This window comes from Arthrobacter sp. UKPF54-2, from assembly GCF_007858535.1.
Lineage (GTDB): Bacteria > Actinomycetota > Actinomycetes > Actinomycetales > Micrococcaceae > Arthrobacter.
Window position 1 is genome coordinate 2,379,115 of sequence record NZ_CP040174.1, and the last position, 57,284, is coordinate 2,436,398.

Below are 57,284 nucleotides of genomic sequence, written 5' to 3' on the forward strand. Positions count from 1 at the left end.
GCCGGGTGCCCTTTTTGTTGGGGCGGATCCGGACGTCGGACTCGTCCCAGGAGTCAGTGCTGCGTGCCACCGTCGGCGTCCTTTTCTGCAGTGGTTCCCTGCGCCAGCATGGCTTCCCAGAGCTGCGGGAAGTCGGGCATGGTTTTGGCCGTGGTGCCGATGTCCTCGACCTCGACGCCGGGCACGGCCAGGCCAAGGATGGCGCCCGCGGTGGCCATGCGGTGGTCGGCGTAGCTGTGCACGACGCCGCCGTGCAGGGCGGCGGGGCGGATGATGAGGCCGTCGGCGGTCTCTTCGGCGTCGCCGCCGAGCCGGGTGATTTCCGCGACGAGGGCGGCGAGCCGGTCCGTTTCGTGGCCGCGGAGGTGGGCGATGCCGCTCAGCCGCGACGGGCCGGCGGCCAGGGCGCAGAGGGCCGCGACGGTGGGGGCAAGCTCGCTGGTCTGGTCGAAGTCACCGCCCTTGATCTCGGGCCCTCCGGCGACGGTCAGGGTGCCGCCCTCCAGCGTCACCGTCGCGCCCATCGCCGCCAGGATCCCGCGCCAGAGGTCACCGACCTGCGTGGTTTCTGCCGGCCAGTTGGGGATCCGCACGGTGCCGCCGGTGGCGAGGGCGGCCGCGAGGAACGGCCCGGCGTTGGAGAGGTCCTGTTCGATCCGCTGGTCAAAGGCCCGGATCGGGCCGGGGGAGACCATCCAGTGGTTCGGGACGGAGTCATCCACCGCGACGCCGACGCCGCGGAGCGCTGCCACCGTCATGTCGATGTGGTCAAGGCTCGGCACGGGCTCGCCCGGGTTCTCGGTGCTGCGGTGCTCCAGGTGCAGGCCCTCGGTGAAGCGGGCGCCCGCCAGCAGCAGGGCGGAAACAAACTGGGACGAGGCGCTGGCGTCGATGACGAGGTGGCCGCCGCGGACCTCCCCGGTGCCGCGGACGGTGAACGGCAGGGACGACGCCGGGCCGCCGTCGGGGGCGGTGACCGCGACGCCAAGTCCGGCCAGGGCCTCGATGATGGTGCCCATCGGACGTTTGCGGGCGTGCGGGTCGCCGTCGAAACGCGATTCGCCGCGCCGCAGGGCGGCCAGCGGCGGCACAAAGCGCATGACCGTTCCGGCGAGGCCGCAGTCAATCACGGCGTCCGTGGCCACCGCGCCGCCGGCGATCGGGCTGATCTCAAGGTCCGGGCCGAAGGCACCGTCCCCGGGCACCTCCGTGATGGTGGCCCCCAGGTGCCGCAGGGCCTGGACCATCAGGGCGGAGTCCCGCGAGTGCAACGGGGCGCGCAGCCGGGAAGGTCCGTCCGCGAGGGCGGCGAGCACCAGGTACCGGTTGGTCAGGGACTTGGAGCCCGGAACGGTGACGGTGGCGTCAACGGGGCGCTCCGCGAAGGGCGCACGCCAGTGCGGACCGCCGCCGGCCGGAAGGGATGAGGCTGCCGCGGTGGGGGTGGTGCCAGTCATTGACGCTCTAGGCTCCGACCGCGTGGTCGACGGCCTTGCGGACCGCCTTGTCGGCCTTCTTCAGCTTCTTGCCGGTGGTCTTGCGCGCGTCGGCGGCGAGATGGGCGGTGGTCTTCCGTGCATCGGCGGCGAGGTGCTCGGCGCGCCAGGCCAGGCTCGGCTTGCCATCGGTGTCCACGGAAGCCAGCAGCACGCCGCCGGTCAGGGTGACGTTCTTCAGCAGCTGCTTGCGGCGGGCGTCGCGGGCCTCCTTGGAGGAGATGTCCGCGCTGCGCCATTCCACGTACGCGTTGAGCGCCGAGATGGCGGCCAGCACGGTGGCGGCGAGGCGGGCGGACTTGCCGAGGGCGAAGAGGACGCCGGCGCCCACCTGGGTGCCGCCGATCACGCGGGCCAGGACCTTCTCATTGGTCTGGAACGGGAGCGACTCGGCGGCGCGGCGCAGCAGGGGAGAGAGCTGCGTCGCAGTGTCATCCGCATTCCGTAGCTTGTCCATGCCTGCGAGCACGAAACTGGAGGCGAGCATGGGGCGGGCAAGAAAGCGGACAAAGGACATGAATTTCCTCCTGGATGGACGAACCGCGGACGCTGTGCGGGAGAACCGGTTCTAGTCTTGCACTTTTGCGGAATATTTGCCCGTTGCGCAGGGTTGTGCAAAGAGTCGAGATACGAGTCGAGGAAGGCGGAAATTTGGTCCTGGTGAAGGAATCCGGGCTGCTGGAAGCAGCCGACGCGGACCCGTGGGCGCTGGCCCTGGCGGGGAACCTCAGCACGCCCCGGAAGGTGACAGTAGACTTGAACGCAATGAGCACCATGGATCCGGCCGTTGCGGCCATGCACGAGGTTGCCGGAAACGACGACGCCCAACCCGCCAAAAACTCTGCCGCCAAAAATTCTCCCGCCGGGACAACCCCCGCCCGTGCGGCAGCGGAGTCCGCGGCTGCGGAAGCCGCCGCCGTCGAAACCGTCGCGGCGGACGGCAGCGGCGAGCCGCTGGACACCGCTGCAGAGACCGACGACGAGCGGCGCCTCCGCTTCGAGCGCGATGCGATGCAGTACGTGGACCAGCTGTATTCCGCGGCCATGCGGATGGCGCGGAATCCGGCGGACGCCGAAGACCTCGTCCAGGAGGCGTACACGAAGGCGTTCTCGGCCTTCCACCAGTACAAGCCGGGGACAAACCTCAAGGCCTGGCTGTACCGGATCCTCACCAACACCTACATCAACCTGTACCGCAAGCGCCAGCGCGAACCACTGCAATCCAACTCGGACACCATCGAGGACTGGCAGCTGGCACGGGCCGAATCGCACACCTCCACCGGGCTGCGTTCGGCCGAGGCGGAGGCACTGGACCATCTGCCGGATTCCGACGTCAAGCGGGCCCTGCAGGCGATCCCGGAAGAGTTCCGGCTGGCCGTATACTTCGCCGACGTCGAGGGCTTCGCGTACAAGGAAATTTCAGACATTATGAACACCCCGATCGGGACCGTGATGTCCCGGCTGCACCGCGGCCGGCGCATGCTGCGGGACATGCTGGCCGACTACGCGGCCGAGCGGGGATTCAGGGCCGCGGGCGATCCCGCCGCGGCGGCCGGGAGCAACAAACAGGAGAACAGGAAATGAGCGACTGCCAGGGACTGGGCGACTGCGACGACACCAGGATGCAGCGCATCTACGAGTACCTCGACGGCGCCCTGACGCACGAGGACATCGCCGAGATCAAGGAGCACCTCGACGAGTGCCCGGAATGCCACGAGCAGTATGACCTTGAATGTGTCATCCGGGTCATGGTGAAGCGTTCCTGCACCGAGGCCGCGCCGGAGAACCTCAAGAACTCCATCCTGGACCGGATCCACTCGATCCGCCCGGTTGAGGCCGACGCCGGGGCCTGAGCGCCGCCGCCGCGCCGAAACGGCGACCACCCAGCACAGCGAAAGACCCCGGGAACCGTGAGGTTTCCGGGGTCTTTCGCTTAAAGCTTCAAATCCAAGCCGTGGCTTAGGTGTTGGGGCGCTTACCGTGGTTCGCGCCGCCACGCTTACGGTCACGACGTTTACGTGCACGCTTGCTCATAGCTGGCCTCCTTAATCTTGGTACTCAAAAGAGCTGCCCTCAAGTCTCCCACATCAGCGGACCCGCCGCGAACCGGAGCCGAGCCGGCAGGGCCTCAGTCGTCCAAGGAGTTCCGAATCGAGATCCGGGCCTGGTCCAGGACCGTCTTGACCGTTTCGAGCGTGACAGGAGTGACGGGCCTGGCGCCGGCATGCCGGCGCAGCTCCACCCGGATGTCGTCCCGGAAGGACTGCACCAGCATCTCGGCTTCGCGGAGCCTGCGGTCGCCTTCCTTGGAGTAGCGGGCCCCTGCCGGGGAGGCGGCGCTGCGGGCCGTGGAGCGGGCCGCCTCGGCCGTGGCGGCCAGGTCGGCGCGGAGCCCCTGCATGTTCACGCGGATGTCCTGGCGCAGCTGGTCCGCCAGCCGCCGGACCGAGGCGGAAATGTCGTTTTCGACAGTGGCCAGTTCCTCGCGGCGCCGGTTGAGCTCGACCAGTCCTGCCGGGGTGATGCTGTAGTTGGTCCGCCGGCCCTCCGTGTGGGTGGCCACCAGCCCTTCCTCCTCCAGCTTCGCCAGCCGCGGGTAGATGGTCCCGGCGCTGGGGGAGTAGGTCCCGCCGAAGCGCTCGCTCAGGGCCTTGATCAGCTCGTAACCGTGCTTGGGGCCCGGCTCCAGCAGGGCCAGCAGGTACAGCCGGAGGGCGCCATGGGCAAAGACAGGCGGCATTACAGCCCCGCTTCGGTGTCCGTGCCGGGGCCGCGGTGGAAGATCGAGGTCTTCCCCGATACCGAGTTGGTCCGCACCAGCATGAGCTTGGCGTCCGGGCCGGCGATGGTCTGGACGGACCCGCCGGGCTGGGCGTACTTCAGCTCGTCGATCACCACGGCGCCGCTGGCGGACTTGGCGATGATGTCCACGCCGACGTCGTGCGGCAGCCGGATAGTGACGTCGCCGGAGACCGAGTTGGCGCCGAAGTCCTGGGTGAAGCCGTGCAGGTCGAAGCTCAGGTCGCCGCTGACGGTGTTGGCGCGGATGTTGCTGAATTCGCCCGAGGCGGTGACCTCCCCGGAGACGCTCTTGGCGGTCAGGACGCCGTGGTGGTTGCGGGCAATCACCTCGCCGCTGACGGTGCTGACCGCCAGCTCCCCGGCGGTGCCGTCGGCCAGGACCGAGCCGGAGACCGTGTTCAGCCGGGTGTGGCCGGTAAGGCCGGAGACCATGCCGTCGCCGCTGACCGTGCCGGCCTCCACGTCCACGCCGGCGGGCAACGCGATGCTGATGACCACACTGTTGCTGGAATTGTTGTTGACCGTGCCCATCAGGTTCTTAAACCAGCCCTGCGGGCCGTGCAGCTGGTGCCGCACCTCGAGCCGGCCCTCGGTCAGGCTGACCGCCAGCGGATCGCCGTCGACCTCGGAGACCTCGATCCGGGCCACGGACTCATCGTGCGTGACGATGTCGAAGCGGCCGCGGACAATGCCGAGCTTGAGCGAGCGGACGCCGTCGACGTCGATCGTCTGGGGACCGGTAACGGTCCACGAGTTCTGTTCCATGCTTCCTCCGGATGCGGACGGGTGCGATCAGGCGAGCCTCTTTGCTTGCGATATATCGCGACTATGGAAACACGATATATCGCACCTCAGGAGCGGTCAAGATATATCGCGACAGAAATTCTGCCGCGGGCGGCGGGAGACGGGCGGGCTACTCCGGGGCGTCCATGCCCAGCCACTGGAACCAGCCGCGGTGCAGGACCAGCCAGGCCATCAGACCGTAGCCGGCCTGGCCCGGCGTCCCGCCGTTGGCCGCGAGGTCCTGGCGCCACTGCTCGTGGTTCAGCAGCGGGGAGAAGGTGTCCACGTAGAGGTGCTTGCGGCGGGTGGTGACGTCGGCGAAGGCGGTGTTGAGCTCGCCGAGGCGGCGGTTCTGCGCCGGATCCAGTGTTGGCGGCGGCCCAACGACGAACACCTCGATCTTGTTCTGCGAGGCGGAATCGAGGATGTTGGCGAGGTTGAGCCGGCTACGGGCCGTGGAGAGGCCGAACTCGATGTCGCGGCCGGACAGGCCGATCACGAGGCGGTTCTCGTGCTGCGGACCGAAGCGCCGGCCGGCCTCCTCGAGCCAGCGCTCGGCGAGGCCCTCGGTGCCTTCCTGCGGGCACGGCAGGGAGTAGCTTTCGAGGCTCAGGCCGTCCTGCGGCGTCCGGGCCAGCACCCGCCCCAGCCAGCCGAGGGCCCGGGGGTCGCCCAGGCCGGCCAGCAGCTCATCTCCAACCGCTGCGATCCGCAGCTTCCGATCTTCCACGACTACCTCTTCATTCCCAATACCGGTTCCGGTCCGTGCGCCGGTGGTGCCCGGTGCGCCCGATGGCTGCGTTAAACGAAGCTGCCCGGCCGGAGTCGTGGTGGTCCACTTCCGGCCGGGCAGCCTTGCCCTACTTACGTGAGAAAGCCTGCTTGAGCAGGCTATCCTGCTCGGCTGCGTGGCGCTTCATCGACCCGGCCGCGGTGGAGGCCGAGGCGGGGCGGGAAACGAGACGCACGCGGCGGTCCAGCGCATCGGGCAGGTTCAGGCCGATGAACGGCCACGGTCCCTGGTTGGCAGGTTCGTCCTGCGCCCAGACCACGTCGGCGTTCGGGTACTTGGCCAGCTCGGCGGCAATTTCCTCGGCGGGCAGCGGGTAAAGCTGCTCGACGCGGACGATCGCCGTCGTGGTGTCGCCGGTCTTCTGCCGGGTGGACAGCAGGTCGTAGTACAGCCGGCCGGAGACCAGCAGCACGCGTTCGACGGCGTCGGCCTGCAGCTGCTCGTGCTCGGGGATGACCGGGCGGAACGTGCCGGTAGTGAAGTCCTCCACCGAGGACGCAGCGGCCTTGAGGCGCAGCAGCTGCTTCGGGGTGAAGACGATCAGCGGCTTGCGCGGCCTGCTGTAAGCCTGGCGGCGGAGCAGGTGGAAGTGCGAGGCCGGCGTCGTGGGGTTGGCCACGATCATGTTTTCCTCGGCGCACAGCTGCAGGAAGCGTTCGATGCGTGCGGAGGAGTGGTCCGGGCCCTGGCCTTCGTAGCCGTGCGGCAGCATGAGCACCAGTGAGGAGCGCTGGCCCCACTTCTGCTCGGCCGAGGAGATGAACTCGTCGATGATGGTCTGCGCGCCGTTGACGAAGTCACCGAACTGCGCCTCCCAGAGCACCAGGGCATCCGGGCGCTCCACCGAGTAGCCGTATTCGAAGCCCATGGCCGCGTATTCGGAGAGCAGGGAGTCGTAGATCCACAGCTTGGCCTGGTCCTCGGAGAGGTTGGCCAGCGGCATCCATTCGTCGCCGTTGGCGCGGTCGTGGAACACGGCGTGGCGCTGCACGAAGGTGCCGCGGCGCGAGTCCTGGCCGGCGAGCCGGACCGGGACACCCTCCATGGTGAGCGAGCCGAAGGCGGCGAGTTCGCCGAAGCCCCAGTCGATGCCGCCCTCGCGGGACATCAGCTCACGCTTCTCAAGCAGCTGCTTGAGCTTGGCGTGGACGGTGAAGCCCTCGGGGAACTCGACGTGCGCCTTGCCGATCCGGGCCAGCGTCTCGGCGGAAATCGCGGTGGATTCCGGGGCACTGACACCCGAGTCGGACTGCTGGGCGGAGGGCCGTTCGAGATCGGACACGGCGGCCGAGTCGGCGGTGACGATCGGGATCGGCGAGGTCTGCGCGGCGTGGGTCTCGGCGAAGACGCGCTCGAGGCGTTCCTGGTAGTCGCGGAGCAGCTGCTCGGCTTCTTCCTCGGTGATGTCCCCGCGGCCGATCAGCGACTCGGTGTAGAGCTTGCGGACCGAACGCTTGGCCTCGATCAGGTTGTACATCAGCGGCTGCGTCATCGAGGGGTCGTCGCCCTCGTTGTGGCCGCGGCGGCGGTAGCAGACCATGTCGATGACAACGTCCTTGTGGAAACGCTGGCGGAACTCGTAGGCGAGCTGGCCGATGCGGACCACGGCCTCCGGGTCGTCGCCATTCACGTGGAACACCGGCGCCTGGATCATCTTGGCGACGTCTGTGGAGTAGGTGGAGGAACGCGAAGACGACGGCGCCGTGGTGAAGCCAACCTGGTTGTTGACCACAACGTGGATGGTGCCGCCGGTGCGGTAGCCGCGCAGCTGCGAGAGGTTCAGGGTTTCCGCGACCACGCCCTGGCCAGCGAAGGCCGCGTCGCCGTGGACCATGATCGGAAGCACGGGGAAGGACTCGCCTTGGTCCAGCCGGTCCTGCTTGGCGCGGACGATGCCCTCGAGCACGGAGTCCACGGCCTCGAGGTGCGAGGGGTTGGCGGCGAGGTAGACCTTGGTCTCCTTGCCGTTGTCCGAGGTGAATGTGCCCTCGGTGCCGAGGTGGTACTTCACGTCGCCGGAGCCCTGGACGGAGCGCGGGTCCTGGGTGCCCTCGAATTCGCGGAAGACCTGGGCGTAGGTCTTGCCGGCGATGTTGGTGAGCACGTTCAGCCGGCCGCGGTGGGCCATGCCGATCGCCACTTCGTCGAGTTCGTCGTCGGCAGCGTCGGAGATGATGGCATCCAGCAGCGGAATCAGGGACTCGCCGCCTTCCAGCGAGAAACGCTTCTGGCCGACGAACTTGGTCTGCAGGAACGTCTCGAAGGCCTCGGCGGCGTTGAGCTTGGAAACGATGCGCAGCTGCTCGTCCCGGCTGGGTTTGGAGTACGGGTGCTCGATCTGGTCCTGGAACCACTTGCGTTCGGCAGGGTCCTGGATGTGCATGTACTCGATGCCGGAGGTGCGGCAGTAGGCGTCGCGGAGGACGCCGAGGATATCGCGGAACTTGAGCATCGGCTTGCCGCCGAAGCCGCCGGTGGGCCATTCGCGGTCCAGGTCCCACAGCGTCAGGCCGTAGGTCAGCACGTCCAGGTCCGGGTGCTTGCGCTGGACGTACTCGAGCGGGTCGGTGTCCGCCATGAGGTGGCCGCGGACGCGGTAGGCGTGGATCAGCTGCTGGATCCGGGCGACCTTGTTGATTTCGTCGGCCGGATCCACCTGCAGGTCCGGGCTCCAGCGCACGGGCTCGTACGGGATGCGCAGGGATTCGAAGATCTCGTCGTAGAAGTTCTGCGCACCGAGCAGGAGCTGGTGGACCAGCTTGAGGAACTCGCCGCTGCCGGCACCCTGGATGACGCGGTGGTCATAGGTGGAGGTCAGGGTCAGGACCTTGCTGATCGCGTTGTGCGCGATGATCTTCTCGCTGGCACCCTGGAACTCCGCGGGGTAGTCCAGTGCGCCGACGCCGATGATGGCCGCCTGGCCCTTGGACAGGCGCGGGACGGAGTGCACGGTGCCGATGCCGCCGGGGTTGGTCAGCGAAACTGTGGTGCCCGAGTGGTCATCCGCCGTCAGCTTTCCGGCGCGGGCGCGCTTGATCAGGTCCTCATAGGTGTGCCAGAACTCGGAGAAGTTAAGGGTCTCCGCCTTCTTGATGTTCGGCACCATAAGCAGCCGCGTGCCGTCCGGCTTGGGCATGTCGATGGCGATACCGAAGTTCACGTGCGCCGGCTGGACGGCGACGGGCTTACCGTCCACCTCGTCGTAGTAGACGTTCATGGAGGGGAACTGGGCCAGGGCACGGATGACGGCATAGCCGATCAGGTGCGTGAAGGAGACTTTGCCGCCGCGGGCCCGGGCGAGGTTGGAGTTGATGACCACGCGGTTGTCGATCAGCAGCTTGGCCGGGATCGCCCGCACACTCGTGGCGGTGGGCACCTCGAGGCTGGTGATCATGTTCGTGGCAATGGCCTTGGCCGGACCGCGCAGGACGGAGACGACGTCTTCTTCCGGGGCGGTGGGGGCCTTGACGTTCTTGGGCAGCTGGGCCGGGATGGGCGCGGTGCCGGGTCCGGCGTCCGAGGTCTTCGAGCCGTCGCGGGCAACCGTGGCCGGGGCCTTCTGGGCAGCGGCCGGGGCGGAAGCGGGGGCCGGGGCTGACGGCGCAGAAGCAGCAGGCGCGGCGGGCGTCGGAGCGGCAGCTGCAGGCGCGGCTGCCTTTGCGGCGGCCGGGGCTACCACCGGAAGTTCACGGGTGGACGGGTTCGCGACGGCCGTTGCCGAAGCGCCGTTAGTTGAAGAACCGTCACTGGCATCGAAGGATTCGAAGAGCGGCCACCACTTGGCATCCACCGTGTTCTTGTCCTGCTGGTACCGCTCGTACAGTTCGTCAACGAGCCACTCGTTTCCGCCAAATTCCTCGGGTAGACGGTGGCTTGGCTGCTCTGGCACTTGAAATACGCCTCTTCCATGAGTTTGATTCCCGCTGGTTTCCACGGTGCCGCAGCACGTCAATCGAACCAGTTCTCCGCGTCCAGTGAACCCAGACCCATGCCAGTCTAGTGACGATTCCGGCCAAACCGCCAATAAGGGTGACTCAAATCATCCGGTGGCCGCAACGGCGTCCGGCCGGCCCCGCCGGAGCCGCAGCCGGGCCGCCGCCGGGCTCGCCTAGAATCACAACAGAGAACCCCTTTTCAGCGAGGAGCAAACGTGCGTTTCCTGAGTGAGCCGACCACCGACCTGACCTATTCCGACCTCTTCCTGGTGCCGTCCCGCTCGGACGTGACCTCGCGGCTGGACGTGGACCTGGCGGCGGATGACGGGACCGGCTCCACCATCCCGCTGGTCGTCGCGAACATGACCGCGGTCACCGGCAAACGGATGGCTGAGACCATGGCCCGCCGCGGCGGCCTGGCCGTGCTGCCCCAGGACGTGCCGCTGGACGTGCTCCGCAGCGTGACTGCCTGGGTCAAGGCACGCCACGCCGTGTTCGAGACGCCGGTCAGCCTGCGTGCCTCGAACACCGTCATCGATGCCCTCCACCTGATGGGCAAGCGCCCGCACGGCGCGGTGGTGGTGGTCGACGACGCCGGCGCCGTCGCCGGTGTGGTCCGCGCCGCCGACTTCGAGGGCCAGGACCGCTTCGCGTCGCTCGCCTCCGTGATGCGGCACCAGCCGCTCGTGCTGGATGCCGCGGAGTTCGGCGCCGCCGGCCACGGCGCGGCCGCGGCGGCCCTGCGCCGGGCGTTCGACGCCATGGATGCCGCCGGCACCGACTTCGTTCCGGTGCAGCAGGACGGCGTCCTCGCCGGCGTCCTGACGCGCAAGGGCGCCCTGCGGTCCACCTTGTACCGGCCCTCCCTGGACGACGACGGCGCGCTCAAGGTGGCCGCCGCCGTCGGGATCAACGGCGACGTCGCCGGCCGCGCCGCCGAACTGCTCGCCGCAGGCGTCAACGTGCTGGTGCTGGACACCGCCCACGGCCACCAGCAGAAAATGTTCGATGCCCTGGCCGCCGTCCGGAGCCTGGACCCGGGCGTCCCGGTGGTGGCCGGCAACGTCGTCACCGCCGAGGCCACCCGGGAGCTGATCCAGGCCGGGGCGGACATTGTTAAGGTCGGCGTCGGCCCCGGCGCCATGTGCACCACCCGGATGATGACGGCCGTGGGCCGGCCCCAGTTCTCCGCGGTGCTGGAATGCTCGGCGGCGGCGCGCGCCGCCGGCGGCCGCGTCTGGGCCGACGGCGGGGTCCGGTACCCCCGCGACGTGGCGCTGGCCCTCGCCGCCGGCGCGAGCCAGGTCATGATCGGCTCCTGGTTCGCCGGGACGCACGAGAGCCCGGGGGACCTGCAGCTGGACGCCGGGGGCCGCCAGTACAAGGAGAGCTTCGGGATGGCCTCGGCGCGTGCCGTGCAGAACCGCAACCAGCGCGAGGGGGCCTTTGAAAAGGACCGCAAGGCCCTCTTCGAGGAGGGCATCTCCACCTCCCGGATGTATCTCGACGCTGCCCGCCCGGGCGTGGAGGACCTGCTGGACATGATCACCGCCGGACTGCGCAGCTCCATGAGCTACGCCGGCGCGGCCGACCTGGCCGCGTTCCGGGAGCGCGCCGTGGCCGGTATCCAGTCCGCCGCCGGCTACGAGGAGGGCCGCCCGGTCCCGCAGAGCTGGTGACCCGCAACCTGTAGACTGAAATTCTTATGGACAGTAAATCTAGGTGCCGGCCTGGGGGCTGTCAGCGCGGAACCGAATCCGTTCCCGCCCAGTCCACCCGCAGAGCCGGCAAACCCCGTTCACGCGCCCATCACTCCTCCGCTGCGCGGCAGCGGACTTTATCCGGACCCAGTACCGTCCGGGAAGCAGGGTCGGCTGCGGCTGACCATCCTCCGCCGGGGCGTTTACCCCGGCCCTCCCTCCGGCGCCCCGAAGCGGGCCGCTAAATGGAGTGGTTACTGCTCGGAGCAGGTCTGCTCCTCATCCTCGGCACCGGCTTCTTCGTCGCCGTCGAATTCTCCCTGGTCGCGCTCGACCAGGCCACCGTGCAGCGTGCGGTGGACAACGGCGATGCCGCCGCCGCGCCGCTGCTGAAATGCCTCAAATCCCTCTCCACCCAGCTCTCCAGCTGCCAGCTCGGGATCACCCTGACCACGCTGCTCACCGGTTACGTGATGGAACCGTCAGTGGGGAAGCTGCTCGAAGGCCCGCTGACCGTCCTCGGCCTGCCGGAGGCGGGCGCCACCTCGGTCTCGCTGGTGCTCGCGATGGTGCTGGCCACGCTGCTGTCCATGCTGATCGGCGAACTGGTCCCGAAGAACATGGCCATCGCCCTCTCGTTCCCGGTCGGCAAGGCCCTGGCCCGGCCGCAGCTGGTGTTCACCGCCATCTTCAAGCCCGCCATCGTGGTGCTCAACGGCTTCTCCAACAAGGTCCTGAACGTCTTTGGCCTCGAGGCCAAGGAGGAGATCTCCGGTGCCCGCACCCCGGCCGAGCTTGCCTCGCTGGTGCGCCGCTCGGCGGCGATGGGAACCCTGGATGAACGGACCGCCAACTTCATCTCCCGCACCCTGAAGTTCTCCGAACGGACGGCGGCGGACGTCATGACCCCGCGGATCCGGGTGGAGACCATCGACGGGCACCAGCCGGTTTCCGACATTGTGGAGGCCGCCAAACGTACCGGCTACTCGCGCTTCCCCGTGATCGGCGAGTCCTCGGACGACATCCGCGGCGTGGTCCACATCAAGAAGGCCATCGCTGTTCCGGTGGAACGGAGGGCCAACCTGGAAGCGGGCGCCATCATGACCGAGGTGCTCCGCGTCCCCGAGACCATCCACCTGGACGGACTGCTCGCCGAACTGCGCGAAGGGAACCTGCAGCTCGCGGTGGTCCTGGACGAATACGGCGGAACCGCCGGCATCGCGACGCTGGAGGACCTCGTGGAGGAAATCGTTGGGGAAGTGGCCGACGAACACGACAAGGTCCGCCCCGGCCTGCTGCAAAGCGCCTCGGGGGACTGGTACTTCCCGGGCCTGCTGCGCCCGGACGAACTCTCCGAGCAGATTCCCGGCCTGACCGTCCCGGACGAGGCGACGTACGAAACCGTCGGCGGCTACGTGATGAGCCAGCTGGGCCGGATCGCGGCCGTGGGTGACACGGTCGACGTCGGCGGCGGAAAACTGAGCGTGACCCGGATGGACGGACGCCGGATCGACCGCATCTGTTTCAAACCGTCTCCGCCGGAGCCCGAGCGGCACACCGGGCGCAACGGGCGCATCGACGCCGCCGGAAAGGCCGGTGCCGCATGAGCGACTGGCTGGGAATCCTGTGGCTCGCGGTGCTGCTGCTGGGCAATGCCTTCTTTGTGGCGGCCGAATTCGCCGTGATGTCCGCCCGCCGCAGCCAGATTGAGCCCCTGGCCGAGTCCGGGTCCAAGCGGGCCCAGACCACGCTCCGGGCCATGGAGAACGTCTCGCTGATGCTGGCCTGCGCCCAGCTGGGCATCACGGTCTGCTCGCTGCTGATCCTGCAGGTGGCCGAGCCGGCCATCCACCACCTGATGGCCGTCCCGTTGGAGGCGCTCGGTGTGCCGACGGAACTGGCCGACGTCGTGGCGTTCGCCATTGCCCTGCTGGCGGTCACGTTCCTGCATGTGACCTTCGGGGAGATGGTGCCGAAGAACATCTCGGTCTCGGTCGCGGACAAGGCGGCCCTGCTGCTCGCGCCGCCGCTGATCTTCATCGCCCGCGCGGTCAGGCCCGTCATTGTGGCCCTGAACTGGTCCGCCAACCACATCCTGAAACTGATGCGGATCGAACCGAAGGATGAGGTCACCTCCTCCTTCACGCTCGAGGAAGTCCAGTCGATCGTGCAGGAATCCACCCGCCACGGCCTGGTGGACGACGACGCCGGGCTAATCACCGGTGCGCTGGAGTTCTCCGAACACACCGCATCCCAGGTGATGGTGCCGTTGGAGAAGCTCGTGATGCTCAAGGCCGCCACCACGCCGGAGGAATTCGAGAAGTCCGTGAGCCGGACCGGGTTCTCCCGGTTCCCGATGCTCGACGACGAAGGCATGCTCTCCGGCTACCTGCACATCAAGGACGTGCTTTCGATCCCGGAGGCGGGCTACCAGCACCCGATTGCCGAAAGCCGCATCCGTTCGCTGGCCAACCTGGCCATGGATGATGAGATCGAAAAGGCGATGTCGGTCATGCAGCGCACCGGCTCGCACCTTGCCCGGGTGATCGGCCCGGACGGGCATACCCAGGGCGTGCTGTTCCTTGAGGACGTGATCGAGCAGCTGGTCGGCGAGATCCGGGACGCCACGCAGGCCACCGGCTACCGCAGGCTGGGGCAGGAATAGGGGAGCCGGCACCACGGGTCTAACCCTAAATAGGAATGATTCCCATTTAGGGTTAGACTCGTTGTATTGCTAACGCTTCTCAATAACAGATCCGAGGTATCCCCGTGCGCCGTTCCGCCGCCGCTGTTGTCCTAGCCGGCCTCAGCAGCCTGCTGCTGACCGCCTGCGGCCCGACGTCGGGCGGTGACCGGCCTGGCGCCGGCGACGGTGTGGTGGAGGTGGTCGCCTCGACCAGTGTGTACGGCGACATTGTCCGCAGCGTCGGCGGCGGCAAGGTCCGGGTCACCTCGATCATCAGCCGGACCAGCCAGGACCCGCACTCCTACGAGGCCACGACGCAGGACAAGCTCGCCGTCTCCAAGGCCGAACTGGTGGTGGAGAACGGCGGTGGCTACGACGACTTCCTGCACAAGCTGGCCGAGGACACCGGGCTGCAGGACAAGAACCTGCTCAACGCCGTGGACGCCTCCGGGCTGGCCCCCGCCGCCGGCGCCTCCTCCAGCGCGGCCTCGCCAGACGCCGACCGCCACAGCCACGCCCCCGCCGGATTCAACGAACACATCTGGTACAGCCCGGCCGCAATGGGCCGGCTCGCCGACGCGCTGGCGGACAAGCTGGGTGCCCTGGAGCCGTCCTCGGCCGGGGACTTCCGGAACAACGCCGCCTCCCTGAAGCAGGAACTCGCCGGCCTGGACGCCCGGCTCTCGGACCTCAAGGCCGCTTCGGCCCACGGCGGGGTCGCCGTGACAGAGCCCGTCCCGCTCTACCTGCTGGAAGCTGCGGGTCTGGAGAACCGGACGCCCCCTGAATACAGCGCCGCCATCGAATCCGGCTCTGATGTTCCGCCCGCCGTGCTGCGTTCCGCCGTCGACGTCGTGAAGTCCGGCGGCATCCGACTGCTGGCCTACAACCCGCAGACGGAAGGCCCGCAGACCCTCGCCCTCAAGGACGCAGCCGTCGCCGCGGGCGTTCCGGTGGTGGAGTTCAGCGAGACGCTGCCGGACGGCAAGGGCTATATGCAGTGGATGTCCGCCAATGTGGACGCGCTGGCCAAGGCCCTCGGCCGGGCCTAGCCGGGCCTAAGATAGTCGCAACGGCGTGGCCCTCCGGCCTGCGCAGAAATCGAGGAAAACCCAGTTGACACCCGTCGTGAGCCTGCGCGGAGCCTCCCTGAAGTTCGGCACGAGGACCCTGTGGGAGAACCTGGACCTGGACATCAATCCGGGTGAATTTTTTGCGGTCCTCGGCCCAAACGGCAGCGGGAAGACCACCTTCCTCAAGGTCCTGCTCGGGCTGCAGGAACTGACGTCCGGCACCGCCGTCCTGGCCGGAGCGCCGATCGCCCGGGGCAACCCCCGGATCGGCTACATCCCGCAGCAGGAATCCCTCGACCCGGACACACCCTTGCGCGCCCGCGACCTCGTGGGCCTCGGGGTGGACGGCCACCGCTGGGGGATCCGCCTCGGCGGGGCCAAGGTGAACCGCAAGATCGACCGGCTCCTCGAACGGGTGGGCGCCCTGGACTACGCCAAGGTCCCGGTGGGCCAGCTCTCCGGCGGCGAACAGCAGCGGCTGAGGGTGGCGCAGGCCCTCGCGACGGACCCCAGCGTGCTGCTCTGCGACGAGCCGCTGCTCTCGCTCGACCTGCAGCACCAGCAGGCCGTCAGCGCCCTGATCAACGAGCAGTGCCACGCGCAGAAGAGCGCCGTGGTGTTCGTGACGCACGAGATCAACCCGATCATGGATTACGTGGACCGGGTCCTCTATCTCGCCGGCGGCCGTTTCAAGGTGGGCACCCCCGCGGAAGTCATGACCACCGAGGTGCTCTCCAACCTTTACGGCAGCCGCGTGGAAGTGATCCACGCCAACGGCCGGATGATCGTGGCAGGCATTCCGGACGGCGCCACCCACCACCACGAGGACGCGCACGCGATCGCCGGGGAGGTCGGATAAATGGACCTCGACAGCGTGCTGCAATCAATTTTCAACTTCGAGAACTACGGCGAACTGCTTGTGCTGGTGCAGAACTCCATCTGGGCCGGGGCGGTGCTGGGCCTGCTCGGCGGCCTGGTGGGCACCTTTGTGATGAAGCGCGACCTGGCGTTCGCTGTGCACGGCATCTCCGAGCTCTCCTTCGCCGGCGCGGCCTTTGCCCTGCTGGTCGGCGCCGACGTGGTGCTCGGTTCACTCGCCGGGTCCGTGGTGGCGGCGCTGCTGCTGGGCCTGATGGGCGTCCGGGCCCGGGACAAGAACTCGACCATCGGCGTGCTGATGCCGTTCGGCCTGGGCCTGGGCATCCTGTTCCTCTCGCTCTATGAAGGCCGCGCGGCAAACAAGTTCGGCCTGCTCACCGGCCAGATCGTCTCCGTCGGCACGGTGCAGCTGCAGGTGCTCGCCGGCGCCGCCGTCGTCGTGATGCTGGCGCTGGTGGCCATCTGGCGGCCACTGACGTTCGCGAGCGTGGACCCCGCCGTCGCCGCCGCCCGCGGCGTCCCGGTCCGGGCCCTTGCCCTGGGCTTTATGCTGCTGCTGGGCGTGAGTGTGGCCCTGTCCATCCAGATTGTCGGTGCCCTGCTGGTGCTGGCGCTGCTGATCACCCCGGCCGCCGCGGCCCTGCGGGTGACCTCTTCGCCGCGGCTGGTGGTGCTGCTGAGCATCGTCTTTGCGGTGACGGCGACGGTGGGCGGCATCCTGCTGGCCCTCGGGGGAAGGCTTCCCATCAGCCCGTACGTGACAACGCTGTCCTTTGTGATCTACGTGGTGTGCCGCGTGGTCGGCGGCCTCCGGGCCAAGCGCGGCCTCAACGGCCGGGTGATTCGGCCCGTGTCGGTGAGCGCGTAGATTCAGCCGCCAGGTGCGGAGCCTGGTGACCGGCTGTGGCCGCGCCGTGCGTTAGCTGCCGGCCCGCAGGGCGGTGCACTCGGGGCACAGCCCGAAGATCTCTACCGTGTGCTCCACCGCGGTGAAGCCGTGCTCGCTTGCGATCCGCGCGGCCCAGGCTTCGACGGCGGGCGCCTCCACCTCAACGGCCTTGCCGCAGTTGCGGCAGAGCAGGTGGTGGTGGTGTCCGGTGACGGCGCACCGCCGGTAGACCACTTCGCCGTCCGCGTTCCGCAGCACGTCCACCAGGCCGTCGTCGGCGAGGGACTGCAGGATCCGGTAGGAGGTGGCGAGGGAAACCGAGGTGCCGCGCTCCTGCAGGATGCGGTGCAGTTCCTGGGTGCTGACGAAGTCGTCCAGTTCGTCCAGGGCGGCGCTGACCGCCAACCGCTGCTTGGTGACGCGCTGTTCCTTGCCCGGTTCCTTGCCGGCGGGCTGTTCCTTGGCGCCGGCCACGGCCAAGGCCTCGGCCGGTGCCTGGCTGCCGCCGGTGGTGGCGCCCTGGGACATGGGGAAACTCGCTTCGCTGGGGTCATGCTGCGGGTAGAGCAGGCTCCCAGATTACCAGCCGGGCACCGTGGACACCGCTTCGGAGGGCGCCATAGGCTGGCCGGATGAAGCTGACGAAATTCACCCACGCTTGTGTCCGGATCGAAAAGGAAGGGCGGGTGCTGGTGCTGGACCCGGGAACATTCTCCGAAACGGACCAGGCTCTCGACGGCGCGGCCGCCGTGCTGATCACGCATGAACACGCGGACCACATCGACGTCGACGCCGTCTCCGGCGCGCTGCTGGCCAGCCCCGAGCTACAGCTGTTCGCGCCCGCCGGCGTGGCCGCGGAGCTCAAGGGCAAGGCGCCTGAGGCGGCCGCGCGGATCCACACTGTGGGAGCCGGCGAGTCCTTTGAGGCGGCCGGCTTTGCCGTCCGGAGTTTTGGCGGCCAGCACGCGCTCATCCATCCGCAGATTCCGGTGGTCGCGAACGTCGGCTATCTGGTGGACTCCAACGTCTACCATCCGGGGGATTCCTTCGTGATCCCGGACGGCATCGAGGTGCAGACCCTGCTGGTGCCGATCCACGCGCCCTGGAACAAAGTGGGTGAGGTTGTGGACTTCGTCATTGGCGTCCGCGCGCCGCGGGCCTTCCCGATCCACGATGCCCTGCTGAATGACACGGGACGCGGCCTGATCGAGGGGCACGTGACGCGGATCGGGGCCAGGTACGGCACCGAATACCGCCACCTCGCCAGCGGCGAATCCGTGGAGGTTTAGCCCGCCGCCCAGGTCCCGCTGGCGAAAAATTCCCGGATGGTGGCCTCGTGGGGTGCCGGGTCCAGGCCTTGGGTCTGCAGCCACTCGGTGCTGTAATAGTTGCCGGTGTAGCGGTCGCCGGCGTCGCACATCAGCGAGACGACGCTGCCGCGGCGGCCTTCGGCGATCATCTGGGCGATGAGCTGCCACACGCCCCAGAGGTTGGTGCCGGTGGACGGGCCCGCGTGCAGGCCCGCGTGTTCGCGCAGGTGGCGCATGGCAGCCACCGAGGCGGCATCCGGCACTTGGATCATGTGGTCGATCACGGCGGGCACGAAGCTCGGCTCCAGCCGTGGCCGCCCGATGCCTTCGATCCGGGAGGGCAGGCCGGTGGCCTCCGACGCCGACCCGCCGTCCCGGCTGGCCAGCCAGCCCGGAAAGAACGTGGAATTCTCCGGATCGACGACGGCGAGGCCGGTGTCGTGCTGCTGGTAGCGCAGGTACCGGCCGATCGTGGCGCTGGTTCCGCCGGTGCCCGCCCCCACCACGATCCAGCGGGGGACCGGGTGCTCCTCGAGTGCCAACTGGCCGAAGATCGACTCGGCGATGTTGTTGTTCCCCCGCCAGTCGGTGGCGCGCTCGGCGTAGGTGAACTGGTCCATGTAGTGGCCGCCGGTGCGGCGGGCCAGGTCCTCGGCGGCCGCGTACACCTCGGAGGCGTGGTCCACCAGGTGGCAGGATCCGCCGAACTGTTCAATTAGCGCGATCTTTTCGCGGCTCGTGGTCCGGGTCATTACGGCGATGAACGGCAGCCCCAGCAGTTGGGCGAAGTACGCCTCGGAGACGGCGGTGCTTCCGCTGGAGGCCTCGACGATGGTGGTGCCTTCGCGGATCCAGCCGTTGACCAGCCCGAACAGGAACAGCGAGCGGGCCAGGCGGTGCTTCAGGCTGCCCGTGCGGTGGGTTGATTCGTCCTTGAGATACAGCCGGACACCCCAGTGTTCGGGCAGCGGCACCGAGTAAAGGTGCGTGTCGGCGGATCTGTTGTTCTCGGCATTGATCCGGCGGATGGCTTCGTCGGCCCAAACCCGGTCCTGCTGGCGCACTCTTGTCACCGCATCAGCCTACCCGCGGCGCCGGCTGCCCACGGGCAGTGCGGGCCACGGTTAGAGTGGGCGGATGGACACCCTGATGACTGTGGCCGAGCTCAAAGACCGGCTGGACTCCGGCACACGGACCGTGCTGCTGGACGTCCGCTGGGCGCTCGGCGACCCGCACGGCCGCGAGCATTATCTTCAGGCGCACATCCCTGGCGCGGTCTTCGTTGACCTCGCTACCGAGCTGGCGGGCCCCGCCGATCCAAGCCGGGGACGCCACCCGCTGCCGCCGCTGGAGCAGTTCCAGCAGTCCGCGCGCTCCTGGGGCATCCGGGACGGCGACGTGGTGGTGGCTTACGACGGCACCGGCAACCTTGCCGCCGCTCGAGTCTGGTGGATGCTGCGCAACGCCGGCTTCCCTGGGGTCTGCCTGCTCGACGGTGGCCTGGCCGCCTGGTGCGCGGCCGGTTTCGACGTCGAGAGCGGCGAACAGGACGTCGAGGCCGGCGACGTTGTCCTGTCCGACGGTGCCATGCCGGTGATCGGCGCTGCGGAGGCGGGCGGCTGGTCCCGAGAGGGTCTGTTGCTCGATGCCCGTGCCGGGGAGCGGTACCGCGGCGAGATCGAACCCGTGGACCCCCGTGCCGGACACATACCCGGTGCCGTCAGTGCGCCCACCACCGCGAACCTGGCGGCGGACGGCCGGTTCCTCCCATCCGCTGAGCTGCGCGAACGCCTTACCGCACTGGGCGTGCACGCCGGAGTGCCCACCGCAGTGTACTGCGGCTCCGGAGTGACCGCAGCCCACGAAATCGCAGCGCTGGAAATCGCCGGCTTTTCGGCGGCCCTGTACCCGGGATCATTCTCGGAATGGTCCAACAACCCGTCGAACAGCGTCGCCACCGGCGCTGCTCCCGACGGCGACTAGCTCCGGCTGGGCTGCCCCGGCTGTGCGGCAGGCTAGCGCAGGCTACGCCGCCGGCTGAACTACCGGGTGGGCGCGGTTTGCCTTGTGCCTGCGTTTTCTTGTCCTGAACGGCCTTGGAGGTTCCGCAGTATCGCCGTCGTCCGCGGTTCGGCATGGCCGCCGGATGACGGGCGTTCCCGGAAGCGGCGGGGCGCTGGAGTAGTAGGAGTGGCCGGTCGGTGTCGTGACTTCCAGGGTGTGCCGGCTTCCCGGGCGGGTCTGGGCGTTCCAGCCGGGTGCTTCTTTGGTGTGGTTGCAGGCTTCGCAGAGTCCGGCGCCGTTGGCGAGGCTCGTGGTGCCGCCGTTGTGCCAGGGGACGATGTGGTCCAGGTGGCGGATGGGGGCGTCGCAATAGGGAGTGCGGCAGGTGTCGTCGCGAGCCTGGATGAAGCGGCGCAGTGCGGGCGGGAAGAGTCTGGCGCGGGAGTCCATGGCGACGAGGTCGCCGGTGGCCGGGGCGGTGTATAGCCGGCGGAGCCAGGTCGCCATGGCTCCGCCGTCGCCCGCGCCGCCCGAGTCGCCCGCGGCGGCGGTGCGTGCGTTCTGGAGCAGGGCACTTGCCCACCCCGCGGGGACGATGCCGTAGCCGGGGAGCCGGGCGGGTTCGCTGTCGCCCTGGAAGAGGGTGCGGTCGGTCATAACGAGCTGGATTTCGATGCCGCTGACCCCGCCGGGAGCGCCGGTCACGCGTTCCACGAATGTGTCGGCCATCAGCTGGCCGCGTGAGCGGGTATCCCCGGCGGAGTGGGCGGTGTCCGCGGCCCGGGTCAGGGCGGCGTGCACAGCGACGCCCGCGGCGACGGGCAGCAGGGCGGTGACGTAGCACATGGTGTCCGGGGCCGGGCGGAGGCTGACGTGGCGTTCGGTCTCAGCATGCGCAGCGCGCTCGGTGACGGAGCGTGGGTCGCGGCGGTAGGCTGCGGACCGCGCCGCGGCGATGATCGCCCGGTCGCCCGCCCCGCTGAAAGTCCCGGCGTCGGGGGCGAGTTCCTCGTCCACGGCGGCGCGGTCCGTTGCGGTCAGGCAGGCGGTCTCCCGCACCAGGAGCGTGGCGCGCCATTCACTGAGCTGGCCGGTTTCCAGGGCGGCGAGCGTGTGCGGCATTTCGGTGACCAGTGCCTTGGCGAGGCCGAGGAGCCGGCCGCCGCGGGCGGGGGATTCGCGCCGGGCGAGGGCGATCTGCGCACCCACACCGGCCCCGAGCTGGTCGGCCGGCAAACCGGCGTCGGCCTGTTCGCGGCGCTGGAGCACATCGAACGCGACGGCCAGACGGGCCTGACGGGCGGCAAGGGCAGACTTCCGGTCCTCCAGTTCGCGTATTTCGTCGATGAGGCCAGCGGCAGTGGCCGGACAGGGGAGGGCGGCCAGGATCAAGCTCAGGTCCCTGACCGTCATGCCTGCCGTCGGAGCCACTTCGGGCCCTTGCTTGCCGTCCATGGAAACAGACTATTGGGCACCTGTGACAATTAAAGCGTCCGCAGTAAACCGGCGTGCTGTCGCGGCCGCTCCAGGATGGACGGCGACGACCTGGCCGGCCGCCCCGGTGACTTCTCGGTCGGGCGAGCCACTTCGGCGCCTAGCGTCCGCCGACCAGCACATTTTGATGCGTCTTGCGCCACCCTTGGGCTTCAAATTCTTTCGTCTCGAAGCCGTCCGTGACCAAGGTGGCCGACATGCCGTCCAGTCCTGAGACGGAGACGATCTGGCCGGTCGTCATGGAGCTGCCGCAGCCGCCGAGGAAACTGCCCGGTTTAGCTTCGGAAACCGCGATCAAACAGGTCAGCGTCCGATTATCGCCATGGGCGGCGTAATAGCGCACTCCGTCGGCCTCCGCGAGAAGCCGGGCGTTTTCCAGCTTGGGGTTCTCGGCTGTGGCGGCCTCTGCTGGCAGCTGGTCCGCGGCCGCCGCGTCGCGCTGGAACACCGCGAGTCCTGCCGGTGCTGAACACCCGCCAAGCATCAACGCGATGCCGACCGTCCCGAATATGTGAATTGCTCGACGATTCATTGCGCTGCCCCCTCAGGCTTTCTTTCGTGTGCCTGACGCTACAGCAGCGCGCCCGAACGTTCCGGCATGCCGCACGCGCGTACCGCCCAGCGACACCCAGCCCCAAAGTGGCACGCAAACCACTCCCGGGGGTAGCGTCAAACCATGACTCCCGGACGCCCCGTACCGCCGCCCCTCGCCAAGCCGCTTCCCGACCTGACCGCCAGCAACGACGACGGCGACGCCGCCACCGGCCCCACGCTCGCCGCCGCCTACGGGGCCACGTCCAGCGACAGCGGCCTCGTCCCGCTGACCGTGGCCCGGCGTGCGCCCAAACACGACGACGTCGAGATCGCCATCGAGTTCTGCGGGCTCTGCCACTCGGACGTGCACGCCACCCGCGGAGAATGGGGAACCCAGCACTACCCCCTCGTCCCGGGGCACGAAATCGTGGGCCGCGTCAGCCGGGTCGGCTCCGCCGTCGACGACTTCTCCGTCGGCGAGCGCGTCGGCGTCGGCTGCCTGGTCGATTCCTGCCGCGAATGCGACAGCTGCCTCGACGGCCTTGAGCAGTACTGCGAAAACGGCATGACCGGAACCTACGGCGCCAAGGACCGGCGCAACGGCGACGCCATCACCCAGGGCGGCTATTCCACCTCGATTGTGGTGGACCGCAACTACGTGCTCCGGGTGCCGGAGGGCATGGACCCGGCCGCAGCGGCGCCGCTGCTCTGCGCCGGCATCACCACCTATTCGCCGCTCAACCACTTCGAGGTCGAGGAAGGCGACGTCGTCGGCGTCGTCGGGCTCGGCGGCCTCGGCCACATGGCCGTCAAGATCGCGAAGGCGATGGGCGCGGAGGTGACCGTCTTTACGACGTCGGAGGCGAAGTTCGCGGCGGCCCGCGAGCTGGGCGCCGACCACGTGGTCCTCTCCACGGACCCGGCCGCCATGGAGGCCGCAGACCGCAGCATCGACGTCATCATCGACACCGTCGCCGCGCCGCACGACCTCAACCCCTACTTCAAAACCCTGCGCGTCGACGGGGCACTCTTCCAGCTGGGCCTGCCCTCCGAAGCCATGCCGCCGGTCAACCCCGGCGCGCTGATCCGGCGCCGGATCGCCTACGCGGGCTCGCTGATCGGCGGCATCGCCGAGACCCAGGAGATGCTGGACTTCTGCGCCGAGCACGGTGTGCTGTCCGAGATCGAGCTGGTTCGCGCGGACCAGCTCAACGAGGCCTACGACCGTATGGTGGCGGGCGACGTGAAGTACCGGTTTGTCCTGGACGCCAGCACCCTGGGGTCCCCGGCGGAAAAGGCGGATGTATGAGCACCCTGTTCACCAAGATCATCAACGGCGAAATCCCGGGCCGCTTCGTCTGGCGCGAGGACGACGTCGTCGCGTTCCTGACCGTGGGCCCCCTCGCCGACGGCCACACGCTCGTGGTGCCCACCCAGGAAGTGGACCGCTGGACGGATGCCCCGCCCGAGGTCCTGGCCCGGGTAATGGAGGTGGCCCGCAAGATCGGCGCCGTCCAGGTGGACGTGTTCGACGCCGCCCGGGCCGGACTGATTGTCGCCGGCTACGAGGTCAACCACCTGCACGTGCACGTGTGGCCGTCGAACTCGATGGCGGACTTCGACTTCGGCTCGGTGAACCAGCACCCGGATCCCGCGCGGCTGGACGCCAACGCGGAAAAGCTGCGCGAGGGCCTGCGGAAGGCCGGCCACGCGGAGCACGTCCCGGAGGCGTAGCCGGGACCCCTACGCCGGGGCCAGCGCCTTGTTCAGCACGGTCCGGATCCGCTTCTCGGAGACCGAATAGGCAGTGCCGAGTTCGACGGCGAAGAGGCTCACCCGCAGCTCCTCGATCATCCAGCGGACGTGGGTTAACTCGCTCCCCACCCTCCGCCCGGGCAGCAGCGCGGAAACGGCGTCGTCGTAGTCGTCCTCGAGTCCCTGGACCACAGCCATGCGCTGGGCGTCGCGCTGGACGTTCCCGGGGAGCTTCTCGAGGCGCTTCTCGATGGCCGCGAGGTAGCGCGGCAGCTGGCTGAGCTGGGCGTAGCCCGTCCGTGCCACGAACCCGGGATAGATGAGTTGCTCCAGCTGGGCCTTGACGTCATTGAGGGCGCTGATCAGGGCCAGGCTGGTGGTGCCCTTGAGCTGCTTCTCGATCCGCCGGGTGCTGGCGAGGATGCGTTCGACGACGGCGGTCACCGTAAAGACCGTGTCGATCAGCTCGGCCCGGACCTGCTCGTAGAGAGCCTTGAACGAGGCCTCGTCCCACGGCAGTTCGGCCGGGGTGAGTTTGTCGATCGCGGCCAACGCGCAGTCCGCGATCAGCGCCGGCACCGAGCCGTGCGGGTTCTGGCTGAAGGTCAGCTTTTCGGTGTTGTTCAGGTGCTCCAGGACGTAGCGGTCCGGCGGCGGCACCTTCAGGGCGAGCAGCCGGATGACCCCGCCGCGCATGGCCTGCTCCTGCTCGGAAGTGGTCTGGAACAGCCGGAGCGCCACGGAGGTGCCCTCGTCGACCAGAGCCGGATAGCCCGTGACGGTGTGGCCCTTGACGGTTCCCTGGACCTGGCGCTGCACGGTGCCGAAGGTCCAGTCCTTCAGCCCGGACAGCTCGGTGAAACCGGGCGCCGCCGCGGCCGGTGCGGCGGCGGGTGCTTTCCAGTCCGCCCGCCCGGTGGCCTTGCCACCCGCCTTGCCGCCGGCTTTGGGCGCCGTCGTTGACGGGGTGGCGCCGAGGGACTCGGCGATGGCGCGGCGGGTGGCCGGAGCAAGCCTTTCCTGCAGCGCCGCGAGGTCCTTGCCCTCGTCAAGGACCTTGCCGCGGGGATCGACCACACGGAAGCTGACGCGCAGGTGCGACGGGACGGCGTCCCAGTTCCAGGACCCCGGCGGGATGACCTGGCCGCGGATCCGGCGCAGCACGAGTTCCAGCGACGGCTCCAGCTCGTCGGTCGCGGGATCGAAATCGGCCTCCAGCGCCGCCACGGCCTGTCGGGCGACGTCGGGTGCGGGAACGAAGTTCTTGCGCACCTGCTTCGGCAACGACTTGATCAGGGCGGTCACCAGTTCCACCCGCTGGCCCGGGATCAGCCAGCGGAACGCGGCGTCGTCGAGCTGGTTCAGGAACAGGACCGGGACCTCGGCGGTGACGCCGTCGGACGGATTCGGGGGAGAGCCGGGGGCTACCGGGTGGAACTCGTAGCTGAGCGGCAGGTCGAAGCCCTTGTGCTGCCAGCTCTTCGGGTAGGCGGAATCATCCAGCGCGTCGGCGTCCTCGCTGATCAGCAGCGCCTGGTCGAAGTCCAGCAGTGTGGGGTCCTGCTGGCGTGCGTCCTTCCACCACTTGTCGAAGTGGCGTTCGGAGACCACGTCCTTGCCGATCCGGGCGTCGTAGAACTCGAAGAGGGTCTCGTCGTCGACCAGGATGTCGCGGCGCCGCATCCGGGCCTCGAGTTCCTCGACCTCCTGGAGCAGGGCGCGGTTGCGGTGGAAGAACTTGTGGTGGGTCTGCCAGTCGCCCTCCACCAGCGCGTGCCGGATGAACAGCTCCCGGCAGAGTTCCGGGTCCACCTTGCCGTAGTTGATCCGGCGGCTCGGAATAATGGGCACGCCGTACAGCGTGACCTTCTCATGCGCCATCACCGAGCCCATCTTCTTGGACCAGTGCGGTTCGCTGTAGCTGCGCTTGACCAGGTCCGGGGCCACCTGCTCGGCCCAGAGCGGGTCGAACTTGGCGGCTACCCGGGCCCAGAGCCGACTGGTTTCTACCAGCTCGGCGGCCATCACGAAGGTGGGGGACTTCTTGAACAGGGCCGAGCCGGGGAAGATCGCGAAGCGGCTGCCCCGGGCACCGGCGTACTCGCGCTTGCGTTCGTCCAGGATGCCGATGTGGCTCAGCAGCCCCGAAAGCAGGCTGATGTGGATGCCGTCGTGGTGGCCCACCGGATCCGTGAGCCGCTTGTTGTCCAGGCTGATCCCCAGCGGCCGCGCGAGCTGGCGCAACTGGGCGAACAGGTCCTGCCACTCCCGCACACGCAGGTAGTTGATGAACTCATTGCGGCAAAGCCGGCGGAAGGCTGTCGAGGAGAGTTCCTGCTGCTTCTCCTGCAGGTAGTTCCAGAGGTTCAGGTAGCCGGTGAAGTCTGAGTTCTCGTCCCGGAACCGGGCGTGCTTCTCAGCCGCGAGCTGCTGCTTGTCGGTAGGACGCTCGCGTGGGTCCTGAATCGTGAGGGCTGCCGCCAGGATCATGACCTCACGGACGCAGCCGCGTTTGCCCGATTCGACGATCATCCGGCCGAGCCTCGGATCCACCGGCAGCTGGGCCAGCTGCTGCCCGACGGCGGTGAGCCCGCCGCCGCGGCCGCCGGAGCCGCGGCGCTGGCTGCCGCCGTCGTCGGCTTCCGGGGCGCGGGCGGCGCTCAGGGCGCCGAGTTCGCGCAGCAGCGTGACGCCGTCGTTGATCGCGCGCGAATCCGGCGGTTCAACGAACGGGAAGTTCTCCACGTCCTTCGGCCCGCGGGCGACGCCCATGGCGGTCATCTGCAGGATGACGGCGGCGAGGTTGGTGCGCAGGATCTCCGGGTCGGTGAACAGCGGCCGGGATTCGAAGTCCTCCTCGGAGTACAGCCTGATTGCGATGCCGTCCGACACGCGTCCGCAACGGCCGGAGCGCTGGTTCGCCGAGGCCTGGGAGACCCGTTCGATCGGCAGCCGCTGGACCTTGGTCCGGTGCGAGTAGCGCGAGATGCGGGCCGTGCCGGTATCGATGACGTACTTGATGCCCGGGACGGTGAGCGAGGTTTCGGCGACGTTGGTGGCCAGCACGATCCGGCGCTTGCTGCCGGGGTGGAAGACCTTGTGCTGTTCCTGCAGGCTGAGCCGGGCGAACAGGGGCAGAACCTCGGTGCCGGCCATTCGACGGTTGCTCTGGATCCGGGCGTTGAGCGCCTCGGCCGCGTCACGGATCTCGCGCTCGCCGGAGAAGAAAATCAGAATGTCGCCGGGCGCCTCGAGGGCCAGTTCGTCGACGGCGTCGCAGACCGCGTCCAGCGGGTCGCGGTCCTCTTCGAGTTCGTCGTCGGAGGAATTGTCCGCATCAACACCAACGGCGCCGGCGCCGCCGGCGGGCGCCGAAAGCGGCCGGTAGCGGATCTCCACCGGGTAGGTGCGTCCGGAGACCTCGATGATCGGGGAGGGGGCTTCCTCGCTGCCGAAGTGATTGGCGAATCGCTCCGGGTCGATGGTGGCCGAGGTGATGATGATCTTCAGGTCCGGGCGCTGGGGGAGGATGCGTTTGAGGTAGCCGAGGATGAAGTCGATGTTGAGGCTGCGCTCGTGCGCCTCGTCGATGATGATCGCGTTGTATTTGCGCAGCAGCTTGTCGCGCTGGATTTCGGCCAGCAGGATGCCGTCGGTCATCAGCTTGACCTTGGTGGAACGGCTGACCTCGCCGGTGAAGCGGACCTGGAAACCCACTTCCTGGCCGATCTCGACGCCGAGTTCCTCCGCGATGCGCTCGGCGACCGTGCGGGCGGCGAGCCGGCGGGGCTGGGTGTGGCCGATCAGGCCGTTCTCGCCCAGGCCAAGCTCAAGGCACATCTTGGGGATCTGGGTGGTCTTACCCGAGCCGGTCTCGCCGGCGATGATGGTCACCTGGTTCGCGGCGATAGCGGCCATCAGGTCCTCGCGGCGCTCGGAGACCGGCAGCTCGGCGGGGTAGGAGATATGCAGTGTCATGGCTGCACACAGTCTACTGGCCCGGCCTGCTGTCCCGGCGCCCCCGGCGCGGGACATAGGGTTGCCCGGTCCCTGGGCGGGGCCGGGCAGCGGTGGGAAGGGGGGCGGGTTTAGAAGAACCGCAGCGTGTAGCCGGTGCTGGGGAGGTCGTGGGCCATCCAGTAGTCTTCCGAGCGGACGGGCGGGTTGTGGCCAAGGCCGTCTTTCCGGAGAGCCCGGAGGGTGGCGGCGGCGGCGGCGATGACCAGGACGATGAGGGCGATTCCGATGAGTTCCATAACTCCATGGTTCTCCGGTGCGCAGGCTAAAAAAAGTGGCAGAAATGCCCAAAAAGCTCAAATTTCTGCCACACTGGATTCATGATCAATTCAGTGGCGATGATCGTGGTTCCGCACTTCTCGATCTTCGAGTTCGGGACCGCGTTTGAGGTGTTCGGCGTCGACCGCTCGGACCGCGGCACCGGGGTGCCCGCCTTCGATTTCCGGGTCTGCACGCCGGTTCCGGGGGACGTCCCGATGGAGTCCGGGCTGTCGATGCACGTGGGGCTCGGGCTGGAGGCGGCCGCGGATGCGGACCTCGTCATCATGACCCCGTTTGGCCGGGATGAGGACGTTCCCGAATCCGTCCTCGAGGCATTGCGGGCGGCGCATGCCCGGGGTGCCTGGGTTATGTCGATCTGTTCCGGGGCCTTCGCCCTGGCACGGGCCGGCCTGCTGGACGGCCGCCGCTGCACCACACACTGGCACTACTCCCAGGAGCTGGCCAGCCGCTACCCGGCAGCGCTGGTGGATGAGAACGTGCTCTACGTCGAGGACGACCGGATCATCACGAGCGCCGGCACCGCCGCCGGCATCGACGCCTGCCTGCACCTGGTCCGGGTGGAGCTGGGTGCGAACGTGGCAGCCAGCATCGCCCGGGACATGGTGGTGCCGCCGCACCGCGACGGGGGCCAGGCCCAGTTCATCGACCGGCCGATGCCGCGGTGCGGTTCGCAGCCGATGGAAGAGCTGCTGCGGTGGATGGTCGCGAACCTGGAGGAGGACCACTCGGTCAACGAGCTGGCCGCCCGCGTGCACATGTCGCCGCGGACCTTTGCCCGCCGGTTCCGGGCCGAAACCGGCGCTACCCCGGCCGCCTGGCTCAACTCGCAGCGGGTGCTGCGTGCACAGGAGCTCCTCGAAACGACGGACCTCAACATCGACGAGATCGCCCGGGAGGCAGGGTTCGGCCACTCGGTCCTTTTACGCCACCACTTTGCCAAGGTGCTGGACACCAGCCCGCAGTCCTACCGGCGGACGTTCCGCGGGCACCTCGCAGCCGTCTAACGGGCACCTCGCAGCCGTCTAACCCGGCCGGCGGTCTAGCCTGGCTGGCCGTCCTGACCGGGCGCCTCGGCGGCGGCGCGGGCACACTCGACGAGGGTCCGCCACGGACCCGTCAGCTCGCGCTCTGGCAGGACCGCCCGGCGCTGCCCGGCGCGGATGCTGTACATAAACCGGTCCGGCTGGCCGCCCGCCCCGCTGAGCCCGTCGACGGCGTCCCACGGGCACGCTTCGATGAGCGGTTGCCACCGGTCGGTGTCCTCCGGCGGCTGGGGACTGACGGTCCACGTGCGCTTCAGTCCGGCCACGCCGCCGCTGCGCTGGACAGTTATCTTCATCGGACTCGGATCTCGATTGGACTCGGATCTGCTGGAACTCGGCTAGCGCCTCGCTCCCTGGAGCTTTACCTTCACAGTTTCCCACGCCTGCACAACGGCGTCATGCTCCGCGGAACCGGCACCGTAGAGCTCCGTGGCGGACGCCGCGGTGGCCTTGGCAAAGGCGCCGAAAGTTGCGGACGCGGGCAGCGTCCCGCCCGTGAGGGTGTCGTACCAAATGCGTCCGGGGGCCTCCCACGCGTTGCCGCCCAGCGTGGTCGCGACCAGGCAGAAGGCCCGGTTGGGGATGCCCGAGTTCAGGTGCACCCCGCCGTTGTCGGCACTGGTGTGGACATAGCCGTCCATCGAGTCCGGCTGCGGATCCTTGCCCAGCACGTCGTCGTCGTACGCCGTTCCCGGAGCCTTCATGGAGCGCAGCGCCGTGCCCTGCACCTGGTCCGTGAAGAGCCCCTCGCCGATCAGCCAGCTGGCCTCCGCCGCGGACTGCTGCCTCACGTACTGTTCCACGAGGGCGCCGAAAACGTCGGAGAGGGATTCGTTGAGGGCGCCTGCCTGGTTGCGGTAGGCGAGCCCGGCCGAGTGCTGGGTGACGCCGTGGGCGAGCTCGTGGCCGATCACGCTGAGGGAGGCCGTGAAGCGGGTGAAGACCTGGCCGTCGCCGTCGCCGAAGACCATCTGCCGGCCGTCCCAGAACGCGTTGTCGTAGAGGTGGCCGAAGTGCACCGTGGCGTCCAGCGGCAGCCCGTTGCCGTCGATCGAGTTCCGGCCGAACGCCTCCGCGTAGAGCCGGTGCGTGTGGCCCAGGCCGTCGTAGGCCTCATCCGCGGCCGGATCCCCGGTGGCCGGTTCGCCCTCCTTGCGCACCAGCACCCCCGGCAGGTCCTCGGAGGCCTTCGCGTCGTACACGGTGCGCTGGGGCGGCCCCGGCGTGAGCTGCCGCAACCCCGGCGGCGCGGCGGGCGCCGGAGCCGCACGGGACGCCTGGAAACTCTTGACGTGCTGCAGCGCTTCCTTCGCGGCGCGGGCCGCCACTTGCAGCCGCGGCTCGTGGTGTTGCGCTGCCAGCCGGCGCAACAGGTAGGGCGGGATGATGGAGCAGTACATGTGAGACCCCTTTGCTTCTGCCGATGCCACCAGACTACGAGGGGGCACCGACATTTGGCAGGGGCCGCGGCGGGGGACACGCTGAGCCCGCCGGTTGGATACGGTAGGCCCATGGCGCAATCGGAGAAGCGGAAAAAGCCCGGCTCGACCCTGCTGACGGTGATCATCGCGTTCGCGGCGAACTTCCTCGTGGCGGCGGCGAAAACGGTGGCGGCGCTCCTGACCGGGTCGGCCTCGATGACGGCCGAGGCAGCGCACTCCTGGGCGGACACCGGAAACCAAGTGTTCTTGTTTTTCGCCGAACGGCGCTCGGCCCGGCCGCGGGACAAGAGCCACCCGATGGGCTACGGCCGGGAAGCGTACGTGTGGTCGATGTTTGCTGCGTTCGGCCTCTTCACCGCCGGCGCGGTGGTCTCGATCATGCACGGCATCCAGCAGCTCATCGCCCCGGAACCCGCCGCCGACTTCGCCGTCGCGTACGTGGTCCTGGCCGCCGCCTTCGTGTTCGAAGGGATCTCCTTCGCCCAGGCGTTCCGCCAGACCCGGAAGGCGGCCCACCAGCTGGACCGGCACACCCTGGAGCAAGTCCTGATCAGCTCCGACCCCACCCTCCGCGCCGTGTTCGCGGAGGACGCCGCGGCCCTGATCGGCCTGGTAGTCGCGTTTGCCGGGGTCTTCCTTCACCAGGTCACCGGCTCGCCGGTGCCGGACGCGGTGGGCTCCATCATCGTCGGCGTGCTGCTGGCAGTCGTCGCTGTGGTGCTGATCGACCGCAACCGGCGCTTCCTGGTGGGCCAGGGCGTCACCCCGGACATCGAACGGTCCATGGCCCGGCGGGTGCTGGAACACCGCGAGATTGCCCGGCTTACGTACCTGCACCTGGAATTCGTCGGACCGCGCAAGCTCTACCTCGTCGCCGCCGTCGATCTGCAGGGCGACCACCCGGAACACGAAGTGGCAGTGGCGCTGCGCCGGATCGAGCGCGAACTCGAGGACCACGAGACGGTGGAGGAAGCCGTGCTGACCCTGGCCACCCCGGACGAGGCAGCCCTGGACTTCGACGCGGAGCAGGGCCGCGCCGGGGGGTTATAGGACAAAATGTGTGTCTGCGTGAGGCCTGCTTCCTAGTGCCGGGGCGGTAATGCGGGGTTTGCTATGCCCTGAGACTCGTAGTTGTGGCTGGTGCTGGGAATTCCTCGCGTTGTGTGCTCTGTGGTTCTGGACTCAAGCGGAACGGTAAGACCTCCGCCGGGCGGACCCGGTGGAGATGTACGGGGTGCGGTGCGAGCAGCACCAGGACCCGGCCCGATGTGGAACGCCGGGCCCAACTGGGCGCCTTTCTCGGCTGGCTCATGGGCAAGAGCTCCCAGGTCGAGTGTGTCCGGGAAGGCGCCGACCGGTCCTTCCGCCGCCGGACGGGCTGGTGCTGGAATATCGCCCCACAGATTCCCGTCACCGGCGAGGTCCACGACCAGATCCAGGTCGACGGGATTTACGTCGGCTCGTGGTGCTGCCTGATCGCGGTCGCCGGCGATTACGTCCTCGGGTGGCAATGGTGCGACACCGAGAAAAAGGCTGCGTGGGCGGCCCTGCTGGCAAGGTTCCCCGCGCCCACGGTCGTGATCACCGACGGCGGCGCCGGGATTGCCGCCGCCCTGTCTGAATGCTGGTCCGAGACCGCGGTCCAGCGCTGCCAGGTGCACGTCCAACGCAACGTCCGCACCTACCTGACCGGCCGGCCCAGAACCGAGGCCGGCAAAGCGCTCCTGCGCCTTGGCCGTGCCCTGACCAGAATCACCACGGCGACCGAAGCCGCGGCCTGGCTCGGAGGCCTGAACGACTGGTATCAGGACCACGGGCACCTCGTCCGGGCCAGGACCTACCGCAACGGCACCGCCCTCGTGCCGGGATGGGTGCGGGCAAACCAAAGCTGGTGGTTCACCCACGACCGGCTGCGCAAGGCCTACCGGCTCCTCGAACGCCTCAGCCGGGCCGGGACTCTCTTCACGTACCTGCGTGCCGAACACGCCGGGCTCAACATTGCACCCACAACCAACCGAATCGAAGGCGGCACGAACGCCCAGCTCCGTCTAATCCTCCGGGCCCACCGCGGGATGAGCGAAGAGCACCAAAAGCGCGCCATCGAGTGGTACCTCTACCTCCACAGCGAAAACCCGCTACCGCCGGCCGAGCTGATCGCGGCGCACCACTACGAGCTCCCGCGGCCGAAGCGAACGGTGATCACGGACGGTACTCCGGGCCCGGAACGTTATAGCGCCGGTCTCAGCGCCGAAGAAGGCCTCTGGGCCAGAAAAGGCTGGGCAGGACGCACCTAACACGCCCGAAAAAGACACACATTTTGTCCTATAACCCGCGCCGGGGCCTGAACCCGGAACGCAAAACCCCGCCGTTTCGCTGAAACGGCGGGGTTTTCGTTGGTGCCCTCGATAGGATTCGAACCTACGACCTTCTGCTCCGGAGGCAGACGCTCTATCCCCTGAGCTACGAGGGCAATCAGGGATCCTGCCGTGACCGGCGGGACGTCCTAGAGCTTAGCAGGAAGGTGGGCTCCAACGGAAAACCGTCGCGGGGAGAAGATGAAGGCCGGAAAATTCCGCCGGACTGCGGGCCCCCGGTAGGCTGGAACCGTGACCCCAGAAGAACTCTCCCTCGCCATATCCGCCTGCCTGAAGGACGCCGTCGCCGCCGGCGAAATCGCCCTTGCCACCGCCGACGTACCGGACGCGGTGCGCGTGGAACGGCCCAAGAACAGGGAGCACGGCGACTGGGCCACCAACATCGCCCTCCAGCTCGCCAAACCCGCCGGGACCAACCCGCGCCAGCTCGCCGGGCTGCTCAGTGAGCGGCTGGCGGCCATCGAGGGCGTCTCCGCCGTCGACATCGCAGGACCCGGCTTCCTGAACATCACCGTCGATGCGGCGGCCGCCGGCGCGCTCGCCAAGGCCATCGTCGAGGCGGGCGCCGCCTACGGGACCAACACCACGCTCGCAGGCCGCACGGTCAACATGGAGTTCGTCTCGGCCAACCCCACCGGCCCCCTGCACATCGGCCACACCCGCTGGGCCGCCCTGGGCGACTCGATCGCGCGCGTGCTCCGGGCCTCCGGCGCGGACGTCACGGCGGAGTACTACATCAACGACGCCGGCTCGCAGATGGACGTCTTCGCGCACTCGGTGCTGTCCCGGCTGCACGGCCGCGGCGTCCCGGAGGGCGGCTACCCGGGCGAATACATCGCCGACCTAGGCCACGAGGTGCTGACCCAGCACCCGGACATCCGCGAACTCACCGACGTCGCGGCGCTCCCGGTGATCCGCGGCGCCGCCTACAAGGCCCAGCTCAAGGACATCCAGCAGACGCTCGCTGAGTTCGGCGTCGAGTTCGACGTCTTCTTCTCCGAGCAGGAACTGCACGACGCCGGCGCCATCGCGGACGCCGTCGCCCGGCTCCGGGAACAGGGCCACGTGTACGACGACGGCGGTGCGGTCTGGCTGCGCACCACCGACTTCGGCGATGACAAGGACCGCGTGATGATCCGCGCGAACGGCGAACCGACGTACTTCGCCGCCGACGCCGCCTATTACCTGTCCAAAAAGGACCGCGGCTTCACCGAGAAGATCTACCTGCTCGGCGCGGACCACCACGGCTACATCAACCGGCTCAAGGCGATCGCGGCCGCCGCGGGGGACGACCCCGAGGCCAACATCGAGGTGCTGATCGGCCAGCTCGTCTCCGTCAACGGCGCCAAGCTCTCCAAGCGGGCCGGCAACATCATCGAGCTCAAGGACCTGATCTCCTGGCTGGGCAAGGACGCCGTCCGGTACTCCCTGGCCCGCTTCCCGGCCGACTCGCCGCTGACCCTGGATCCGGAACTGCTGAAGAAACACAGCAACGAGAACCCGGTGTTCTACGTCCAGTACGCGCACGCCCGCTCCCGCGGCGCAGCGCGCAACGCCGTGGCCGCCGGGGTGGAGCGCCAGGTGGACGGCCAGGACAGCTTCGACGCCGCGCTCCTGGACCACGCGACCGAAAACGAGCTGCTCTCGCACCTGGGCAGCTACCCCTCGATTGTGGCCAAGGCCGCCGAGCTGCGCGAACCGCACCGCGTCGCACGCCACCTGGAGGTCATTGCCGGCGCCTACCACCGCTGGTACGACGCCTGCCGTGTCGCGCCGCTGGGCGAGGAAGCCATCACGGACCTGAACCGCACCCGGCTCTGGCTCAACGATGCCACCAGCCAGGTGCTGGCCAACGGACTGGAACTGCTGGGCGTTTCGGCGCCGGAACGGATGTGACCGCCATGACCGCGAACCCCGACAACTCCTCGAAGGCCTCCCCGCTCGCCCCGGACTGGCTGGCTGTGCCGGCAGACCTCAACGCCCTGCACCCGCCGATGTGGGCCGCCGGGGTGGAACGCAACGACGGCGGCGAGCTCGCCATCGACGGTATCCCGGTCAGCGAACTGCAGCGGCAGTTCGGCACCCCGCTGTTCGTGATGAGCGAGACCGACTTCCGCGCCCGCGCCCGCGCGTTCCAGGACGCCTTTAATGAGGCCTTCGCGGACATCTGCGGGGGAGTGGACGTCTACTACGCCGGCAAGTCGTTCCTGTGCACCGCCGTCGTCCGCTGGGTCGAGGAGGAGGGCCTCCGGCTCGACACCGCCTCCGGCGGGGAGCTGGCCGTCGCGGCCAGCGCGGGCATTCCCGGTGCCGCCCTCGCGCTGCACGGCAACAACAAGTCCGACGGCGAGATCCACCGCGCCCTGGACATGGGGCTGGGCCGGATCGTGGTGGACAGCCTCGCCGAGCTGGAGCGGGTGGCCGCGATCGCGGCGAACCGCGGCGAAACGGCGAAGGTCATGCTGCGGCTGACCCCCGGCGTGCACGCGCACACCCACGAATTCATCGCCACCGCGCACGAGGACCAGAAGTTCGGCCTCTCGATGGCCGGCGACTCGACCGAGCAGGCCGGGCTGTCCGCCGCCGAGGAGGCCGTGGCCGCCGCCGCCGCGCACGAGAGCATCGAGCTGCTGGGCCTGCACTGCCACATCGGCTCGCAGATCTTCGAACCCGACGGCTTCGCGCTTGCCGCGGAGAAGCTGCTCGACTTCCTGGCAGCGATGCAGGCCAAGTACTCGATCGTGCTGCCCGAACTGGACCTGGGCGGCGGCTACGGCATCGCCTACACCCCGGTGGACACCCCGCGCCCGCCGGCGGAGATCGCACAGGCGATGGCCGCCGTCGTCCGGGCCAAGGTGGCCGAACTGGGCATCACCGCGCCGCGGATCTCGATCGAGCCGGGCCGCGCGATCGTGGGTACCAGCACCTTCACGCTCTACGAGGTGGGCACCTTGAAGACCGTCCGGGTCGATGCCCCGGCCGAAAACGCGGCGGAAAACGTTACGTATCCCCGGCGGTATGTGTCGGTGGACGGCGGCATGAGCGACAACGCCCGCCCGGTGCTGTACGACGCGGATTATTCCGCGATTCTGGCCTCCCGCGCGTCCGGCGCCGCCCCGCAGCTGTCCCGAGTGGTGGGCAAACATTGCGAGAGCGGCGACATAGTTGTTAGAGATGTATATCTGCCCGAGGACGTGGCAGCCGGTGATCTGCTCGCTGTACCGGGGACCGGCGCCTACTGCTGGGCCCTCTCAAGCAACTACAACTATCTGGCCCGGCCGGGCGTTGTCGCGGTACGCGATGGATCAGTCCGGCTCATTGTCCGCGGCGAAACCGAACAAGATCTGCTGAACCGCGACATGGGAGTCTGAATGACGGAAATGCGAACCCTGAAAGTGGCCCTGCTGGGCTGTGGCAACGTTGGGGCCCAGGTTGCGCGGATTCTCATTGACGACGCCGGGATGCTGGCCTCGCGGGCCGGCGCCCGCCTGGAACTGGCCGGCATCGCGGTGCGCGACGTCGACGCCCCCCGCGACGTCGACCTGCCGCGCGAGCTGTTCACCACCGACGCCGACGCCCTGGTCAGGGACGCGGACCTGGTGATCGAACTGATGGGCGGGATCGAGCCGGCCCGCACCCTGATCCTGGCCGCCATGCGCAACGGCGCCTGCGTCATCACCGGGAACAAGGCGCTCGTGGCCAAGGACGGCCCCACCCTGCACGAAGAAGCGGACAAGGCCGGCGTGCAGCTGTCCTACGAAGCCGCCGTCGCCGGCGCCATCCCCATCCTGCGGCCCATCCGGGACAGCCTCTCCGGCGACCGGATCACCCGGGTGCTGGGCATCGTCAACGGCACCACCAACTTCATCCTGGACCAGATGGACACCACCGGCGCGCAGTTCGCGGACGCCCTGGCCGAGGCCCAGCGGCTCGGCTACGCGGAAGCCGACCCGACCGCCGACGTGGAAGGCCACGACGCCGCCTCCAAGGCCGCGATCCTCGCCTCCTTGTCCTTCCACACCCGCTTCGCCCTCGAAGACGTCTACTGCGAGGGGATCAGTTCCGTCACGGCCGCGGACATCGCCGCGGCCAAGGACGCCGGTTTTGTCATCAAGCTGCTGGCGATCGCGGAGAAGCTGGGGGCCGAAGGCACAAAGACAGGCACAAAAACAGACGCCGGGGTCTCGGTGCGCGTGCACCCGACGCTGCTGCCGCGCGAACACCCGCTCGCCGCGGTCCACGGCGCGTTCAACGCCGTCTTCATCGAGGCGGAAAATGCCGGCGAACTGATGTTCTACGGCCAGGGCGCCGGCGGGAAGCCGACGGCGTCGGCCGTGATGGGCGACCTTGTCTCCGCGGCCCGCAGCCTTGTCCTGGACGGCCCCGGCCGCGCCGAGACCACCACCGGCCAGGTCCCCGCGGCGCCCATCAGCGCGGCGGTCACCAGCTACTACATCGGCCTCGACGTCGCGGACCAGCCCGGCGTCCTGGCCCGGATCGCGCAGCTCTTCGCCGAACACGGTGTGTCCATCGAAACCATGCGGCAGACCATCCACCGGGATTCCGGCTCACAGACGGAGTCGGCGGAACTGCGGATCGTCACGCACCGCGCGAGCGAAGCCGCACTGGCAGCAACCGTCCAGGCCGTGAAGGGCCTGGACGTCATCAACACCGTCACATCCGTACTGCGGGTAGAAGGGGTCTAAGTGGCTCACCAATGGCGCGGGGTCATCCGCGAATACGCTGAACGCCTGCCGGTCACCGAGGCCACCAAGGTCATCACCCTGGGCGAGGGCGGCACCCCGCTGGTGCACGCGCAGAAGCTCTCCGAGCTCACCGGCTGCACCGTCTACCTCAAGGTCGAGGGCATGAACCCGACCGGATCCTTCAAGGACCGCGGGATGACCATGGCCATGACGGCCGCCGTCGCCTCCGGCGCCAAGGCCGTGGTCTGCGCCTCCACCGGCAACACCTCCGCCTCGGCGGCGGCGTACGCCACCTCGGCCGGGCTGCAGTGCGCCGTCCTGGTGCCCGAGGGCAAGATCTCGATGGGCAAGCTCAGCCAGGCGATTGCGCACGGGGCCACTCTGCTGCAGGTCGACGGCAACTTCGACGACTGCCTCGACATCGCGCGCAAGCTGGGGGAGTCCTACCCGGTGTTCCTGGTTAACTCGGTCAATCCAGCCCGGATCGAGGGGCAGAAGACCGGCGCGTTCGAGGTTGTTGACTCCCTCGGCGACGCGCCGGACATCCACGTGCTTCCGGTCGGCAACGCCGGCAACATCAGCGCGTACTGGAAGGGCTACAAGGAGTACGCGGCACCCTACGAATCCGCCACGGCCGGAACCCTGGCCGCCGTCGCCACGAAGACCCCGGTGATGTGGGGCTTCCAGGCCGCCGGCGCCGCCCCGTTCGTCGCCGGCCACCCGATCACCGAGCCGGACACCATCGCCACCGCCATCCGGATCGGCAACCCGGCCTCCTGGGATACCGCCGTCGCCGCCCGTGAGGAATCCGGCGGCGTGATCGAGGCCGTCACCGACGACGAAATCCTCGCCGCGCACCGCTGGCTTTCCGCCCGCGAGGGTGTCTTCGTCGAACCCGGCTCCGCCGCCGGCGTCGCCGGGCTGATCAAGAAGCACGCAGCCGGCGAGGTCCCATCCGGCAAGACCATCGTCATCACGGTCACCGGCCACGGCCTGAAGGACCCGCAGTGGGCCCTGCGCACCGAGGACGGCGCTGAGGTGCAGCCGGTCAAGGTCGCCAACGACGTCGTCACGGTGGCAGCCGAACTGGGACTGGAAGAAAAATAGCCGTGGAAACCACCCTCACCGTCCCGGCCGAATCGCCCGCCGACACGCCGGCGGTTCCGGCGGGGCAGGTCGTCACCGTCCGGGTACCGGCCACCAGCGCCAACCTGGGCCCCGGCTACGACAGCCTGGGGCTGGCGCTCTCGCTGCACGACACGCTTACGGTGGAGACCCTCGCCAGCGGCGAACTGGAGTTCGAGCTCAGCGGCGAGGGCGCGGACACGCTGCCTCGCGACGCGAGCCACCTGGTGGCGAGGGCCCTCACCGAGGCGCTGCACCTGCTCGGCTTCCGGCACGAGGGACTGCGGATCACGGCGGACAACGTCAACCCGCACGGCCGCGGGCTCGGGTCCTCCGCGGCCGCCGTGGTGGCCGCCGCCACCGCCGCGAACGCCCTGGTCCCCGCGGAGTCCCGGCGCGGCAAGGACTGGATCCTGCAGTTCACCTCAAGGCTTGAGGGCCACCCGGACAACGTGGCACCGGCCATTTTCGGCGGACTGGCGCTGTCCTGGCAGGACAGTGACCAGTACAGCAGCACCTGCGCCACGGTCGACCCTGCGATCATTCCGGTGGTCGCCGTTCCGGACTTCGAGCTGTCCACCGAGGCCGCGCGGGCCTTGCTGCCGGCCTCCGTGGGGCACCACGCCGCGGCCATGAACTCCGGACGCGCTGCCCTGCTGATCCACGCCCTGACGCGGAAGCCCGAATTCCTGCTGCCCGGCACTGAGGACTACCTGCACCAGAGCTACCGGGCCCAGGCCATGCGGCCCAGCGCCGAGCTGATTGCCGCGCTGCGGCGCGCCGGCCACGCCGCCGTCGTCTCCGGCGCGGGACCCACCGTGCTGGTCCTGGCCGCGGGAGAAAACGAAGCGGCCGACGTCGTCGAGGCCATCGGCACTTTCACCGCCGCCAACACGCCGGAGGTTGCCTGGCGTGTGATGAAGCTGGCTGTGGACACTGAAGGTGCTAAAGTGGAAGTGCACCGGCGGTAATCACGCAAGCTTTTTCTAAGACCGCGATGTTGGCCAAGTTGCCTCTCTCATCTTTCACTGCGCAATATTTTCCGGTGCCACCTGCTTTCGGTCTGACGCAGGAAGCTGCAGAATTCCTCTGTACCCCCTGATATGTCAGCCGGCCGTTCCTCAATTCCGGAGCGTGACCTGGTGTAGCAGTATCCGGCCCTGCCGGCCGAAATCCAACCGGCAAGGCCGAAATCCCGGCTGCAGATCTGAACTGCAGCCCAGATCAAATCACCGCGTCCAGCTCCTAGCCTGGACGCCGTCGAGGGGGAAGGATCCTTCGTGACCGAAACCACTGAGCTGTCTTCAGCTGTGGAAACATCATCTTCTGCTGCCGCATCGGCAGCACCCGCCAAGAGCAGCGGCCTCGCGGGCCTCAAGCTCGCCCAGCTCCAGGCCCTGGCCAGCCAGCTGGGAATCTCCGGGGGCTCCCGGATGCGCAAGGGCGATCTGGTGACCGCTATTTCCGCCCACCGCGCCGGCACCCCTGTCAGCAAGGCACCCGCCCGCGCCGCCGAAAAGGCGAGCGACAACGGCACCGTGGCGCACGCATCGGCTTCGGCCGCCGCGCCGGCAGCCGCAGCAGCCGAGGCTCTGGCCCAGGAGAACCCGCGGGCCCGGACCCGGGGCCGCAGCCGCCGCGCCGGCAGCGACGGCGTCGTCACCACCCCCGCCGCCGAGGCACCCGCCGCCGCGCAGGTTGAGGCACCGTCCGCCCCCGCTGACGCGGCTCCGGCAGAGCAGGGCGCAGAGTCCAGCGACCGCACCCGCCAGCCGCGGACCCGCAACCGCCGCCGCGGCGAGGCCGCCGGCCAGACCGAAGCCCCCGCCGAGGCCCCGGCCGAGCAGGCATCCGGCGAACAGCGCCAGGAACGCCAGTCCGAACAGCGCCAGCCCGAGCAGGGCAGCGACGACGGCCAGCGCCGCGAGAACACCCGCGGCCGGGACAACAGCCGCGACAACGCCTCGGGCAACCGCGACAACACCCGCGACAGCGCCCGCGATAGCGACGACAATGACGGCGGCAGCCGCCGCAACCGCCGCAACCGCCGGGACCGGAACGACCGCAACGACCGTTCCGGCGGCCAGGACAACCGCGACAACAGCTCGCGCAACGACCGCTTCCGCGACCGCAACGAACGCCGCCGCGGCCGCTCCCAGGGTCCCGACGTCGACGACGTCGAGGTCACCGAGGACGACGTCCTGCTGCCGGTCGCCGGCATCCTGGACGTGCTGGAGAACTACGCGTTCATCCGCACCTCGGGCTACCTGCCGGGCCCGAACGACGTCTACGTCTCCCTCGCCCAGGTCAAGAAGTACAACCTGCGCAAGGGCGACGCCGTCGTCGGCGCCATCCGCGCGCCCCGTGAGGGCGAGTCCCAGCAGAGCAACCAGCAGCAGTCCGCGCGCCAGAAGTTCAACGCCCTGGTCCGCGTCACCTCGGTCAACGGCAAGACCCCCGAGGAGCTCAAAGACCGGGTCGAGTTCGCGAAGCTCGTCCCGCTGTACCCCTCCGAGCGCCTGCGCCTCGAGACGGACCCCAAGAAGATCGGCCCCCGCGTCATCGACCTGGTGGCCCCGATCGGCAAGGGCCAGCGCGGCCTGATCGTTTCCCCGCCGAAGGCCGGCAAGACGCTCATCCTGCAGTCCATCGCCAACGCCATCACCACCAACAATCCTGAGGTCCACCTCATGATGGTGCTCGTTGACGAACGCCCCGAAGAAGTCACGGACATGCAGCGCACCGTCAAGGGCGAGGTCATTGCCTCCACGTTCGACCGTCCCGCCGACGACCACACCACCGTGGCCGAGCTTTCCATCGAACGCGCCAAGCGCCTCGTGGAAATGGGCATGGACGTTGTGGTGCTCCTCGACTCGATGACCCGCCTGGGCCGTGCCTACAACCTGGCGGCTCCGGCCTCCGGGCGCATCCTCTCCGGCGGCGTCGACTCCGCGGCGCTGTACCCGCCGAAGCGCTTCTTCGGTGCAGCCCGCAACATCGAAAACGGCGGCTCGCTGACCATCCTGGCCACCGCGCTCGTCGAGACCGGTTCCAAGATGGACGAGGTCATCTTCGAAGAGTTCAAGGGCACCGGCAACATGGAACTGCGCCTGTCCCGCCAGCTCGCGGACAAGCGCATCTTCCCGGCCGTGGACGTCAACGCGTCCGGCACCCGCCGCGAAGAGAACCTGCTTTCCCCCGAGGAAGTCAAGATCATGTGGAAGCTGCGCCGCGTCCTCTCCGGACTCGAAACGCAGCAGAGCCTTGAGCTGCTGACCAACAAGATCCGGGAGACCCAGAGCAACGTCGAGTTCCTCATGCAGGTGCAGAAGACGACGCTTGGTGCGAAGTCCGATAACGACAAGTAGCGTCGCGTAACCGCTCAAAAATTGGCGGCCCCGCCCCTCCGCCGGGCGGCCCACGATCTGCGATCGTGAGCCGTCCGGCTACGGCAGGCCCGAAGCCACTCCCTGGCCGCCAATTTTTCGAGCGGTTGTTGGTTTAAGAGGACCCACCCGCAGTAACTAGACTTGTAAGAGTCGAAAGAGGTTTTGAAATGTTTGAGTCCGTACAGGGCCTGTTGGATGAGCATGACTCCATTCAGGCGCAGTTGGGGGATCCTGCTGTTTATGCTGACCAGAAGCTGGCCCGGAAGCTGGGGCGGCGTTCGGCGCAGTTGAATGGCATTGTGGAGGCCTACCACCGCTGGGAGGGCATCCGCGACGACCTGGCCGCGGCCAAGGAAATGGCCGCGGAGGATTCCGAGTTCGCGGCCGAGGTGCCCGAGCTCGAGGCTGCCCTGGAGACGGCGGCGGCCAAGCTGCGCCGCCTGCTGATCCCGCGCGACCCGGACGACGCCCGCAACGTGATCCTCGAGGTCAAGGGCGGCGAGGGCGGCGACGAGGCTGCCCTGTTCGCCGGGGACCTGCTGCGTATGTACACACGGTATGCGGAATCCCGCGGCTGGAAGACTGAACTCATCTCGGCCACCGAATCGGACCTGGGCGGCTACAAGGACGTCCAGATGGCCGTCAAGGGAACCTCCAACGACCCCGCCGAGGGCGTCTACGCGCGGCTCAAGTTCGAAGGCGGCGTGCACCGCGTCCAGCGCGTCCCCGTCACCGAGTCGCAGGGCCGCATCCACACCTCGGCCGCCGGCGTGCTGGTGCTTCCCGAGGTGGACGAGCCCGAAGAACTCGAGATCAACCAGAACGACCTCAAAATCGACGTCTACCGTTCCTCCGGCCCCGGCGGCCAGTCGGTCAACACCACCGACTCGGCCGTTCGCATCACCCACCTGCCCACCGGCATCGTCGTGGCGATGCAGAACGAGAAGTCCCAGCTGCAGAACCGTGAAGCGGGCATGCGCGTGCTGCGCGCCCGGATCCTGGCCCACCAGCAGGAGCAGATCGACGCCGAGAACTCGGCCCAGCGCAAGTCGCAGATCCGCACCATGGACCGCTCCGAGCGCATCCGCACCTACAACTACCCGGAAAACCGGATCGCCGACCACCGCACCGGCTACAAGGCGTACAACCTGGACCAGGTCATGAACGGCGACCTGGAGCCGGTTATCCAGTCCGCCATCGAGATGGACGAACAGGCCCGCCTCGACGCCATCGGCGACTAGCGCGCACGCGCGCGTCGATGACATCTGAGCCTGATGATTCCTGATTCTGCTCCACGCCTCGCGGACGCGGTCCGCGAGGCCACGGCCGTGCTCGCCGCCGCCGGCGTGCCCAGTCCGAAGGTCGATGCCGAACTGCTCGCCGGCCACCTGCTGGGCGTGGGCCCGGGCCGGGTGCGGGCCATGGTGCTCGGCGACACGCCGGCGCCGGCCGGCTATGCCGAACTGGTGGCCGAGCGCGCGCAGCGCATCCCGCTGCAGCACATCACGGGCGTGGCGCACTTCCGCTACCTCGAACTCGAGGTGGGCCCCGGCGTGTTTATCCCGCGGCCCGAAACCGAGTCCGTGGTCCAGCTCGTGATCGACTGGCTCAAGGACCGGGGATCGGCGCACCCCAAGGTGGTGGACCTGGGCACCGGCTCCGGCGCGATCGCCGGTTCCGTCGCGCACGAAGTCCCCGGCGCCGAGGTCCATGCCGTGGAATTCAGCGAGTTCGCGCACGCCTGGGCGGCGAGGAACCTCCTGCCGCTGGGCGTGCGCCTGGTCCGCGGCGACCTGCGGGACGCGCTGCCCGAGCACAACGGAACGTTCGACGTCGTGGTGTCCAATCCGCCCTATATCCCCGCCGAAGCCGTCCCCAACGAACCCGAAGTGGCGCTGCACGATCCGCCCGAGGCGCTGTACGGCGGGGGAGCGGACGGCATGGAGCTCCCCGCGGCGGCCGCCGCGTCCGCGGCGAGGCTGCTGGTTCCCGGCGGCTACTTTGTGATGGAACACGCCGAGGTCCAGGCCGGCTGGATTGCCGCGATGCTGGAGCGCTCCGGCCTCTGGTCCTCAGTGACCACCCATCTGGACCTCAACGGCCGCGAACGTGCCACCAGCGCCGTGCGCCGGCCTGCCCCCACCCGCAGTGATGAAAGGATGTCCCAGTGACGACCAGCTACGATTGCGCCGATGCAGCCCAGCGAGCCGCCGGACTTGAACACGCCCAGCGGGCAATCCGGGACCACAAGTGCGTGGTGCTCCCCACCGACACCGTGTACGGAATCGCCGCGGATGCGTTCTCCCCGCAGGCTGTGACGCTGCTGCTCGCCGCCAAGGGCCGGGGCCGGACCATGCCGCCGCCGGTGCTCATCCCGCGCCTGAACGCCCTCGACGGCCTCGCCACCGACGTGTCCGCGGAGGCGCGCCAACTGGCCGAGGCGTTCTGGCCCGGCGGACTGACCCTGATCCTGCACGCCCAGCCCTCGCTGGACTGGGACCTGGGCGAGACCAAGGGCACCGTGGCCCTCCGGCTCCCCGCCGACGACGTCGCCCAGGACCTGCTCACCCTCACCGGACCGCTCGCGGTGTCCTCCGCGAACCGGACCGGCCAGCCCGCCGCGCAGAGCGCCGCCGACGCCGAGGCGCAGCTGGCGGAGTCGGTGGAGGTCTACCTGGAGGGCGGCCACCGGCCGGTCGAGGGCGACGGCGCCGAACCATCCACCATCATCGACGCGACGGCCCTCCCGCTGCGTGTGGTCCGCCAGGGTGCCATCAGCCTGGAGCGCCTGCGCGAAGTCGTGCCGGGCGTCCTCGGTGCCGGCGAAGAGCCGCCGGCCGAGCCTGCCGCAGCGCCGGCCGAGAATTCGGCGGAGCCTGCCGAGGCTCCCGCCGATCCCGCCGATCCTGCCGGGCCCGGCGACTCCGCCGGCTCGGCCCCCGACGATTCCCCAAGGAACTGACATGCAGCCCAAAGTCGCCGTCGCGGCCGTAACCTTTGACCGCCACGAGGAACTCGCCCTGCTGCTGAAGGGCCTGGCGGATCAGACCGCCCCGATCCACTCGGTCGCGCTCGTCGACTCCGGCACCGTGCCCGCCACCGGCGTCGTCGAGGCGCAGGGTGCGGAGAACATCAATTACCTGCGCTCCGAGGCGAACCTCGGCGGGGCCGGTGGCTTTGCGTACGCGATCCTCGCCGCCATGGCCAGCGGCGCCGAGTGGATCTGGATGATGGACGACGATGGCCACCCCGAGGACGCCAGCTGCCTCGCCGAACTGCTCAAGACCGCCGAAGAGCACGGACTGGACATCGTGAGCCCGCTGGTCGCCGCCACCGCCGACCCCAACCGGCTCTCCTTCAACTTCCGGATCAACGGGCTGCTGACCAACGACCGCTCGCGGCTGGCTCCGATGGGCTACCTCCCGGACATGGTGCACTTCTTCAACGGCGCGCTGATCCGCACCGAGGTCTTCTACAAGATCGGCATCCCCGACGTGAAGTTCTTCATCCGCGGAGACGAAGTCGACTTCCTCTCGCGGGTGAAAAAGGCCGGGCTGAAGTACGGCACGCTGGCCACCGTGGCGGTGCAGCACCCCGCCACCTGGACCGAGATGAAGCCGGTCTTCGGCGGCTTTATCACCCCGGTCATCCCCGAGGGCGAGTTCAAGCGCTACTGCTACTTCCGCAACCGGGGCTACCTCACCCGCAAGTACCGGAACCTGCGCTGGTTCGGTGCGGACATCGTCGGCTTCCCCTACTACTTCCTCAAGACCGGCGACCTCAAGGGCCTCGCGCACTGGTTCCGCGCCTACTCAACCGGGTTCCGCGGCAAGGGCTTCGGCTCGCCCGCGCAACTGATGTCCACCAACAGCTAGGCCGCCGTGGAGAACCTGTACGCCGTCGTCGTCACGTACAACCGCGCCGATTACCTGCGCAACCTGCTCGATTCCTTTGCCCGCCTCGGCACCGGTCCGGCGCGGATCATCGTGGTGGACAACGCCAGCGGCGACCACACGGCCGACGTCGTCGCCGCGGCACTGGCCGCCGGCCAGCCGATCGACTACGAGCGATTGGACGAGAACGTCGGCGGCGCCGGCGGGTTCTCCCGCGGCGTCGAGCTCGCCCTCGGCCGCGGCGCGGAGTGGCTGTGGCTGATGGACGACGACGTCGAGGTGCTCCCCGGCGCGGTGGAGGCACTGGCAAAATTCACGCCGGAGTATTCCTGCCTGATCGGCCGCCGCTACGACGCCGACGGCAAGCCCTTCTTCTGGCAGCACCATTTTGTGGAGGCACTGGGGGTCTTCCTGCCGGTCTCCCGCGACGTTTTCGCACACTCCGAGGTGTTCCGCACCAACGTCGGAAACTTCGAAGGCATGCTGATCAAGGCGTCGGTGGCGCGCAGCATCGGGCTGCCGGACCCGCGCTTCTTCATCACCTGGGACGATCTGATCTACGGCTGGCTCGCCGCGCAGCAGACCCCGGTGGTCTACGTCAACGCCTTCGTGATCAAAAAGGTCCGCGCACAGCGCCAGGTGGACCTCGGCCTGCGCCACCTCAACGATTCCTCGGACCTGAGCCGCCGCTACGTGATGCGCAACCGTGGCCACGTCGCGCAGTACCTCCGGGCCCACGGCAAGTTCCACCGGCTTGGCTTCGGGGCCGGGACGGCGCTGACCTTCCTGAAGGAAATCGCCCGCCTGGTCCTCGTCGAACGGACCCTGAAGGGGACCGGGGCGCTCTGGCGCGGCTGGCGGGAATCCCGCGCCATCCTCGCCGACAGCGGCTGGAAACCCATGCCGCCGCTGCCTGCGGACCCGGGCAGCGGACGCGAAAGAGATTAGTATCGTTCTAGGCCCCGACGCCGTCCGACAGTTGCGACGGGGCAGTTTTTGAAACAGGCGCATGGCCGCCGTGGTAGTGGAAGTCGGTTGCAATCTCTCTTGACTACGAAATCTGAAGCGCGCGAATCTGCCGCACAACGGGACGAGAAGCCCGCCCTCTGGATCTGGATCCAGCTGTTCCTCGACTCCATGTCGTGGATCGTGGCGATCGTCCTGGCCCTGCTGCTGCGCTACGAGATGGGCATCCGCGCGGAGCAGTTCGCCGGCGCTTTCGTCATCGCCGCCATCGCCGTAGTCGCCCAGATGCTCGCCGGCTATGCCCTGGCCCTGTACCGGGGCCGCTACCCGTTCGGCAGCTTCCAGGAGGCCAGGGCCCTCGTCTTCGTCACCGTGATTGTGGCCGCCTCGATCACCGTAAGCCTGCTGGTGCTCTACGAGGCCATCAACATCGGCCGCAGCGTCGGCCTGATCGCCTTCCCCTTCGCCTGCCTCTTTATGGGCGCGGCCCGCTACGCGAAACGGCTCTACGTCGAGGGCAAGACCCGTCCCGGCGACGAAGCGCAGAACACCCTGATCTACGGCGCGGGCTTCCTGGGCAACTCGCTGCTGACCCGCATGCTGCAGGACCCGGAGTCCCCGTATTTTCCGGTGGGCCTGATCGACGACGACCCGGCAAAGAAGCACCTGCGCCTCTCCGGAGTCCAGGTCCTCGGCCGGGGCGAAGACCTCCCGGCGATCATTCGCCGGACCCGCGCGAGGGTGCTGGTGCTGGCGTTCGCCAACGTCGAGGCGCCGGTGGTGCGCCGCATCTCGGACGCCGTGGCCGGCCTGAACATCCGCGTCCTCGTGCTGCCTCCGCTGCGGGACATGCTCGGCGGGGGCGCCCCCGACGGTTTCTCCGACTTCCGCGACGTCGCGGTCGAGGACCTGATCGGCCGCCGGCCGGTCGACATCAAGGTCGACGAAATCGCCGGCTACATCAAGGACAAACGCGTCCTCGTGACCGGCGCCGGCGGCTCGATCGGCTCCGAACTCTGCCGCCAGATTGTGCAGTTCGCCCCGGCGGAACTGATCATGCTCGACCACGACGAGACCGGCCTGCAGCATACCCAGATCTCCATCACCGGCCGCGGCCTGCTGGCAGGCCGTGACACCGTGCTGGCCAACATCCGCGACGGCGAAGCGCTGCAGGAGATCTTCGAGGACCGCCGCCCCGAGGTGGTGTTCCACGCGGCCGCGCTCAAGCACGCGCCGCTGCTCCAGCAGTACCCGGTCGAAGCGTGGAAGACCAACGTCTGCGGCACCCTGAACGTCCTGCGCGCCGCCCAGCGGGCCGGCGTCTCGCACTTCGTGAACATCTCCACCGACAAGGCCGCCAACCCCACCACGGCCCTGGGCCACTCCAAGCGCGTCGCGGAGAAATTGACCGCCTGGATGGCCGGCCAGACCGGCAGCAAGTTCGTCTCGGTCCGCTTCGGCAATGTGATGGGCAGCCGCGGCTCCATGCTTCCCCTCTTCACCGAGCAGATCCGGGTGGGCGGGCCCGTCACGGTCACCGACCCCGATGTCACCCGTTTCTTTATGACGATTCCCGAGGCCTGCCAGCTGGTGATCCAGGCCGGCGCAATCGGCGCGGGCGGCGACGTGATGATCCTGGACATGGGCGAGCCGGTGCGGATCCTTGACGTCGCCCAGCGGATGATCGCCATGTCCGGCAAACAGGTCGAGATCATCTACACCGGACTGCGGCCGGGGGAGAAGCTGCATGAGGAACTCGTCGGCACCGGCGAGTTGGACCAGCGGCCCCTGCACCCGAAGATTTCCCACACCCGGGCATCCCAGCAGGACCCGGACAAGCTTGACCTCAATGTTTGGCTGGCCCGCTGCGAGGCGGAACAGGGCGCCAGCATCGCCGACATCCCCGACGACGAGGCCGACGAAGCGGGCGAGATCCGGGTGGCGTCGTGATGCCGCTGGCCGTGGTGGCCGGGATCACGCTCCTGGCCAGCCTGCTCCTTCCCCTGGCGGTGAAGCCCTGGCTGGTCCGGATGGGCGTAGTGGACGTGCCCTCCGCCCGTTCCTCGCACCACAAGGCAACGATCCGCGGCATGGGCGTGGCCACGGCCCTGGCCACCGCCGCGGGATACCTGGCCGCGGTGATGCTCGGCGTCGTCACGGTGGACCGTTCGCTGTTCGCCGCGGTGCTGGCGATCATCGCTGCGTGTTCGGCCGTGGGCTGGATCGAGGACCTGCGGGGCCTGTCCATCCGGGGCCGCGCCGTTGCCCAGCTCGGCATCGGGGCCGCGGGCTCCGCGGCGCTGATCGCGCTGACCGGGCAGTCCTTCTGGTGGCTTCCGCTGGCCGCCGTGGCGATTGCGGCCTACGTCAACATTGCGAACTTCATGGACGGCATCAACGGGATCTCCGGCCTGCATGGGGTCACCGCCGGCGGTGCCTACGCGGTGGCCGGCCTGCTCTCCGACCAGCCCTGGCTGACCGCCGGCGGCGCGGTGCTGGCGATGTCCTTCCTTGGCTTCCTGCCGTGGAACCTCGGCCGCGGATCGGTTTTCCTCGGCGACGTCGGCAGCTACCTGCTGGGCTCCTCGATTGCCGCCCTTGCCGTGGCGGGATTCCTGTCCGGCGTCTACGTCGAGTATGTGCTCACGCCGATCCTGGTCTACGCCGCGGACACCGGCTACACCCTGCTGCGCCGGATCAAGGCGGGGGAGCGGTGGTACGCGTCCCACCGCGAGCACGTCTACCAGCGGCTCACCGACGTCGGGTTCACGCACCTGCAGTCGGCCGCCCTGGTCACGGTGTGCACCGCGGCCGTGATTGTCCTCGGATTCATCGCCGCCACCGCGCCGCTGCCCACCGTCGCCCTGTGCGTGGCCGGGAGCCTGCTGATCCTCGTCCTGTACCTGGCCTCCCCGGACCTGATCCGCCGGTTCCGGCGCCGTTCGAAGGTCACCCGCATCCCCGTGGCCTAGCCGTGTTCTATCTCGTGTAGAATTCAGGGGCGGCATCTCGCCGCCCACCGCCCTTGCCACCACCGACGATTGGGATCCCATGAGCTCCAACGCCGAGTCCGGACGTACGTCCGGCACCGGACCCGTTGGCGCTTCCGGCCCCACCACGTCGCTGTGGCTGCGGCTGCTCGCCATCAGCGCGGCGGCCGCCGGGGGAGCCCTCCTGGTGACTTCGGCCCTCGCCTTTGTGTTCAACGGCGGCTTCGGGGCCCTGTCGAGCCTCTTCGGAGGCGCGCTGGTGATGGCCTTCTTCGCGATCAGCCTGGCGATCGGCCACTTCGTCGGACGCAACAACCCGTCCGGAGCGATCGGCCTGTTCGTCGCCACGTATTTCGTGAAGGTCGTCGGTTTCGCCGTGGTGCTGTTTGTCATCGGCGCCCCCGGCTGGCTGCACGAACGCTGGTTCCTGATCGGCGCCGTCGTCTGCGTTGTCGCCTGGCAGGCAGCCGAGATCATCGGCTTCGGCCGGGCCCGGCTGCAGATCTACAACGACCCCGACTCCACGGAAGGCGGCACGCATGCCTAGCCGCAAAGACCGCGAGCAGAACACCCCCAAAACGCCCCGCAGCACGGGCGGCGCCCCCGGCGTGTCGCAGGACGGCAACGACGGCGGATACAACGCCGGGATCGCCGTCTTCAGCTACATTGTTGGCGGAATCATCGTCTGGAGTTTGATAGGGTGGGGTCTGGATAATCTGTGGGGAACCCGCTGGATTGTGCTCGCAGGCGCCCTGCTTGGAGCTGCGGGAGGGTTCTATCTTTCTCATATGCACGGCCTCACCAGTCACCGAAATCCGGCTGGTGGAGACGGCGCTGCAGGTGGCCCGTCCAAGGACGCGGAACAGTAATGCCAAAAAATTTCAGAGGGGGAAAGGCTGACAATTACGTCGCCGCTCCCCGCCCAACGCCCAATGATGGACACTGCAGAGAGGAAACGCGTTGATCGCGCTTGCGCTCCCGGCCCAAGATTCAGGAGAGTTCACTCCTCCTGGAATTGAACAAATGCACCTGCCGGCTATCCTGCCCTGGGGTGCGGCCGAAGGATTCTCCAAGCAGATGCTGCTGGTGATCCTCTCGGTCGTTATTATCGCCACATTCTTTGTGCTGGCTGCGCGTAAGCAGCAGCTCGTTCCCGGCAAGCTGCAGTTCGCCGGCGAGGCCGCCTACGGCTTCGTCCGCAACGGCATCGCCAAGGACATCATCGGCGGCAAAGATTTCATCAAGTACGTTCCGCTGCTGTTCAGCCTGTTCTTCTTCATCCTGGTGAACAACATCTACGGCGCGATCCCCGTGATCCAGCTCCCGAGCTTCTCGCACGTCGGCGGCGCCTACGTGCTCGCCGCGATCGTGTACGTCACCTGGATCGCGATCGGCATCAAGAAGAACGGCCTCAAGTACTTCAAGCTGGCCACCGTGCCGAGCGGCGTGCCGGTCTACATCCTCCCGATCGTCATCCCGATCGAGATCATCTCCAACTTCCTGGTCCGGCCCGTGACGCACAGCCTCCGTCTGTTCGCCACCATGCTGGCCGGTCACCTCATCGTGATGATCGCCGGTTCCGGCATCGAGTTCCTGGTCATGCAGGAGAATGTCCTGCTGAAGGGCGCCTCGGTCCTGGTCCTGGCCGGCTCGCTGGCGATGTACATGCTGGAGGCGCTGATCATGGCGCTGCAGGCGTACGTCTTCACGCTGCTGACCGCGATCTACATCGAAGGCGCACTGCACGCCGACAGCCACTAAGGCTCCCACAAACTTCCCCCCAGGGGGATGAAGCAACCCAAACAACCTGCCACACGGGTGGCATCTTGAAAGGAAGAAAAATGGAAGGCTCCATCAACGGCTCCCTCAACCTCATCGGCTACGGCCTCTCCGCCATCGGCGGTGGTATCGGTGTGGGTCTCGTGTTCGCTGCTTACATCAACGGCGTCGCACGTCAGCCGGAAGCTCAGCGCGTGCTGCAGCCGATCGCATTCCTCGGCCTTGCGCTGACTGAAGCCCTCGCCATCCTCGGCCTGGTCTTCGCATTCGTTCTCAAGTAAACCTTCAGAACCCAGCGAACATCCAGAACCGAGTAGATAAGGACGGGTGAAATATGAAGCAGCTGATCATCTCAGCCGCCACCGAGGGTGAAACCAACCCCCTCGTTCCCAACCCTTGGGAAATGTTTGTCGTCTTTGTAGGCTTTGCTGTCCTCCTGTTCATCGTGACGAAGTACGTGGTCCCGATGTTCGAGAAGAACTTCGCAGAGCGTGCCGAGGCGATTGAAGGCGGCATTGCCAAGGCCGAGAAGGCGCAGGCAGAAGCTTCTGCAGCACTCGAAGAGTACAAGCAGCAGCTCACGGACGCCCGCACCGAGGCCAACCGCATCCGCGAGGAAGCCCGTGCCGAAGGCGCCCAGATCCTGGCGGATCTGAAGGAGAAGGCAGCTGCCGAGTCTGCCCGCATCACCGCCCAGGCACACGCGCAGATCGAATCCGAGCGCCAGGCGGCCGTGGTGTCGCTCCGCGCAGAGGTCGGCACGCTGGCCACCACGCTGGCCGGCCGCATCGTTGGCGAAGCACTCACCGACGATGCACGTTCAGCCCGTGTGGTTGACCGCTTCCTGGCAGATCTGGAGAACCAGAACGCAGGTGCAGCTAAGTAATGGCAGGTGTATCGAGCGAATCGCTGACCGCGGCACTCGTCGCGTTGGAGGCCAAGCTTCCCAACGCCTCGCTGCAGTTGGCTAAGGAACTCTTCGGAATCCTGGGAACGGTGGACAGCTCGGCTGGCTTGCGCCGTGCCCTGACCGACCCGTCCCGCAGCGGTGACGAAAAGTCGGCGCTGGTCAAGCAGCTCTTCGGCGGAAAAGTCTCCGCCGACGCTGTGGAAATCGCGAGCAGGCTGGCCGGCTCACGCTGGGCGTCGGCGCGTGACATCGGCGATGCACTCGAGACTCTTGCCGCTTCGGTGGTAATTGCCGTTGCTGAAAACAAGTCGGCAGTCTCTGCCTCGGGCATCACCGGACTGGAAGCGCTGGAGAACGATCTGTTCGCCTTCAACCACGCCGTTGACGCCAGCCACGAGGTGCAGCGTGCCCTGTCCGAGCCGCAGGCGAGCCAGGCAGCCAAGGTTGCCCTCGCCGAGAAGCTCGTGCCCAGTGCAAGCGAGGAAGCGAAAGTCCTTATCGGACAGGCAGTCTCGCAGCCCCGCGGGCTCAAGGCCACCAAGCTCGTCAGCCGTTTTGCCGAGCTTGCCGCCAAGCGCCAGCAGCGCTGGATCGCCACGGTCAGCGTCACCCGTCCGCTGACGGAGGCCCAGACCAGTCGTCTGCAGGCAGGGCTCAATGCCCTGTACGGCCGCGAGCTCAAGATCAACATGAACGTTGACCCGGCACTGATCGGTGGCATCCGGATCCAGATTGGCGACGAAGTGGTTGACGCTTCGGTCCTCGCCCGCCTGGGCCAGCTCCACCGCCAGCTTGCTGGTTAGCCGGACAAGCACAACTTACCGACAAGAAACCCCGGTCATCGTGAGCAACGATGATCACGAAAACAGGAGAGCAGGGACTGCAGATGGCCGAATTGACCATCAACGCCGACGACGTCCGTAATGCGTTGAACGAGTTCGCGGCGTCCTACGAACCCGGAAACGCAGAGCGCGTAGAGGTTGGCCGCGTAACAACCGCAGGTGACGGCATCGCCCGTGTTGAGGGCCTTCCCTCGGTCATGGCGAACGAGTTGCTTCGTTTCGAAGACGGCACGCTGGGCCTGGCCCAGAACCTTGACGTCCGCGAGATCGGCGTGATCGTGCTCGGTGACTTCACCGGCATCGAAGAGGGCCAGGAAGTCCACCGCACCGGACAGGTTCTGTCCGTCCCGGTCGGCGACGCCTTCCTCGGCCGCGTGGTTGACCCGCTGGGCCAGCCCATCGACGACCTCGGCGAGATCAAGGCCGAGACCACCCGTGCCCTGGAACTCCAGGCGCCCGGCGTGACCCAGCGCAAGTCGGTCCACGAGCCGATGCAGACCGGGCTCAAGGCTATCGACGCCATGATCCCGATCGGCCGCGGCCAGCGTCAGCTGATCATTGGTGACCGCCAGACCGGCAAGTCCGCCATCGCGATCGACACGATCATCAACCAGAAGGCCAACTGGGCTTCGGGCGACGTGAAGAAGCAGGTCCGCTGCATCTACGTGGCCATCGGCCAGAAGGCCTCGACGATCGCTGCCGTGCGCCAGACCCTCGAGGACAACGGCGCGCTGGAATACACGACCATCGTGGCTTCCCCCGCCTCCGACCCCGCAGGCTTCAAGTACCTGGCACCGTACGCCGGCTCGGCCATCGGCCAGCACTGGATGTACGGCGGCAAGCACGTCCTCATCGTCTTCGATGACCTCTCCAAGCAGGCCGAAGCCTACCGCGCCGTGTCGCTGCTGCTGCGCCGCCCGCCGGGCCGCGAAGCCTACCCGGGCGACGTTTTCTACTTGCACTCCCGTCTGCTGGAGCGTTGTGCAAAGCTCTCCGACGAGCTCGGTGCCGGCTCCATGACCGGGCTGCCGCTGATCGAGACCAAGGCGAACGACGTGTCCGCCTACATCCCGACCAACGTCATCTCGATCACCGACGGCCAGATCTTCCTACAGTCGGACCTCTTCAACGCCAACCAGCGTCCCGCCGTCGACGTCGGCGTGTCCGTCTCCCGTGTTGGTGGCGCCGCGCAGGTCAAGTCCATGAAGAAGGTCTCCGGTACCTTGAAGCTGGAACTGGCCCAGTACCGGGACATGCAGGCCTTCGCCATGTTCGCCTCGGACCTCGACGCCGCCTCCCGCCAGCAGCTGACCCGCGGCGCACGCCTGATGGAACTGCTCAAGCAGGGCCAGTACTCGCCGTTCCCGGTCGAGGACCAGGTTGTCTCCATCTGGGCCGGCACCAACGGCTACCTCGACGACGTCCCGGTTGAAGACATCAACCGCTTCGAAACCGAGTTCCTGGAGCACCTCAAGCACAAGTCCTCCATCCTGACGACGCTGGCCCAGACCAACGTTATGGACGATGACACCGCTGAAGCGCTGAAGACCGCGATTGTGGACTTCAAGAAGGGCTTCTTCGGTCAGGGCGACAACCTCCTGGTCGGTGCGGGGCACGAGGAATACGCCCCGATCGACGAGGACCAGGTCGACCAGGAAAAAATCGTCAAGCAGAAGCGCTAGTTTCGCTGGCAGGGACTGCCGGGACCCCCGCGGGTTCCGGCAGTCCCGGCCACCGGGATCTTAGGAAAGGATAAGTATGGGAGCCCAGATTCGGGTCTACCGCCAGAAGATCAGCTCGACGACGTCGATGCGCAAGATCTTCAAGGCGATGGAACTGATCGCTACCTCGCGCATCGGCAAGGCCCGCGCACGCGTAGCGGCTTCACTGCCTTACGCAAACGCGATCACGCGCGCCGTTTCTGCTGTCGCAACTCAGAGCGAAATCGACCACCCGCTGGTTACCGAGCCGGAGCAGATCCGCCGCGCCGCCGTCCTGGTCATCACCTCCGACCGCGGCCTCGCAGGGTCCTACTCGGCGACGGTGCTCAAGCAGGCGGAAGGCCTCACCGAGCTGCTCCACGAAGAGGGCAAGGAAGTCAAGACGTACGTCATGGGCCGCAAGGCACAGGCATACTTCGAGTTCCGCAACCGCCCCTACGAGCGGGTGTGGACCGGCAACACCGACGCACCGCTGTTCGAGACGGCGCGGGAGGTCGGCGAAGCACTGCTGGCCGACTTCGCCACGGTCTACGAAGAGGGCGGCGTCGACGAGATCCACGTTGTCTACACCCGCTTCAAGTCCATGGTGACCCAGGAGCCGACGGTTGTCCGCCTGCTCCCGCTTGAGGTCGTCGAAGAGCAGGCTGCCTCCGAGTCGGAGCTCCTGCCGCTCTACGAATTCGAGCCGGAAACGGAGCAGGTCCTCGATGCCCTGCTGCCGCGCTACATCGAGTCACGCATCTTCGCCGCCATGTTGCAGGCAGCAGCTTCCGAGCTCGCCGCCCGCCAGCGTGCGATGAAGTCCGCCGGCGACAATGCCACGGAACTCATCAAGAAGTACACGCGTCTGCGCAACACTGCCCGCCAGGCTGAAATTACGCAGGAGCTTTCCGAAATCGTGGCAGGCGCCGACGCGTTGAACGCGTCCTAGCCGGCCCGCTACGGACCCAGCTGTACCTGCACCAAAGAACAAACTTAACCGCCCACGCCATCTACTGAGTGAAGTGAGAGAGATGACTGCCACTGCTACCGAACACGTAGCCGCAACGTCCGGTGCCACCGGCCGTATTGCCCGTGTTATTGGCCCGGTTGTCGACGTCGAATTCCCGGCTGACGCAATCCCCTCGATTTACAACGCTCTCACCACGGAGATTACTCTCAACGGTGAGACCAAGACCATCACCTTCGAAGTTGCGCTGCACCTCGGCGACAACCTCATCCGCGCCATCTCGCTGCAGGCGACCGACGGCCTGGTCCGCGGCACCAACGTGGTTGACACCGGTGCCCCGATCTCCGTCCCCGTCGGCGACGGCGTCAAGGGCCACATCTTCAACGTCCTGGGCCAGCCCCTGGACGTGACCGAGTCCGAGCTGCAGATCAGCGAACGCTGGCCGATCCACCGCAAGGCTCCCGCGTTCGCGACCCTCGAAGGCTCCACCGAGATGCTGGAAACCGGCATCAAGGTGATCGACCTGCTCACCCCGTACATCAAGGGTGGCAAGATCGGCCTGTTCGGCGGCGCCGGCGTCGGCAAGACCGTGCTGATCCAGGAAATGATCACCCGTGTTGCCCGTAACTTCGGCGGCACCTCGGTGTTCGCCGGTGTCGGCGAGCGTACCCGTGAGGGCAACGACCTCTGGGTCGAAATGGAAGAGGCCGGCGTCCTCAAGG

Annotated in this window: 53 protein-coding genes and 1 tRNA gene (2 of these 54 only partly in view); 37 read left to right on the plus strand and 17 right to left on the minus strand. The window is 68.0% G+C overall.

Translation table 11 applies throughout. The features are described 5' to 3' along the window. The 3 genes in view from E7Y32_RS10940 to E7Y32_RS10950 are tightly spaced (at most 7 nt apart) and all read right to left on the minus strand, a layout consistent with a single transcriptional unit that may run on beyond the window. A protein-coding gene (locus E7Y32_RS10940) for a ribosome small subunit-dependent GTPase A (RefSeq protein ID WP_146337131.1) crosses the window boundary here: on the minus strand, positions 1-70 show its 5' portion. It extends 1,046 nt beyond the left edge of the window; 70 of the gene's 1,116 nt are visible here — the first part of the coding sequence; the start codon lies at positions 68-70; the stop codon falls past the left edge of the window. Then, positions 54-1,457, minus strand: coding sequence for a 3-phosphoshikimate 1-carboxyvinyltransferase (gene aroA, locus E7Y32_RS10945; protein ID WP_146337133.1), 1,404 nt, complete (start codon positions 1,455-1,457; stop codon positions 54-56). The genes E7Y32_RS10940 and aroA overlap by 17 nt, the downstream gene beginning before the upstream one ends. Before the next feature lie 7 nt (positions 1,458-1,464). Beyond that, positions 1,465-2,013, minus strand: coding sequence for a DoxX family protein (locus tag E7Y32_RS10950; RefSeq protein WP_146337134.1), 549 nt, complete (start codon positions 2,011-2,013; stop codon positions 1,465-1,467). 248 nt (positions 2,014-2,261) lie between these two features. On the opposite strand from E7Y32_RS10950, the gene E7Y32_RS10955 reads away from it, so the two are divergent. After that, positions 2,262-3,080 carry a sigma-70 family RNA polymerase sigma factor gene (locus E7Y32_RS10955; RefSeq protein WP_146337136.1) on the plus strand — a complete coding sequence of 273 codons (819 nt, stop codon included), beginning with the start codon at positions 2,262-2,264 and terminating at the stop codon, positions 3,078-3,080. Continuing rightward, positions 3,077-3,349 carry a mycothiol system anti-sigma-R factor gene (gene rsrA, locus E7Y32_RS10960; RefSeq protein WP_146337138.1) on the plus strand — a complete coding sequence of 91 codons (273 nt, stop codon included), beginning with the start codon at positions 3,077-3,079 and terminating at the stop codon, positions 3,347-3,349. The genes E7Y32_RS10955 and rsrA overlap by 4 nt, the downstream gene beginning before the upstream one ends. Before the next feature lie 106 nt (positions 3,350-3,455). Here rsrA and E7Y32_RS16550 read toward each other — a convergent pair whose 3' ends face one another. The 5 genes from E7Y32_RS16550 to E7Y32_RS10980 all read right to left on the minus strand — a co-directional run bounded on the left by E7Y32_RS16550 (position 3,456) and on the right by E7Y32_RS10980 (position 9,763). After that, complete coding sequence (locus E7Y32_RS16550) at positions 3,456-3,530, minus strand: 50S ribosomal protein bL37 (RefSeq protein WP_369299106.1); 75 nt, start codon at positions 3,528-3,530, stop codon at positions 3,456-3,458. Positions 3,531-3,624: 94 nt separating this feature from the next. Continuing rightward, complete coding sequence (locus E7Y32_RS10965; protein ID WP_146337140.1) at positions 3,625-4,236, minus strand: PadR family transcriptional regulator; 612 nt, start codon at positions 4,234-4,236, stop codon at positions 3,625-3,627. Then, the gene (locus E7Y32_RS10970) at positions 4,236-5,063 is read right to left on the minus strand and encodes a DUF4097 family beta strand repeat-containing protein (RefSeq protein WP_146337143.1); all 828 of its coding nucleotides are present in this window, start codon (positions 5,061-5,063) and stop codon (positions 4,236-4,238) included. The genes E7Y32_RS10965 and E7Y32_RS10970 overlap by 1 nt, the downstream gene beginning before the upstream one ends. 148 nt (positions 5,064-5,211) lie before the next feature. After that, positions 5,212-5,811, minus strand: a complete 600-nt coding sequence (locus E7Y32_RS10975; protein WP_146337144.1) for a GDSL-type esterase/lipase family protein — start codon at positions 5,809-5,811, stop codon at positions 5,212-5,214. 130 nt (positions 5,812-5,941) lie between these two features. Then, on the minus strand, positions 5,942-9,763 hold the full coding sequence (locus E7Y32_RS10980) for a multifunctional oxoglutarate decarboxylase/oxoglutarate dehydrogenase thiamine pyrophosphate-binding subunit/dihydrolipoyllysine-residue succinyltransferase subunit (RefSeq protein WP_146337145.1): 3,822 nt from the start codon (positions 9,761-9,763) through the stop codon (positions 5,942-5,944). A gap of 261 nt (positions 9,764-10,024) precedes the next feature. Between E7Y32_RS10980 and E7Y32_RS10985 the strand changes: the two genes are divergently transcribed. From E7Y32_RS10985 to E7Y32_RS11010, 6 genes are all read left to right on the plus strand, one after another. Continuing rightward, positions 10,025-11,488 carry a GuaB1 family IMP dehydrogenase-related protein gene (locus E7Y32_RS10985; RefSeq protein WP_146337146.1) on the plus strand — a complete coding sequence of 488 codons (1,464 nt, stop codon included), beginning with the start codon at positions 10,025-10,027 and terminating at the stop codon, positions 11,486-11,488. Positions 11,489-11,754: 266 nt separating this feature from the next. Further along, positions 11,755-13,116, plus strand: a complete 1,362-nt coding sequence (locus tag E7Y32_RS10990; RefSeq protein WP_146337147.1) for a hemolysin family protein — start codon at positions 11,755-11,757, stop codon at positions 13,114-13,116. Next, positions 13,113-14,174 (plus strand): hemolysin family protein, encoded by a 1,062-nt coding sequence (locus E7Y32_RS10995; protein ID WP_146337148.1) that lies wholly within the window; start codon positions 13,113-13,115, stop codon positions 14,172-14,174. Before E7Y32_RS10990 ends, E7Y32_RS10995 begins: the two co-directional genes overlap by 4 nt. 104 nt (positions 14,175-14,278) lie before the next feature. Further along, entirely contained in the window at positions 14,279-15,247 is a 969-nt protein-coding gene (locus tag E7Y32_RS11000) for a metal ABC transporter solute-binding protein, Zn/Mn family (protein WP_146337149.1), read from the plus strand. Positions 15,248-15,323: 76 nt separating this feature from the next. Next, a complete protein-coding gene (locus E7Y32_RS11005; protein ID WP_146338536.1) occupies positions 15,324-16,127 on the plus strand; it encodes a metal ABC transporter ATP-binding protein in 804 nt (267 codons plus the stop codon). Then, on the plus strand, positions 16,128-17,015 hold the full coding sequence (locus E7Y32_RS11010; protein ID WP_146337150.1) for a metal ABC transporter permease: 888 nt from the start codon (positions 16,128-16,130) through the stop codon (positions 17,013-17,015). A 51-nt stretch (positions 17,016-17,066) separates the two neighbouring features. Here E7Y32_RS11010 and E7Y32_RS11015 read toward each other — a convergent pair whose 3' ends face one another. Then, complete coding sequence (locus E7Y32_RS11015; protein WP_261382419.1) at positions 17,067-17,564, minus strand: Fur family transcriptional regulator; 498 nt, start codon at positions 17,562-17,564, stop codon at positions 17,067-17,069. Between the two features lie 104 nt (positions 17,565-17,668). On the opposite strand from E7Y32_RS11015, the gene E7Y32_RS11020 reads away from it, so the two are divergent. Then, entirely contained in the window at positions 17,669-18,325 is a 657-nt protein-coding gene (locus E7Y32_RS11020) for an MBL fold metallo-hydrolase (RefSeq protein ID WP_146337151.1), read from the plus strand. Here E7Y32_RS11020 and E7Y32_RS11025 read toward each other — a convergent pair. Beyond that, complete coding sequence (locus tag E7Y32_RS11025; protein WP_146337152.1) at positions 18,322-19,419, minus strand: PLP-dependent cysteine synthase family protein; 1,098 nt, start codon at positions 19,417-19,419, stop codon at positions 18,322-18,324. The genes E7Y32_RS11020 and E7Y32_RS11025 overlap by 4 nt on opposite strands. A 64-nt stretch (positions 19,420-19,483) precedes the next feature. On the opposite strand from E7Y32_RS11025, the gene E7Y32_RS11030 reads away from it, so the two are divergent. Then, a complete protein-coding gene (locus E7Y32_RS11030) occupies positions 19,484-20,329 on the plus strand; it encodes a sulfurtransferase (RefSeq protein WP_146337153.1) in 846 nt (281 codons plus the stop codon). A 42-nt stretch (positions 20,330-20,371) separates the two neighbouring features. Here the strand turns inward: E7Y32_RS11030 and E7Y32_RS11035 are convergent, their stop codons facing one another. After that, positions 20,372-21,763, minus strand: coding sequence for an HNH endonuclease signature motif containing protein (locus E7Y32_RS11035; RefSeq protein WP_261382625.1), 1,392 nt, complete (start codon positions 21,761-21,763; stop codon positions 20,372-20,374). 181 nt (positions 21,764-21,944) lie between these two features. Beyond that, on the minus strand, positions 21,945-22,376 hold the full coding sequence (locus E7Y32_RS11040) for a hypothetical protein (protein ID WP_146337155.1): 432 nt from the start codon (positions 22,374-22,376) through the stop codon (positions 21,945-21,947). Positions 22,377-22,520: 144 nt separating this feature from the next. On the opposite strand from E7Y32_RS11040, the gene E7Y32_RS11045 reads away from it, so the two are divergent. Together E7Y32_RS11045 and E7Y32_RS11050 are read left to right on the plus strand one after the other, a co-directional pair. Beyond that, positions 22,521-23,687 (plus strand): NAD(P)-dependent alcohol dehydrogenase, encoded by a 1,167-nt coding sequence (locus tag E7Y32_RS11045; RefSeq protein WP_146337156.1) that lies wholly within the window; start codon positions 22,521-22,523, stop codon positions 23,685-23,687. Then, positions 23,684-24,112, plus strand: coding sequence for an HIT family protein (locus E7Y32_RS11050; RefSeq protein ID WP_146337157.1), 429 nt, complete (start codon positions 23,684-23,686; stop codon positions 24,110-24,112). Before E7Y32_RS11045 ends, E7Y32_RS11050 begins: the two co-directional genes overlap by 4 nt. Before the next feature lie 9 nt (positions 24,113-24,121). On the opposite strand, the gene hrpA is transcribed toward E7Y32_RS11050, so the two are convergent. Both hrpA and E7Y32_RS16295 read right to left on the minus strand, forming a co-directional pair. After that, entirely contained in the window at positions 24,122-28,111 is a 3,990-nt protein-coding gene (gene hrpA, locus E7Y32_RS11055; RefSeq protein ID WP_146337158.1) for an ATP-dependent RNA helicase HrpA, read from the minus strand. Positions 28,112-28,221: 110 nt separating this feature from the next. Then, the gene (locus tag E7Y32_RS16295; RefSeq protein ID WP_186466978.1) at positions 28,222-28,389 is read right to left on the minus strand and encodes a hypothetical protein; all 168 of its coding nucleotides are present in this window, start codon (positions 28,387-28,389) and stop codon (positions 28,222-28,224) included. 81 nt (positions 28,390-28,470) lie between these two features. Between E7Y32_RS16295 and E7Y32_RS11060 the strand changes: the two genes are divergently transcribed. Further along, positions 28,471-29,436, plus strand: coding sequence for a GlxA family transcriptional regulator (locus E7Y32_RS11060; RefSeq protein ID WP_146337159.1), 966 nt, complete (start codon positions 28,471-28,473; stop codon positions 29,434-29,436). A 35-nt stretch (positions 29,437-29,471) separates the two neighbouring features. On the opposite strand, the gene E7Y32_RS11065 is transcribed toward E7Y32_RS11060, so the two are convergent. After that, positions 29,472-29,771: a protealysin inhibitor emfourin gene (locus E7Y32_RS11065; protein ID WP_146337160.1), complete on the minus strand. Its 300-nt coding sequence runs from the start codon at positions 29,769-29,771 to the stop codon at positions 29,472-29,474. A 42-nt stretch (positions 29,772-29,813) separates the two neighbouring features. Beyond that, on the minus strand, positions 29,814-30,875 hold the full coding sequence (locus tag E7Y32_RS11070; protein WP_146337161.1) for a M4 family metallopeptidase: 1,062 nt from the start codon (positions 30,873-30,875) through the stop codon (positions 29,814-29,816). A 111-nt stretch (positions 30,876-30,986) separates the two neighbouring features. On the opposite strand from E7Y32_RS11070, the gene E7Y32_RS11075 reads away from it, so the two are divergent. Then, the gene (locus tag E7Y32_RS11075) at positions 30,987-31,967 is read left to right on the plus strand and encodes a cation diffusion facilitator family transporter (RefSeq protein WP_146337162.1); all 981 of its coding nucleotides are present in this window, start codon (positions 30,987-30,989) and stop codon (positions 31,965-31,967) included. Positions 31,968-32,080: 113 nt separating this feature from the next. Further along, positions 32,081-33,211, plus strand: coding sequence for an IS1249 family transposase (locus tag E7Y32_RS11080; RefSeq protein WP_261382595.1), 1,131 nt, complete (start codon positions 32,081-32,083; stop codon positions 33,209-33,211). A gap of 100 nt (positions 33,212-33,311) precedes the next feature. Here the strand turns inward: E7Y32_RS11080 and E7Y32_RS11085 are convergent. Further along, a tRNA-Arg gene (locus E7Y32_RS11085) sits at positions 33,312-33,387 on the minus strand. Between the two features lie 136 nt (positions 33,388-33,523). On the opposite strand from E7Y32_RS11085, the gene argS reads away from it, so the two are divergent. The 22 genes from argS to atpD form a co-directional block, all read left to right on the plus strand. Then, positions 33,524-35,188, plus strand: a complete 1,665-nt coding sequence (gene argS, locus E7Y32_RS11090) for an arginine--tRNA ligase (RefSeq protein ID WP_146337163.1) — start codon at positions 33,524-33,526, stop codon at positions 35,186-35,188. Between the two features lie 5 nt (positions 35,189-35,193). Continuing rightward, complete coding sequence (gene lysA / locus E7Y32_RS11095) at positions 35,194-36,663, plus strand: diaminopimelate decarboxylase (RefSeq protein ID WP_146337164.1); 1,470 nt, start codon at positions 35,194-35,196, stop codon at positions 36,661-36,663. After that, entirely contained in the window at positions 36,664-37,998 is a 1,335-nt protein-coding gene (locus E7Y32_RS11100) for a homoserine dehydrogenase (RefSeq protein WP_146337165.1), read from the plus strand. Continuing rightward, entirely contained in the window at positions 37,999-39,105 is a 1,107-nt protein-coding gene (gene thrC / locus E7Y32_RS11105; RefSeq protein ID WP_146337166.1) for a threonine synthase, read from the plus strand. It begins immediately after the preceding gene. A 2-nt stretch (positions 39,106-39,107) separates the two neighbouring features. Continuing rightward, positions 39,108-40,094, plus strand: a complete 987-nt coding sequence (thrB, locus tag E7Y32_RS11110) for a homoserine kinase (RefSeq protein WP_146337167.1) — start codon at positions 39,108-39,110, stop codon at positions 40,092-40,094. Positions 40,095-40,403: 309 nt separating this feature from the next. Beyond that, positions 40,404-42,491: a transcription termination factor Rho gene (gene rho / locus E7Y32_RS11115; RefSeq protein ID WP_146337168.1), complete on the plus strand. Its 2,088-nt coding sequence runs from the start codon at positions 40,404-40,406 to the stop codon at positions 42,489-42,491. A 188-nt stretch (positions 42,492-42,679) separates the two neighbouring features. After that, a complete protein-coding gene (prfA, locus tag E7Y32_RS11120) occupies positions 42,680-43,753 on the plus strand; it encodes a peptide chain release factor 1 (protein ID WP_146337169.1) in 1,074 nt (357 codons plus the stop codon). Between the two features lie 33 nt (positions 43,754-43,786). Next, positions 43,787-44,683: a peptide chain release factor N(5)-glutamine methyltransferase gene (gene prmC / locus E7Y32_RS11125; protein ID WP_146337170.1), complete on the plus strand. Its 897-nt coding sequence runs from the start codon at positions 43,787-43,789 to the stop codon at positions 44,681-44,683. Then, the gene (locus E7Y32_RS11130) at positions 44,680-45,474 is read left to right on the plus strand and encodes an L-threonylcarbamoyladenylate synthase (RefSeq protein WP_146337171.1); all 795 of its coding nucleotides are present in this window, start codon (positions 44,680-44,682) and stop codon (positions 45,472-45,474) included. The genes prmC and E7Y32_RS11130 overlap by 4 nt, the downstream gene beginning before the upstream one ends. A 1-nt stretch (position 45,475) precedes the next feature. Beyond that, positions 45,476-46,387, plus strand: coding sequence for a glycosyltransferase (locus E7Y32_RS11135; protein ID WP_146337172.1), 912 nt, complete (start codon positions 45,476-45,478; stop codon positions 46,385-46,387). Between the two features lie 6 nt (positions 46,388-46,393). Continuing rightward, complete coding sequence (locus tag E7Y32_RS11140; protein WP_146337173.1) at positions 46,394-47,353, plus strand: glycosyltransferase; 960 nt, start codon at positions 46,394-46,396, stop codon at positions 47,351-47,353. 99 nt (positions 47,354-47,452) lie between these two features. After that, complete coding sequence (locus E7Y32_RS11145) at positions 47,453-49,321, plus strand: nucleoside-diphosphate sugar epimerase/dehydratase (protein WP_146337174.1); 1,869 nt, start codon at positions 47,453-47,455, stop codon at positions 49,319-49,321. Then, positions 49,321-50,343: a glycosyltransferase family 4 protein gene (locus E7Y32_RS11150; protein WP_261382626.1), complete on the plus strand. Its 1,023-nt coding sequence runs from the start codon at positions 49,321-49,323 to the stop codon at positions 50,341-50,343. Before E7Y32_RS11145 ends, E7Y32_RS11150 begins: the two co-directional genes overlap by 1 nt. A 79-nt stretch (positions 50,344-50,422) precedes the next feature. Continuing rightward, positions 50,423-50,908 (plus strand): hypothetical protein, encoded by a 486-nt coding sequence (locus tag E7Y32_RS11155; RefSeq protein WP_146337176.1) that lies wholly within the window; start codon positions 50,423-50,425, stop codon positions 50,906-50,908. Beyond that, on the plus strand, positions 50,901-51,230 hold the full coding sequence (locus tag E7Y32_RS11160) for a hypothetical protein (RefSeq protein ID WP_146337177.1): 330 nt from the start codon (positions 50,901-50,903) through the stop codon (positions 51,228-51,230). The genes E7Y32_RS11155 and E7Y32_RS11160 overlap by 8 nt, the downstream gene beginning before the upstream one ends. Before the next feature lie 91 nt (positions 51,231-51,321). Beyond that, on the plus strand, positions 51,322-52,122 hold the full coding sequence (gene atpB, locus E7Y32_RS11165) for a F0F1 ATP synthase subunit A (protein WP_146337178.1): 801 nt from the start codon (positions 51,322-51,324) through the stop codon (positions 52,120-52,122). A gap of 80 nt (positions 52,123-52,202) precedes the next feature. Continuing rightward, the gene (gene atpE / locus E7Y32_RS11170; protein WP_003804776.1) at positions 52,203-52,421 is read left to right on the plus strand and encodes an ATP synthase F0 subunit C; all 219 of its coding nucleotides are present in this window, start codon (positions 52,203-52,205) and stop codon (positions 52,419-52,421) included. A 53-nt stretch (positions 52,422-52,474) separates the two neighbouring features. Further along, positions 52,475-53,026 (plus strand): F0F1 ATP synthase subunit B, encoded by a 552-nt coding sequence (locus E7Y32_RS11175; RefSeq protein WP_146337179.1) that lies wholly within the window; start codon positions 52,475-52,477, stop codon positions 53,024-53,026. Further along, the gene (locus E7Y32_RS11180) at positions 53,026-53,853 is read left to right on the plus strand and encodes a F0F1 ATP synthase subunit delta (protein ID WP_146337180.1); all 828 of its coding nucleotides are present in this window, start codon (positions 53,026-53,028) and stop codon (positions 53,851-53,853) included. The genes E7Y32_RS11175 and E7Y32_RS11180 overlap by 1 nt, the downstream gene beginning before the upstream one ends. Before the next feature lie 83 nt (positions 53,854-53,936). Continuing rightward, positions 53,937-55,574, plus strand: coding sequence for a F0F1 ATP synthase subunit alpha (gene atpA, locus E7Y32_RS11185; protein ID WP_146338542.1), 1,638 nt, complete (start codon positions 53,937-53,939; stop codon positions 55,572-55,574). A gap of 76 nt (positions 55,575-55,650) precedes the next feature. After that, the gene (locus tag E7Y32_RS11190; RefSeq protein ID WP_146337181.1) at positions 55,651-56,544 is read left to right on the plus strand and encodes a F0F1 ATP synthase subunit gamma; all 894 of its coding nucleotides are present in this window, start codon (positions 55,651-55,653) and stop codon (positions 56,542-56,544) included. Positions 56,545-56,626: 82 nt separating this feature from the next. Beyond that, a protein-coding gene (gene atpD / locus E7Y32_RS11195) for a F0F1 ATP synthase subunit beta (protein ID WP_138768903.1) crosses the window boundary here: on the plus strand, positions 56,627-57,284 show its start. 797 nt of this gene lie beyond the right edge of the window; 658 of the gene's 1,455 nt are visible here — the first part of the coding sequence; it begins with the start codon at positions 56,627-56,629; its stop codon lies off the right edge, out of view.

Bases quoted from the DNA above. Each gene is read 5' to 3' on its own strand.
- aroA (WP_146337133.1), bottom strand. From the start codon at position 1,457: ATGACTGGCACCACCCCCACCGCGGCAGCCTCATCCCTTCCGGCCGGC.
- E7Y32_RS10950 (WP_146337134.1), bottom strand. From the start codon at position 2,013: ATGTCCTTTGTCCGCTTTCTTGCCCGCCCCATGCTCGCCTCCAGTTTC.
- E7Y32_RS10955 (WP_146337136.1), top strand. From the start codon at position 2,262: ATGAGCACCATGGATCCGGCCGTTGCGGCCATGCACGAGGTTGCCGGA.
- rsrA (WP_146337138.1), top strand. From the start codon at position 3,077: ATGAGCGACTGCCAGGGACTGGGCGACTGCGACGACACCAGGATGCAG.
- E7Y32_RS10965 (WP_146337140.1), bottom strand. From the start codon at position 4,236: ATGCCGCCTGTCTTTGCCCATGGCGCCCTCCGGCTGTACCTGCTGGCC.
- E7Y32_RS10970 (WP_146337143.1), bottom strand. From the start codon at position 5,063: ATGGAACAGAACTCGTGGACCGTTACCGGTCCCCAGACGATCGACGTC.
- E7Y32_RS10990 (WP_146337147.1), top strand. From the start codon at position 11,755: ATGGAGTGGTTACTGCTCGGAGCAGGTCTGCTCCTCATCCTCGGCACC.
- E7Y32_RS10995 (WP_146337148.1), top strand. From the start codon at position 13,113: ATGAGCGACTGGCTGGGAATCCTGTGGCTCGCGGTGCTGCTGCTGGGC.
- E7Y32_RS11010 (WP_146337150.1), top strand. From the start codon at position 16,128: ATGGACCTCGACAGCGTGCTGCAATCAATTTTCAACTTCGAGAACTAC.
- E7Y32_RS11015 (WP_261382419.1), bottom strand. From the start codon at position 17,564: ATGTCCCAGGGCGCCACCACCGGCGGCAGCCAGGCACCGGCCGAGGCC.
- E7Y32_RS11020 (WP_146337151.1), top strand. From the start codon at position 17,669: ATGAAGCTGACGAAATTCACCCACGCTTGTGTCCGGATCGAAAAGGAA.
- E7Y32_RS11030 (WP_146337153.1), top strand. From the start codon at position 19,484: ATGGACACCCTGATGACTGTGGCCGAGCTCAAAGACCGGCTGGACTCC.
- E7Y32_RS11035 (WP_261382625.1), bottom strand. From the start codon at position 21,763: ATGACGGTCAGGGACCTGAGCTTGATCCTGGCCGCCCTCCCCTGTCCG.
- E7Y32_RS11040 (WP_146337155.1), bottom strand. From the start codon at position 22,376: ATGAATCGTCGAGCAATTCACATATTCGGGACGGTCGGCATCGCGTTG.
- E7Y32_RS11045 (WP_146337156.1), top strand. From the start codon at position 22,521: ATGACTCCCGGACGCCCCGTACCGCCGCCCCTCGCCAAGCCGCTTCCC.
- E7Y32_RS11050 (WP_146337157.1), top strand. From the start codon at position 23,684: ATGAGCACCCTGTTCACCAAGATCATCAACGGCGAAATCCCGGGCCGC.
- hrpA (WP_146337158.1), bottom strand. From the start codon at position 28,111: ATGACACTGCATATCTCCTACCCCGCCGAGCTGCCGGTCTCCGAGCGC.
- E7Y32_RS16295 (WP_186466978.1), bottom strand. From the start codon at position 28,389: ATGGAACTCATCGGAATCGCCCTCATCGTCCTGGTCATCGCCGCCGCC.
- E7Y32_RS11060 (WP_146337159.1), top strand. From the start codon at position 28,471: ATGATCAATTCAGTGGCGATGATCGTGGTTCCGCACTTCTCGATCTTC.
- E7Y32_RS11065 (WP_146337160.1), bottom strand. From the start codon at position 29,771: ATGAAGATAACTGTCCAGCGCAGCGGCGGCGTGGCCGGACTGAAGCGC.
- E7Y32_RS11070 (WP_146337161.1), bottom strand. From the start codon at position 30,875: ATGTACTGCTCCATCATCCCGCCCTACCTGTTGCGCCGGCTGGCAGCG.
- E7Y32_RS11075 (WP_146337162.1), top strand. From the start codon at position 30,987: ATGGCGCAATCGGAGAAGCGGAAAAAGCCCGGCTCGACCCTGCTGACG.
- lysA (WP_146337164.1), top strand. From the start codon at position 35,194: ATGACCGCGAACCCCGACAACTCCTCGAAGGCCTCCCCGCTCGCCCCG.
- E7Y32_RS11100 (WP_146337165.1), top strand. From the start codon at position 36,664: ATGACGGAAATGCGAACCCTGAAAGTGGCCCTGCTGGGCTGTGGCAAC.
- prfA (WP_146337169.1), top strand. From the start codon at position 42,680: ATGTTTGAGTCCGTACAGGGCCTGTTGGATGAGCATGACTCCATTCAG.
- prmC (WP_146337170.1), top strand. From the start codon at position 43,787: ATGATTCCTGATTCTGCTCCACGCCTCGCGGACGCGGTCCGCGAGGCC.
- E7Y32_RS11135 (WP_146337172.1), top strand. From the start codon at position 45,476: ATGCAGCCCAAAGTCGCCGTCGCGGCCGTAACCTTTGACCGCCACGAG.
- E7Y32_RS11150 (WP_261382626.1), top strand. From the start codon at position 49,321: ATGCCGCTGGCCGTGGTGGCCGGGATCACGCTCCTGGCCAGCCTGCTC.
- E7Y32_RS11155 (WP_146337176.1), top strand. From the start codon at position 50,423: ATGAGCTCCAACGCCGAGTCCGGACGTACGTCCGGCACCGGACCCGTT.
- E7Y32_RS11160 (WP_146337177.1), top strand. From the start codon at position 50,901: ATGCCTAGCCGCAAAGACCGCGAGCAGAACACCCCCAAAACGCCCCGC.
- atpE (WP_003804776.1), top strand. From the start codon at position 52,203: ATGGAAGGCTCCATCAACGGCTCCCTCAACCTCATCGGCTACGGCCTC.
- E7Y32_RS11175 (WP_146337179.1), top strand. From the start codon at position 52,475: ATGAAGCAGCTGATCATCTCAGCCGCCACCGAGGGTGAAACCAACCCC.
- E7Y32_RS11180 (WP_146337180.1), top strand. From the start codon at position 53,026: ATGGCAGGTGTATCGAGCGAATCGCTGACCGCGGCACTCGTCGCGTTG.
- atpA (WP_146338542.1), top strand. From the start codon at position 53,937: ATGGCCGAATTGACCATCAACGCCGACGACGTCCGTAATGCGTTGAAC.
- E7Y32_RS11190 (WP_146337181.1), top strand. From the start codon at position 55,651: ATGGGAGCCCAGATTCGGGTCTACCGCCAGAAGATCAGCTCGACGACG.